The 55,915-nt window shown below is 65.6% G+C and carries 57 protein-coding genes (2 of these 57 running past the window's edge); 24 read left to right on the top strand and 33 right to left on the bottom strand.

Features of this window, described 5'->3' with window-relative positions; all coding sequences use genetic code 11:
* From JF52_RS0111900 to JF52_RS0111890, 3 genes are all read right to left on the bottom strand, one after another.
* A protein-coding gene (locus tag JF52_RS0111900; RefSeq protein ID WP_033106787.1) for a thioredoxin domain-containing protein crosses the window boundary here: on the bottom strand, positions 1–1,697 show its 5' portion. 100 nt of this gene lie to the left of the window's left edge; only the first 1,697 of its 1,797 coding nucleotides appear in the window; it begins with the start codon at positions 1,695–1,697; the stop codon falls past the left edge of the window.
* Between the two features lie 24 nt (positions 1,698–1,721).
* Positions 1,722–2,288, bottom strand: a complete 567-nt coding sequence (gene msuE, locus JF52_RS0111895) for an FMN reductase (protein WP_033106964.1) — start codon at positions 2,286–2,288, stop codon at positions 1,722–1,724.
* A 73-nt stretch (positions 2,289–2,361) separates the two neighbouring features.
* Positions 2,362–3,198, bottom strand: a complete 837-nt coding sequence (locus JF52_RS0111890; RefSeq protein ID WP_033106786.1) for an aldo/keto reductase — start codon at positions 3,196–3,198, stop codon at positions 2,362–2,364.
* A 67-nt stretch (positions 3,199–3,265) separates the two neighbouring features.
* Between JF52_RS0111890 and hrpA the strand changes: the two genes are divergently transcribed.
* The gene (gene hrpA / locus JF52_RS17000) at positions 3,266–7,423 is read left to right on the top strand and encodes an ATP-dependent RNA helicase HrpA (RefSeq protein WP_033106785.1); all 4,158 of its coding nucleotides are present in this window, start codon (positions 3,266–3,268) and stop codon (positions 7,421–7,423) included.
* A 36-nt stretch (positions 7,424–7,459) separates the two neighbouring features.
* The gene (locus tag JF52_RS0111880) at positions 7,460–8,404 is read left to right on the top strand and encodes a quinone oxidoreductase family protein (RefSeq protein ID WP_033106784.1); all 945 of its coding nucleotides are present in this window, start codon (positions 7,460–7,462) and stop codon (positions 8,402–8,404) included.
* Here JF52_RS0111880 and JF52_RS0111875 read toward each other — a convergent pair.
* Positions 8,388–8,744, bottom strand: coding sequence for a winged helix-turn-helix transcriptional regulator (locus JF52_RS0111875; protein WP_033106783.1), 357 nt, complete (start codon positions 8,742–8,744; stop codon positions 8,388–8,390). The two genes, JF52_RS0111880 and JF52_RS0111875, sit on opposite strands and share 17 nt — an antisense overlap.
* A 110-nt stretch (positions 8,745–8,854) precedes the next feature.
* Between JF52_RS0111875 and JF52_RS0111870 the strand changes: the two genes are divergently transcribed.
* Both JF52_RS0111870 and JF52_RS0111865 read left to right on the top strand, forming a co-directional pair.
* On the top strand, positions 8,855–9,496 hold the full coding sequence (locus JF52_RS0111870) for an NADPH-dependent F420 reductase (protein WP_033106782.1): 642 nt from the start codon (positions 8,855–8,857) through the stop codon (positions 9,494–9,496).
* Positions 9,497–9,527: 31 nt separating this feature from the next.
* Positions 9,528–10,565, top strand: a complete 1,038-nt coding sequence (locus JF52_RS0111865; protein WP_033106963.1) for an LLM class flavin-dependent oxidoreductase — start codon at positions 9,528–9,530, stop codon at positions 10,563–10,565.
* Positions 10,566–10,578: 13 nt separating this feature from the next.
* Here JF52_RS0111865 and JF52_RS0111860 read toward each other — a convergent pair whose 3' ends face one another.
* The 6 genes from JF52_RS0111860 to JF52_RS0111835 form a co-directional block, all read right to left on the bottom strand.
* Entirely contained in the window at positions 10,579–11,697 is a 1,119-nt protein-coding gene (locus tag JF52_RS0111860; RefSeq protein WP_033106781.1) for an LLM class flavin-dependent oxidoreductase, read from the bottom strand.
* A 17-nt stretch (positions 11,698–11,714) separates the two neighbouring features.
* Complete coding sequence (locus tag JF52_RS0111855) at positions 11,715–12,509, bottom strand: ABC transporter ATP-binding protein (protein WP_033106780.1); 795 nt, start codon at positions 12,507–12,509, stop codon at positions 11,715–11,717.
* A complete protein-coding gene (locus JF52_RS0111850) occupies positions 12,506–13,294 on the bottom strand; it encodes an ABC transporter ATP-binding protein (RefSeq protein WP_200881013.1) in 789 nt (262 codons plus the stop codon). Before JF52_RS0111850 ends, JF52_RS0111855 begins: the two co-directional genes overlap by 4 nt.
* A 178-nt stretch (positions 13,295–13,472) precedes the next feature.
* Positions 13,473–14,336, bottom strand: a complete 864-nt coding sequence (locus tag JF52_RS0111845) for an ABC transporter permease (RefSeq protein ID WP_052167007.1) — start codon at positions 14,334–14,336, stop codon at positions 13,473–13,475.
* Positions 14,333–15,277: an ABC transporter permease gene (locus JF52_RS0111840; RefSeq protein WP_033106779.1), complete on the bottom strand. Its 945-nt coding sequence runs from the start codon at positions 15,275–15,277 to the stop codon at positions 14,333–14,335. Before JF52_RS0111840 ends, JF52_RS0111845 begins: the two co-directional genes overlap by 4 nt.
* The gene (locus tag JF52_RS0111835; RefSeq protein WP_033106778.1) at positions 15,277–16,797 is read right to left on the bottom strand and encodes an ABC transporter substrate-binding protein; all 1,521 of its coding nucleotides are present in this window, start codon (positions 16,795–16,797) and stop codon (positions 15,277–15,279) included. Before JF52_RS0111835 ends, JF52_RS0111840 begins: the two co-directional genes overlap by 1 nt.
* 120 nt (positions 16,798–16,917) lie before the next feature.
* Between JF52_RS0111835 and JF52_RS17490 the strand changes: the two genes are divergently transcribed.
* From JF52_RS17490 to JF52_RS0111805, 6 genes are read left to right on the top strand one after another with little or no spacing between them, the layout of a single operon-like run.
* Complete coding sequence (locus tag JF52_RS17490) at positions 16,918–17,625, top strand: alpha/beta hydrolase (RefSeq protein WP_033106777.1); 708 nt, start codon at positions 16,918–16,920, stop codon at positions 17,623–17,625.
* Positions 17,622–18,914: an O-acetylhomoserine aminocarboxypropyltransferase/cysteine synthase family protein gene (locus tag JF52_RS0111825; protein ID WP_033106776.1), complete on the top strand. Its 1,293-nt coding sequence runs from the start codon at positions 17,622–17,624 to the stop codon at positions 18,912–18,914. Before JF52_RS17490 ends, JF52_RS0111825 begins: the two co-directional genes overlap by 4 nt.
* 50 nt (positions 18,915–18,964) lie before the next feature.
* Positions 18,965–20,023, top strand: a complete 1,059-nt coding sequence (locus tag JF52_RS0111820; protein ID WP_033106775.1) for an LLM class flavin-dependent oxidoreductase — start codon at positions 18,965–18,967, stop codon at positions 20,021–20,023.
* Between the two features lie 4 nt (positions 20,024–20,027).
* On the top strand, positions 20,028–21,029 hold the full coding sequence (locus JF52_RS0111815) for a Gfo/Idh/MocA family protein (RefSeq protein ID WP_033106774.1): 1,002 nt from the start codon (positions 20,028–20,030) through the stop codon (positions 21,027–21,029).
* The gene (locus JF52_RS0111810; protein ID WP_033106773.1) at positions 21,022–22,014 is read left to right on the top strand and encodes an NYN domain-containing protein; all 993 of its coding nucleotides are present in this window, start codon (positions 21,022–21,024) and stop codon (positions 22,012–22,014) included. Before JF52_RS0111815 ends, JF52_RS0111810 begins: the two co-directional genes overlap by 8 nt.
* Positions 22,015–22,028: 14 nt before the next feature.
* Positions 22,029–22,982 carry an epimerase gene (locus JF52_RS0111805; protein ID WP_033106772.1) on the top strand — a complete coding sequence of 318 codons (954 nt, stop codon included), beginning with the start codon at positions 22,029–22,031 and terminating at the stop codon, positions 22,980–22,982.
* Here the strand turns inward: JF52_RS0111805 and JF52_RS0111800 are convergent, their stop codons facing one another.
* Both JF52_RS0111800 and JF52_RS0111795 read right to left on the bottom strand, forming a co-directional pair.
* Positions 22,983–23,957, bottom strand: coding sequence for an epimerase (locus JF52_RS0111800; RefSeq protein ID WP_033106771.1), 975 nt, complete (start codon positions 23,955–23,957; stop codon positions 22,983–22,985).
* Positions 23,954–24,337: a PLD nuclease N-terminal domain-containing protein gene (locus JF52_RS0111795; RefSeq protein ID WP_033106770.1), complete on the bottom strand. Its 384-nt coding sequence runs from the start codon at positions 24,335–24,337 to the stop codon at positions 23,954–23,956. Before JF52_RS0111795 ends, JF52_RS0111800 begins: the two co-directional genes overlap by 4 nt.
* Before the next feature lie 35 nt (positions 24,338–24,372).
* On the opposite strand from JF52_RS0111795, the gene JF52_RS0111790 reads away from it, so the two are divergent.
* Positions 24,373–24,975 carry a GNAT family N-acetyltransferase gene (locus tag JF52_RS0111790; RefSeq protein WP_033106769.1) on the top strand — a complete coding sequence of 201 codons (603 nt, stop codon included), beginning with the start codon at positions 24,373–24,375 and terminating at the stop codon, positions 24,973–24,975.
* A gap of 6 nt (positions 24,976–24,981) precedes the next feature.
* Here the strand turns inward: JF52_RS0111790 and JF52_RS0111785 are convergent, their stop codons facing one another.
* The 4 genes from JF52_RS0111785 to JF52_RS0111770 form a co-directional block, all read right to left on the bottom strand.
* Complete coding sequence (locus JF52_RS0111785; protein ID WP_033106768.1) at positions 24,982–25,191, bottom strand: hypothetical protein; 210 nt, start codon at positions 25,189–25,191, stop codon at positions 24,982–24,984.
* 76 nt (positions 25,192–25,267) lie between these two features.
* The gene (locus JF52_RS0111780; RefSeq protein WP_033106960.1) at positions 25,268–26,197 is read right to left on the bottom strand and encodes an aldo/keto reductase; all 930 of its coding nucleotides are present in this window, start codon (positions 26,195–26,197) and stop codon (positions 25,268–25,270) included.
* A 31-nt stretch (positions 26,198–26,228) separates the two neighbouring features.
* On the bottom strand, positions 26,229–26,669 hold the full coding sequence (locus tag JF52_RS0111775) for a DoxX family protein (protein ID WP_052167005.1): 441 nt from the start codon (positions 26,667–26,669) through the stop codon (positions 26,229–26,231).
* 48 nt (positions 26,670–26,717) lie between these two features.
* Positions 26,718–27,794 (bottom strand): IS30 family transposase, encoded by a 1,077-nt coding sequence (locus JF52_RS0111770; protein WP_033106766.1) that lies wholly within the window; start codon positions 27,792–27,794, stop codon positions 26,718–26,720.
* Positions 27,795–27,884: 90 nt separating this feature from the next.
* Here JF52_RS0111770 and JF52_RS0111765 point away from each other — a divergent pair, with 90 nt between their 5' ends.
* Entirely contained in the window at positions 27,885–28,337 is a 453-nt protein-coding gene (locus JF52_RS0111765) for a GNAT family N-acetyltransferase (RefSeq protein WP_033106765.1), read from the top strand.
* A 188-nt stretch (positions 28,338–28,525) separates the two neighbouring features.
* Here the strand turns inward: JF52_RS0111765 and JF52_RS0111760 are convergent, their stop codons facing one another.
* The 4 genes from JF52_RS0111760 to JF52_RS16565 all read right to left on the bottom strand — a co-directional run bounded on the left by JF52_RS0111760 (position 28,526) and on the right by JF52_RS16565 (position 34,527).
* Positions 28,526–30,184 (bottom strand): zinc-ribbon domain-containing protein, encoded by a 1,659-nt coding sequence (locus tag JF52_RS0111760; RefSeq protein WP_160175061.1) that lies wholly within the window; start codon positions 30,182–30,184, stop codon positions 28,526–28,528.
* Positions 30,185–30,694: 510 nt separating this feature from the next.
* Positions 30,695–31,780, bottom strand: a complete 1,086-nt coding sequence (locus JF52_RS0111755; protein WP_033106763.1) for a TniB family NTP-binding protein — start codon at positions 31,778–31,780, stop codon at positions 30,695–30,697.
* Positions 31,777–33,636: a DDE-type integrase/transposase/recombinase gene (locus JF52_RS0111750; RefSeq protein ID WP_152594891.1), complete on the bottom strand. Its 1,860-nt coding sequence runs from the start codon at positions 33,634–33,636 to the stop codon at positions 31,777–31,779. The genes JF52_RS0111755 and JF52_RS0111750 overlap by 4 nt, the downstream gene beginning before the upstream one ends.
* Positions 33,637–33,765: 129 nt before the next feature.
* Positions 33,766–34,527: a TnsA-like heteromeric transposase endonuclease subunit gene (locus JF52_RS16565; protein WP_160175060.1), complete on the bottom strand. Its 762-nt coding sequence runs from the start codon at positions 34,525–34,527 to the stop codon at positions 33,766–33,768.
* 116 nt (positions 34,528–34,643) lie between these two features.
* Between JF52_RS16565 and JF52_RS0111740 the strand changes: the two genes are divergently transcribed.
* Positions 34,644–35,324 carry a hypothetical protein gene (locus JF52_RS0111740; RefSeq protein ID WP_152594889.1) on the top strand — a complete coding sequence of 227 codons (681 nt, stop codon included), beginning with the start codon at positions 34,644–34,646 and terminating at the stop codon, positions 35,322–35,324.
* A gap of 12 nt (positions 35,325–35,336) precedes the next feature.
* On the opposite strand, the gene JF52_RS0111735 is transcribed toward JF52_RS0111740, so the two are convergent.
* From JF52_RS0111735 to JF52_RS0111710, 6 genes are all read right to left on the bottom strand, one after another.
* Positions 35,337–36,794, bottom strand: a complete 1,458-nt coding sequence (locus JF52_RS0111735; RefSeq protein ID WP_033106760.1) for a ThiF family adenylyltransferase — start codon at positions 36,792–36,794, stop codon at positions 35,337–35,339.
* Positions 36,776–37,168: a hypothetical protein gene (locus JF52_RS0111730; protein ID WP_033106759.1), complete on the bottom strand. Its 393-nt coding sequence runs from the start codon at positions 37,166–37,168 to the stop codon at positions 36,776–36,778. Before JF52_RS0111730 ends, JF52_RS0111735 begins: the two co-directional genes overlap by 19 nt.
* Positions 37,165–37,800: a multiubiquitin domain-containing protein gene (locus JF52_RS16560; RefSeq protein WP_052167003.1), complete on the bottom strand. Its 636-nt coding sequence runs from the start codon at positions 37,798–37,800 to the stop codon at positions 37,165–37,167. Before JF52_RS16560 ends, JF52_RS0111730 begins: the two co-directional genes overlap by 4 nt.
* Before the next feature lie 87 nt (positions 37,801–37,887).
* Positions 37,888–38,922 (bottom strand): ImmA/IrrE family metallo-endopeptidase, encoded by a 1,035-nt coding sequence (locus tag JF52_RS0111720; RefSeq protein ID WP_033106758.1) that lies wholly within the window; start codon positions 38,920–38,922, stop codon positions 37,888–37,890.
* Entirely contained in the window at positions 38,922–39,791 is an 870-nt protein-coding gene (locus JF52_RS16990) for a hypothetical protein (RefSeq protein ID WP_084595821.1), read from the bottom strand. The genes JF52_RS0111720 and JF52_RS16990 overlap by 1 nt, the downstream gene beginning before the upstream one ends.
* Positions 39,781–40,746 carry a hypothetical protein gene (locus JF52_RS0111710; protein ID WP_033106756.1) on the bottom strand — a complete coding sequence of 322 codons (966 nt, stop codon included), beginning with the start codon at positions 40,744–40,746 and terminating at the stop codon, positions 39,781–39,783. Before JF52_RS0111710 ends, JF52_RS16990 begins: the two co-directional genes overlap by 11 nt.
* Positions 40,747–41,346: 600 nt before the next feature.
* Here JF52_RS0111710 and JF52_RS16555 point away from each other — a divergent pair.
* The 5 genes from JF52_RS16555 (at position 41,347) to JF52_RS0111680 (ending at position 45,545) form a co-directional block, all read left to right on the top strand.
* Complete coding sequence (locus JF52_RS16555; protein ID WP_052167002.1) at positions 41,347–42,261, top strand: hypothetical protein; 915 nt, start codon at positions 41,347–41,349, stop codon at positions 42,259–42,261.
* Between the two features lie 443 nt (positions 42,262–42,704).
* Complete coding sequence (locus JF52_RS0111695; protein WP_033106754.1) at positions 42,705–43,109, top strand: hypothetical protein; 405 nt, start codon at positions 42,705–42,707, stop codon at positions 43,107–43,109.
* A 317-nt stretch (positions 43,110–43,426) separates the two neighbouring features.
* On the top strand, positions 43,427–43,738 hold the full coding sequence (locus JF52_RS17640) for a hypothetical protein (RefSeq protein WP_033106753.1): 312 nt from the start codon (positions 43,427–43,429) through the stop codon (positions 43,736–43,738).
* 146 nt (positions 43,739–43,884) lie between these two features.
* Positions 43,885–44,325 (top strand): hypothetical protein, encoded by a 441-nt coding sequence (locus JF52_RS0111685; RefSeq protein ID WP_033106752.1) that lies wholly within the window; start codon positions 43,885–43,887, stop codon positions 44,323–44,325.
* 188 nt (positions 44,326–44,513) lie between these two features.
* Positions 44,514–45,545 carry a hypothetical protein gene (locus JF52_RS0111680; RefSeq protein ID WP_152594888.1) on the top strand — a complete coding sequence of 344 codons (1,032 nt, stop codon included), beginning with the start codon at positions 44,514–44,516 and terminating at the stop codon, positions 45,543–45,545.
* A gap of 247 nt (positions 45,546–45,792) precedes the next feature.
* Here the strand turns inward: JF52_RS0111680 and JF52_RS17485 are convergent, their stop codons facing one another.
* The 3 genes from JF52_RS17485 to JF52_RS0111670 form a co-directional block, all read right to left on the bottom strand.
* Complete coding sequence (locus JF52_RS17485) at positions 45,793–45,936, bottom strand: hypothetical protein (protein WP_160175059.1); 144 nt, start codon at positions 45,934–45,936, stop codon at positions 45,793–45,795.
* A gap of 219 nt (positions 45,937–46,155) precedes the next feature.
* Entirely contained in the window at positions 46,156–46,470 is a 315-nt protein-coding gene (locus JF52_RS0111675) for a hypothetical protein (protein ID WP_033106750.1), read from the bottom strand.
* 175 nt (positions 46,471–46,645) lie between these two features.
* Positions 46,646–46,837, bottom strand: coding sequence for a hypothetical protein (locus tag JF52_RS0111670; RefSeq protein WP_033106749.1), 192 nt, complete (start codon positions 46,835–46,837; stop codon positions 46,646–46,648).
* A gap of 224 nt (positions 46,838–47,061) precedes the next feature.
* Here JF52_RS0111670 and JF52_RS17310 point away from each other — a divergent pair, with 224 nt between their 5' ends.
* The 4 genes from JF52_RS17310 to JF52_RS0111650 all read left to right on the top strand — a co-directional run bounded on the left by JF52_RS17310 (position 47,062) and on the right by JF52_RS0111650 (position 50,076).
* Entirely contained in the window at positions 47,062–47,271 is a 210-nt protein-coding gene (locus JF52_RS17310; protein ID WP_033106748.1) for a heavy-metal-associated domain-containing protein, read from the top strand.
* A gap of 117 nt (positions 47,272–47,388) precedes the next feature.
* Complete coding sequence (locus JF52_RS0111660; protein WP_052167001.1) at positions 47,389–48,180, top strand: hypothetical protein; 792 nt, start codon at positions 47,389–47,391, stop codon at positions 48,178–48,180.
* A gap of 125 nt (positions 48,181–48,305) precedes the next feature.
* A complete protein-coding gene (locus tag JF52_RS0111655; protein WP_052167000.1) occupies positions 48,306–48,605 on the top strand; it encodes a metal-sensitive transcriptional regulator in 300 nt (99 codons plus the stop codon).
* 64 nt (positions 48,606–48,669) lie between these two features.
* Complete coding sequence (locus JF52_RS0111650) at positions 48,670–50,076, top strand: MFS transporter (protein WP_160175058.1); 1,407 nt, start codon at positions 48,670–48,672, stop codon at positions 50,074–50,076.
* A 56-nt stretch (positions 50,077–50,132) separates the two neighbouring features.
* On the opposite strand, the gene JF52_RS0111645 is transcribed toward JF52_RS0111650, so the two are convergent.
* Positions 50,133–50,906, bottom strand: a complete 774-nt coding sequence (locus tag JF52_RS0111645; RefSeq protein WP_033106747.1) for an MBL fold metallo-hydrolase — start codon at positions 50,904–50,906, stop codon at positions 50,133–50,135.
* An 18-nt stretch (positions 50,907–50,924) separates the two neighbouring features.
* On the bottom strand, positions 50,925–51,350 hold the full coding sequence (locus JF52_RS0111640; protein ID WP_033106746.1) for a PAS domain-containing protein: 426 nt from the start codon (positions 51,348–51,350) through the stop codon (positions 50,925–50,927).
* Positions 51,351–51,549: 199 nt separating this feature from the next.
* Between JF52_RS0111640 and JF52_RS0111635 the strand changes: the two genes are divergently transcribed.
* Both JF52_RS0111635 and ppsA read left to right on the top strand, forming a co-directional pair.
* Positions 51,550–52,368: a pyruvate, water dikinase regulatory protein gene (locus tag JF52_RS0111635; protein WP_033106745.1), complete on the top strand. Its 819-nt coding sequence runs from the start codon at positions 51,550–51,552 to the stop codon at positions 52,366–52,368.
* 22 nt (positions 52,369–52,390) lie between these two features.
* Positions 52,391–54,775: a phosphoenolpyruvate synthase gene (ppsA, locus tag JF52_RS0111630; RefSeq protein WP_033106744.1), complete on the top strand. Its 2,385-nt coding sequence runs from the start codon at positions 52,391–52,393 to the stop codon at positions 54,773–54,775.
* A 47-nt stretch (positions 54,776–54,822) separates the two neighbouring features.
* Here the strand turns inward: ppsA and JF52_RS0111625 are convergent, their stop codons facing one another.
* Positions 54,823–55,524 carry a winged helix-turn-helix transcriptional regulator gene (locus JF52_RS0111625; protein WP_084595818.1) on the bottom strand — a complete coding sequence of 234 codons (702 nt, stop codon included), beginning with the start codon at positions 55,522–55,524 and terminating at the stop codon, positions 54,823–54,825.
* Between the two features lie 21 nt (positions 55,525–55,545).
* Positions 55,546–55,915, bottom strand: the final stretch of a protein-coding gene (locus tag JF52_RS0111620) for an aminotransferase class III-fold pyridoxal phosphate-dependent enzyme (RefSeq protein WP_052166997.1). It continues 1,016 nt past the right edge of the window; the window shows 370 of its 1,386 coding nt (coding positions 1,017–1,386); its start codon lies off the right edge, out of view; the stop codon is at positions 55,546–55,548.

The following is a 55,915-nucleotide window of genomic DNA, read 5'->3' as shown; positions in this document are numbered from 1 at the left end:
AACAGCTCGAAACCGGCATCCGCGAACGCGCGCGCCTGCGCGGGCGTCACGACGGCGATCACGTCCGCATCCACCCCGCGCGAAGCGACGGCGAGGGGCCCTGAACGATCATCGGTGACGACGACCACCTGACGTGGCGGCTCGATGAGGCCCGCGGCCACCGCCAGCAGCGAGCCATGCCCGAACGGGTGCTGCAGAGCGGATGCCGCATGCGTCTGCACCTGCTCCTCAGCCGCCTCCCGGTACCGCGACCCTGCGCCCAGCCGCCAGGCCGCGAGCGCCGCCGCTGCGACTGCCGAGACGCCGGAAGGCAGGTCGCCATCGGTCTGGTCTGGAGCGGATGCCACTCCCTGAGCGGCCAGCACTGGGTCCGCCGCGGCGCCCTCGTCGAGAGCCTCATCGAGAAGATCACGACCTGCCACAGCCCACGACACGTCGCCCGTGGCCACTGCCAGGCTGAAGAGCCCTTCCGCGAGAAGCCCCAGATCCGCAAGCGTCGCGACCGCCGTCGACGCCCTCCCATCCAGGGACGCCCTGACGAGCCGCTCTTCCGGCGAGCGGTTGGTCGACAGTACGAAAGACGCCGCTGCGGCCGCAGCATCCATCAATTCCGGCTTTCCGAGCGCCGCACCCGTCCGCGCGAGAGCTCCGATCGCGAGACCGTTCCATCCCGTGATGACCTTGCCATCGACCGCCGGCGCTTCCATACTCGAGCGGTCCGGGGCGAGGTAGTAGCCACCTTCGCTGCGCTGCCCGTCGATCCACGATTCCGAGTCCTGAGCTGCGCCGAAGGCGCCGCCCTCACGCCGCAAGACCCCGAGCAGGAATGCGACGACGCCCTCGGCCGTCACGAAGTCGCCTTCAGCGACCGCCACATCGAGCAGCTGCGCGTTGTCCGTCAGCATCCGCTCGTAGTGGGGCACGGTCCAATCGCGCTGCGTCGCGTACCGGAAGAAGCCTCCGTCGGAATCGTGCAGAGCGGATGCCGTCATGGCGGCGAGCGCGCGCGTCGCGGCGGCCGCCGCATCTGCCGCCTCACGATGCACGAGCGGGCTCTGCAGGAACCGCAGCGTCGTCGCCACGGGGAACTTCGGCGCCCCACCGAATCCGCCGAACGTCCCGTCCTCGCGGGCGGCGATCGCGGCAGCAGCAGCAGCCACGCCCGCGGACGACGGCAGCGGAGACGGCGTGGTCTCCGCCGCGCTCGCCAGCGCATCGGCCACAGCATCCGCCGATTCGATCGCCTGCTCGCGGCGCAGCGTCCAGGCCTCTCTCACCGCGGCGAGCACATCTCTGAATCCAGGCATGCCGCCACTCGCGGAAGGCGGCCAATACGTGCCGGCGTAGAACGTGCGCCCCTGCGGCGTCGTGAACACGGTCAGCGGCCAGCCGAGATTCTGCGTGAACGCCGACGCCGCGGCCATGTACGCGCCGTCGACATCCGGATGCTCCTCCCGATCGACCTTGACCGCGACGAAGCCGTCGTTGATGAGCGCGGCAGTCTCAGGATTCGAGAAGGACTCGCGCGCCATGACATGACACCAATGGCACGTCGAGTAGCCGATCGAGATCAGCAGCGGTACATCCCGCCGTTGCGCTTCGGCGAACGCCTCCTCACCCCAGGGGAACCAGTCGACCGGGTTGTCGGCGTGCGATCGCAGATAGGGGCTGAGCGTTCCCGCGAGACGATTCGTCATGCGCCCCACGCTACGCCGAGCGGCTCAGACCAGCGCCTCCACCGACCGGGAGGCAGCGTATCCGACCAGCGGCAGCGCACGCTCCGCCGCGAGTGAGATGCGCGCCTGCAGGATCTCGGAGCCGACGACGTACCCGTCGAAGTCGGTGTCACTGGCGTAGACGCCGAGCGGCAGCGTGAGCGCCTGGAAGAACGCGAACAGTGGTCGCAGCTGATGCTCGATGATGAGCGCGTGGCGCTCTCCCCCGCCGGTCGCCGCGAGAAGCACCGGTTTGCCGACCAGCGCGTACTGGCCGACGAAGTCGAACAGATGCTTGAACAGTCCGGTGAACGAGGCACGGTAGACGGGGCTGCCGACGATAAGCAGGTCGGCCTGCTCGATCGCGACCAACTTCTCCTCGACGCTTGCGGGCAGGTGATCGCGCCGCAACGCCCCTGCGAGCGCCGGACCGATCGCGGTGAGCTCGATCAGCTGCACCTCGACCTCGGCGCGCTCGGCGACGGCTGCGGCGATGGCTCGCAGAAGCGCGGTCGTCTTGCTGGGCTCGTGGAGCGAGCCGGAGACGGCGACGATGCGATAAGGAGCGGTCATGCCATAGAACGTACCCATGACGACGCCCCGTGGCGCATGGAGCGACACGGGGCGTCATGTAAGCGTCAGTCGCTCAGTCGAATTCGTTCGGGTGCGTGCCCACGCGACCCGAGCCGTCGAGCGGGTCGAGACCGTCGATCGCAGCGATCTCGGCATCGGTCAGGGTGAAGTCGAACACGTCGAGGTTCTCGCGCAGGCGCTCGGTGCGCACCGACTTCGGGAACACGATGTTCCCCTTCTGCAGGTGCCAGCCCAGCACGACCTGCGCCGGCGTCTTGCCGTGCGCTGCCGCCGCGTCGGCGACCGCGGGTGTGCCGAAGAGGTCGTACTTTCCCTGTCCGAGCGGACCCCACGATTCGATGCGGATGCCGTGGTCGGCAGCCCACGCGACGGTCTCGCGCTGCTGGTACGCCGGGTGCAGCTCGATCTGGTCGACGGCTGGTGTGACGCCGGTCTCGTTCACGACGCGCTCGAGGTGCTCGGCGAGGAAGTTCGAGACGCCGATGCTACGGGTGAGTCCTGCATTGCGCAGCTCGATGAGCTTTGCGAATGCGTGGACGTAGTTATCCTTGCCTGGCGTCGGCCAGTGCACGAGGTACAGGTCGACCTGTTCGAGGCCCAGCTTCTCGAGGCTCTCTGCGATCGCGGCGTTCGGCTCGTCGCCGTCATGCCGGTCGTTCCAGAGCTTGGTCGTGATGAACAGCTCGTCGCGGGCGATGCCGCTCTTCGCGATCGCCGCGCCCACCCCTTCCTCGTTGCCGTAGATGGCCGCGGTGTCGATGTGGCGGTAGCCGATCTCGAGCGCCTCGCTGACCGTGCGCTCGGTGTCTGCCGGCGGCACCTTGAAGACGCCGTAGCCGAGCTGCGGGATGGAGTGTCCGTCGTTGAGAGTCACAGTGGGGATCGTCATGCAACCACCCTACGACCTGTGATGACAGGTCGCCTCGCGCCGCCTCGTCGTCATACGATGGAACGCTATGTCTTCAGCCGATCTCGTGATCACCTATCCCCCGGAACTGCCCGTCAGCGCCGCGAGGGATGAGATCGCCGATGCCATCCGCGACAATCAGGTCGTCGTCGTCGCCGGTGCGACCGGATCGGGCAAGACCACGCAGCTGCCGAAGATCTGTCTCGAACTCGGTCGCACGAACATCGCGCACACCCAGCCGCGCCGACTCGCCGCTCGCACGATCGCCGAGCGCATCGCCGAGGAGCTGCACGTCGAACTCGGCGGAGCCGTCGGATACAAGGTGCGCTTCACCGACAAAGTGTCGGATGCGACGAAGGTCGCGCTGATGACCGACGGCATCCTGCTCAACGAGATCCACCGCGACCGGCTCCTGCGCCGCTACGACACGATCATCATCGACGAGGCGCACGAGCGCTCGCTCAACGTCGACTTCCTGCTCGGGTATCTCACTCGCATCCTTCCCGAGCGCCCGGATCTCAAGGTCATCATCACCTCGGCGACGATCGATCCGGAGAGCTTCGCGAAGCACTTCGCCGCACCGGACGGCACACCGGCACCGGTCATCGAGGTCTCGGGCCGCACCTACCCCGTGGAGATCCGGTACCGCGCGCCGTCCGAGGACGAGACCGAGGACGAGGTCTCGGCGATCGTCACCGCGCTGCGCGAACTCGACCGCGAGGCACCAGGCGATGTGCTCGTGTTCCTCCCCGGCGAGGCCGAGATCAGGGATGCCGCGGATGCCGTGCGAGCGGCATATACGTCGAGCAAGGCTCCCGTCGAGGTGCTTCCGTTGTACGGAAGGCTGTCCGCCGCCGAGCAGCACCGCGTGTTCGAGCCGAGCCGCGTCGCCGGCGTCAGACGCCGCGTCGTCCTCGCCACGAACGTCGCGGAGACGAGCCTCACCGTCCCCGGCATCAAGTACGTCATCGACACCGGCACCGCGCGCGTCTCGCGGTACAGCAACCGCTCGAAGGTGCAGCGACTGCCGATCGAACCCATCTCGCAAGCGTCGGCCAACCAACGCGCGGGTCGAGCAGGCCGCACGAGCGACGGCATCGCCATCCGCCTCTACGGCGAAGACGACTTCGAGAAGCGTGCGGAGTTCACCGAACCCGAGGTGCTGCGCACGTCTCTCGCCTCTGTTGTGCTGCAGATGCTCTCACTCGGGTTCGGTGACATCGCCGCGTTCCCGTTCCTCACACCACCTGATTCGCGCGGCATCAAGGCGGCGTTCGATCTGCTCACCGAGTTGGGGGCGGTCGATCTGAGTCGCGACACCCCGCGCCTCACCCGCATCGGCCGCGACATCGCCCGGATGCCGATCGACCCGCGCTTCGCTCGCATGCTGCTCGAGGCGCAGAACCCTTCGACAGGCTCAGGGACCAGCGTCGTGGAAGACGTGCTCGCCATCGTCGCCGGTCTCACCATCCAGGATGTCCGCGAGCGCCCGTCACAGGAGGCTCCGCAGGCCGTCCGTGACGCCGCCGACCGGATGCACGCGCGTTTCACCGATCCGACGAGCGACTTCCTGGCGACGCTGAACCTGTGGAACCACCTGCGCGAGCAGCAGCGCGAGCTCGGCTCGAGCGCGTTCCGGCGTCTGTGCCGCTCCGAGCACCTGAACTACGTGCGCGTGCGGGAGTGGTTCGACGTGCACCGCCAGCTGCGCTCGCTCGTGAAGGCTCCCAAGGATGCTCGTGGGGATCGGCTTCGACTCCCTTCGGTCGCTCAACCCGTTTCGTCTTCGCGGCCTTCGGCTGCTTCGCTCAACGACCCGCACGTTCCTTCGCGGCCTTCGGCTGCTTCGCTCAACGACCCGCACGAGGTTTCTACGCGGGTCGTTGAGCGAGCCGAAGGCGAGACGAAACGGGTTGAGCGAGGAGCGCAGCGACGAGTCGAAGCGTCCCTTGCGCCACAGGACGGCCACGCCAACGGCGACGCCATCCACCGCGCCCTGCTCGCAGGGCTCCTATCCCAGATCGGCATCCTCGACGAGCGCAATACCAAGACGCCGCCCAAAGGCCAATCGAAGAGTCAGAAGGACCCGAAGCGCCGGATCGCCGAGTATCGGGGTGCGCGCGGCATCCGCTTCTCGATCTTCCCCGGGTCGGGCCTTCGCAAACAGAGCCCGCAGGCCGTCATCGCCGCCGAGATCGTCGAGACCTCTCGCACCTTCGCGCGCACCGTCGCCGCGATCGATCCCACGTGGGCCGAGTCGCTCGCCGGCGACCTCGCCAAGAGGCAGGTCTCCGAACCGCACTGGTCGAAGGATGCCGGTGCCGCCGTCGCCTTCGAGAAGGTCACTCTGTTCGGCGTCGAGATCATCCAGCGGCGGCGCATCCAGTTCGCCCGCATCGACCGCGCTGCCTCCCGCGAGCTGTTCGTGCGGCACGCGCTGGTCGAGGGCGAATGGGATCCTACACAGCTAGACAAGCGGGTCAGCGCGTTCTGGCGCAGCAACGGCGAACTGCGCAAGCGCCTGGAGAAGCTCGAGGAACGGGAGCGCAGACGCGACATCCTCGCCGGCGACGAAGAGGTGTTCCGCTTCTACGACGAGCGGATCCCCGCCGCGGTCTTCGACGTGCGCTCGTTCGAGAAGTGGTGGCGTGAGACGCTGCAGCAGACGCCGAAGCTGCTCGTCATGCGCGAGAGCGACATGCTTGACGACCGGTCCCTGAGCCTGTCGAAGGGCCGCGCAGAACAGAACGACTTCCCCACCCGGTGGACGCAGGGCGACCAGGTGCTCGGACTCGCCTACCGCTTCGAGCCGGGCGCTCCGGATGACGGCGTCAGCGTCGTCGTACCCCTCGCGCTGCTGGCACAGGTCGAGAATCGAGGCTTCGACTGGCAGGTGCCCGGGCTGCGCGCAGACCTCGTCACCGCCCTGCTGCGCGCGCTGCCGAAAGCGATCCGCAGGCACGTCGTGCCTGCCGCCGACTGGGCAGACAAGTTCGGGGCGACTCTCGCCGAAGAGGGGCCGGAGAACCATGGCGGACGACCACCGCGATCGCTGAAGGAGGCACTGGCGCGGATGATCCAGCCGCTGGCGAATCAGCCGGTGTCTGCCGCCGACTTCGACGACGAGCGCGTGCCAGGGCACCTGCGCATGAACTTCCGGGCGGTCGACGAGCGCGGCCGGGTCGCCGGATCTGCTCGCGATCTCGGCGAATTGCAGACTTCGCTCTCGGATCGCGCTCGCTCCAGCGTCGCGCGCTCGATCGCCAGGCCCGAGAGAAGCAGAGGGCGACCGGATGCTCAGGCCGTGGCGGCAGCATCCGCCCTTCGACAGGCTCAGGGATCAGGGTTCGCGGAACAGGACGGCCTGACGAGCTGGACGTTCGGCGAACTCGCCGAGGTGCTCGACACCAAGGTCGCGGGCGGCGTCGTGCGCGGTTACCCGGCGATCGTCGATCAGGGCAAGACGGTCTCGGTGCGCGTCGAGGCGACGGCGGATGCCGCAACCGCAGCCACGCGCAACGGCGTGCTGCGCCTGATGCTGCTGAATGTGCCCTCCCCTGCGTCGTACGTGCAGGAGCACCTCACCTCGCAGGAGAAGCTGGCACTCGCCGCGTCACCGTACTCATCAGCCGCCACCCTGATCGAAGATGCCAGGGCCGCCGTTGTGCGCGCCGCACTGCCCGCCGAGCCGATCCGCACCGAAGCGCAGTTCACCGCCGCGCGGGACGCCGTGAACGCGACGCTCGTGGACCAGTTGTTCGCCGCCGTCTCACTCGTCGCACGCATTCTCACGAAGTCCCGTGAAGTCGAGCGCGGCATCAAGTCGGAGAACTCGCTCGCCCTGCTCGGTCCGCTGAACGACATCCGGTCGCAGTTGAGCGCGCTGCTGCATCCCGGGTTCATCTCGGCGACCGGTGCCGAGCGCCTCACGCACATCCCCCGGTATCTCGATGGCATGCTCGATCGACTGAAGACGCTGTCGAACGAACCGGGCAAGGATCGCACCCGGATGACCGAGTACGAGCGGGTCGCGAAGGCATTCGAGGATGCCGGGGGCACGATCCCTCTCCAGGCAGATGCCGCTCCTTCCCTGGTGGAGGCGCGCTGGCTGCTGGAGGAATATCGGATCAGCGTGTTCGCACAGCGCCTCGGCACCGCGCAACCCGTCTCGCCGCAGCGCATCCAGAAGCTGCTGAGCGCGCGCTGAGCGCAGTCCCCGCCGATGGAGAGGTAGCCTGGCGGCATGGCTCGCGCGATCGTCTACACAGAACTCGGCTCCCCTGACGTCCTCCAGCTCGTGGATATCCCCGACCCCGTTGCCGGCCCCGGCCAGGTCGTCGTGCGGGTCGAGGCCGCCGGCGTCAATCCGCTCGATGCGAAACGGCGCAGCGGCAAGCGCCCCATGCCGCCGATCACCGAGCCTCGCCGGGTCGGCTTCGATGGCGCCGGCGTCATCGACTCCGTCGGCGATGATGTGACGGAGTTCGCGGTCGGGGACCGCGTCGCATTCGGTGGCGCCGACGGCAGCTACGCGACGCTTCTCGTCGTGCAGGTCGAGAATCTCCATACATTGCCGGATGCCGTCACCGCTGCCGAAGGCGCGGCCCTCAGCATTCCGGTCGGAACCGCGTACCAGTGCCTGCGCTCACTGCAGGTCGGCGACGGCGACACCCTGCTGATCCATGCCGGATCCGGAGCGGTCGGACAGGCCGCGATCCAGTTCGCCGTCGCGTGGGGTGCGAGCGTCATCGCCACCGGCAGTCCAGAGCGTCACGAGCAGTTGCGCGAGCTCGGCGCGATCCCCGTCGCCTACGGCGATGGCCTGGTCGATCGTGTCCGCACTGCGGCGCCGAACGGCGTGACCGTGGTGCTGGACTGCATCGGCACCGACGAGGCGATCGAGGTGTCGAAGGAGCTGGTCGCCGACCACGACCGCATCGCGACCATCGTGCGCGGACCGGATGCCGAGAGCCTCGGCATCCGCGCCTTCAGCGGCGGCTCACCCATTCCTCTCACGAAGCAGGAGCTCGCCTGGCGCGAAGAGGGTGTGCGTGTCGCGATCGACCTCATCGCGAGCGGCGACTTCCAGGTGGAGCTCGGCGCTGAGCTGCCCCTTAGCGAAGCGGCCGAAGCCCATCGACTCATCGAAGCTCATCAGGCACGCGGCAAGATCACACTGGTGCCGTGATCTGCCGTTCCGCCGGCTCCTGCTCCCAGCGCTGCGACCACTGCACCAAGGGGTGAAGTATCCCGATCAGTTCACTCCCTGCCGGCGTCAGCCGGTAGAGGATCTGCACGGGAACGCTGGGAACGACCTCACGGGCCACCAGCCCGTGCGACTCGAGCTCGCGCAGACGGGCGGCCAGAAGGCGATCCGAGAGCCCCTCGACCGAACCGAGGATGGCCGAGAACCGCTCCGCACCCCGGGCCAACGCCAGAAGGATCGCAGCGTTCCACTTCTTACCGGCGAGTTCCGCTGACCGGCGGAACAGCCGGCACAGCTCGTCATCGATGTGCTGCGGGTCCATGTGCGTCTCCTGACTTACTTATAGTAAGCAGCTTATCACCGACTCGGATGAGAGGCACCGATCCCCGAGACTGGAGTGACAGGTCTTGAGCAGACAGATGAGGAGCCACGGTGACGACGATTGCAATCCTGGGTGTCGGCAGAGTCGGATCGGCGGTCGCACGGACAGCCCTGCGAGCGGGCTTCGACGTGCACGTCGCCGGCTCCGGCGCCGCCGATGACATATCCCTGCTGACCGAGATCGTCATCCCGGGTGCAGTACCGATGACGACCTCCGATGCCGTCCACGACGCAGACATCGTCATCGTTGCAGTGCCGTTGCACAAACACCGCTCGATCGACCCTGCACCCTTGGCGGGGAAAGTGGTCGTCGACGCGATGAACTGGTGGGCACCCGTAGACGGCGAGAGCGACGAGTCCGATCACGACGCCGTGAAGACGAGCGAGGTGGTCGCGCGGCACTTCGCCGGCGCCCGGCTCGTGAAGTCACTCAATCACATCGGGTACCACGAGCTCGAAGAGCACGGGGCGGAAACCGGCGCGCCCGATCGCCGGGCTCTGGCCGTGGCCGGCGACGACGACGCCGCCGCGCGGGTGGTGATGGCCATGATCGATCGCCTCGGCTTCGACCCCGTCTACTCCGGTCCGCTGCACACCGGCCGCAACTTCGGTCCGGGCACCCGCATCTTCAACAGCATCCTGACTCGCGATGAGCTCGAGGCCGCTCTCACGTCCCGCGAACTCGCAGCCTGAACCCCCGACCATCATCACAGAGGAGATCACCATGCAACTCGGCGCCTACAGCTTCGGAGACACACAGCGCAACGTCGACGGCACGCTTCGCTCGACGTCCGAGGCGATCGCGAACCTCTTCGAGGCGATCGTCATCGCCGACCGAGCGGGACTCGACTACTTCGCGGTCGGCGAGCATCACACCGCCGAGATGCCGGCGTCTTCTCCGGGCGCGATGATCGCCGCCGCCGCGGGCGCGACGTCGCAGATTCGCCTCGGCTCCGGCGTCAGTGTGATCAGCACCGACGATCCAGTCAGGGTCTTCCAGCAGTTCGCCACCGCCGATGCGATCTCCGGCGGCCGGGTGGAGATCACCGCTGGCCGCGGCTCGTCCGTCGAATCGTTCCCACTGTTCGGCTACGACCTGCGCGACTACGACCGCCTGTACGAGGAGAAACTCGATCTGCTGATGCGGATCAACGCCTCTGATCGGGTCACGTGGCAGGGCACCGTGCGTCCCGATATCGAAGACCTTGTCGTCGTGCCGAGGCCGACACACGGGTCTCTGCCGATCTGGCTCGGCACCGGCGGCAGCGCGCCGTCCTCGGCGCGCGCGGGTCGTCTCGGCCTGCCGATCAGTTACGGGATCATCGGCGGCGCGCCGCACCGCTTCGCTCCCCTCGCCGAACTCTACCGTGCGAGCGCCGCCAAAGCAGGGCACACCGGCACCGATATCAAGGTGTCCGTCGCCGCCCTCGGCCTGATCGCGCCGACCAAGACCGAAGCGCTCGAGCGGTTCTACCCGGGCTGGCGGAAGCTGAATGAGTCGATGGCCGTGGCACGCGGCTGGGCGACGCCGAGCGACGACGACTATTACGCTCAGGCCCACGCGCCGGGCGCCTACTACGTCGGCGACCCTGACGACGTCGCCGAGCGCATCGTCCACCTGCACGGATTCATGGGGCACATGCGCCACTTCCTGCAGATGGACCTCGGTGGACTCCCCCAGGAGCATCTGCTCGAGTCGATCACGCTGCTGGCCACCGAGGTGAAGCCGCGCGTGGAGCGGCTCCTGGCCAGAGCCGCGTGAGTCGTCGAACGCGTCAGGCGACCTGCCGTGCACGGTCTTCGTCGCGCAGGCGTGCACCCTCGCGGAGCGCCGGCACCAGTTCCTTGCCCCAGTCGCGCACGTCGCCCAGAGGGTCGAAGCCGCGGATCAGGAATCGCGTGACACCCAGGTCGTAGTACTTCAGCAGCGCTTCGGCGACCTGCTCTGGCGTCCCGACGGGCGCTGTCGAGTTGCCGGACGGGCCGGTGAGCCTCGTGATGCCGGTCCACAGCCGCTCGTCGTGCACGTCGCCGCGTTGCGCGATCTGCTGCAGACGATCCGCCGACACGGCATTGCGCTCCTGCCCACGCGACCGGGCGAATGACAGCGTGTTCCCGTTGTTCTGCGACGCGATCAACTCTTCGGTCTCGGTGTAGATCCGCTCAGCCTTCGCCCATGCCTCGTCCTCGGTGTCCGCGATGATCGGGCGCGTCGACAAACTGAACTCGATCGTCCGACCCTCTTTCGCTGCGGCGGCGCGGATCGTGCGGATGTGCTCTGCCACCTCGGCGAGCGGCTCGCCGAACAGCATGTACACGTCGGCGTTCTTCGCGCCGACCTCGACCGCGCCGCCGGAGAGTCCTCCGAAGAAGATCGGTATCCCGGCATCCGTCGCCGGCTTCGCCGCCGAGTACGCGCCCTCGAAACGATAGAACTCGCCGTCGTGGTCGAAGGGCTCGTCTTCGGTCAGGGTCTTGCGCAGCACGTCGATGAACTCCCCGGTGCGGCGGTACCGGTCCTGTTTCTCGCTGTAGTCCCCATCGCGGCGCTGATCCGCTTCGCTGCCACCGGTGATGTGGTGGATCGCCACCCGCCCACCACCCGTGAGATGGTCGAGCGTCGCGAGCTTGCGGGCGACGACGGTCGGCGGCACGAAGCCGGGGCGGTGCGCGATCAGCACCTTCAACCGCTCTGTGGAATGCAGCGCCGCCGATGCCACGGCGAAGCCGTCTGGCGAGCTCGCACTGTATCCGATGAGCACACGATCGAACCCGGCCTCCTCGTGGGCCCGCGAGAATTCGCGCACATAGGCAGGATCGACGACGGGTCCCGAGAGCGCCTTGGACTCCGACCCTGCGGTCGTGGCGATCATTCCGAGAATTTCGATGGGCATGTCAGCAGCTCCAGTGTTCAGGGACGGTTGGCGGATGGCGTGTGGATGAGAGGGACGGATTCGATGAGGCGCTTGGTGTACGGATGCTCCGGATGGGCGACCACGCGTCTGGTCGGGCCATCCTCGACGATGCGACCGCGGTTAAGCACCACGAGCCGATCGCTCATCGCCGCGAGCGAGCCGATGTCATGCGAGATCACGAGCATCGCCAGTTCGCTCCCGCGCTGGTCGCGTAGCGCGATGAGCGCCTGCACGACGCGGTCGCGGCTTGCGGCGTCGAGCGCACTGACCGGTTCGTCGAGCACGAGCAGACGAGGCTCCACCACGAGAGCCCTGGCGATCGCGGCGCGCTGGCGCTGGCCACCGGAGAGACCGGAAGGCAGCCGGGATATGAGCTCCTCGTCGAGCCCGACGGCGTCGAGTGCCGCGGCGCGGCGGCGCGCGGCATCCGCTGCGGGCACCCTGGCGATCCGCAACCCCTCCACGATGGAATCGGCGACGGTGACGGCCGGATCCAACGAACGCAGTGGATCCTGGAAGACGTACTGCGCCTCGCCCAAGCGACGCCAGGCTCGCAGCGCCGCACCGCGCAGGCGTGTGACATCTCGCCCTGCCACACTCACGCGCCCTGCGGCAGGCGCCACAGCTCGAAGGATCGTGCGCGCGAGCGTCGTCTTGCCGGAGCCGGATTCACCGACGACGCCGACGACCTCACCTGGCCGGACCGTCAGCGACACGTCTTCGAGCACGCGCACCCGGCCGTAATCGACCGAGACGCCGTGCAGTTCGAGCACCGGTTCATCGCCGCTCATCCGAGATACCTCTCCAGTCCGTATGCGGCATGCGCCGACAGCAGCTCGCGCGTGTAAGGGTGCCCCGGCGCGCGCAGCACGCGCGACGTCGCTCCTGCTTCGACGACCCGGCCGTCACGGAACACCTGAACCCGTTCGCAGACCTGCGAGACGACGGCGAGGTCGTGCGAGACCAGGATGAGCGCGAGGTCGCGTTCGACCCGCAGCCGCTTCAGCAGTTCGAGCAGTTCGGCCTGCACGGTGACATCCAACGCGGTCGTCGCCTCATCGGCGATGAGCACAGCAGGGTCCGCCGCGAGCGCCATCGCGATGAGTACGCGCTGCAGCATCCCTCCGCTGAGCTCGGCGACGCGCTGGCGCAGCACGAGGTCGACGCGGCGGATGCCGAGATCGTCGAGCAGTTCACGAGCGCGTTCGCGCGTCTGCCTCCTCGGAACCCCTGCGGTGATGCGCAGCGTCTCCTCGAGCTGGGCGCCGACCGGGATCGCCGGATGGAGGAACGACGCAGGGTCCTGGAACACGGCGGCCACGTGTGTGCCGCGCAGCCGTCGCCACTGCTTCTCCGACGCATGCGTGAGATCCTGACCGTCGATCGCGACCGTACCTCCGGTCACGGCGAGACCCGCCGGAAGGATGCCGAGAAGAGCGCGGCAGGTGAGCGTCTTGCCGCTGCCGGACTCGCCGACGATGCCGACAGCCTCCCCCGGTCTCACCGAGACCGACACGCCGTGCACGAGCTCAGTGCCATCGGATGCCGAGATCACCAGGTTGTCGGCCGAAGCCACCGCACGTCTGACCAGAGAGCTCTCGTCGAAGGACGGCGGGAGCAGGCGGGAATCCGACCCATGCGTGTTACGCCCGGCGGAGGTTGTTGCATGTGACGGAGGTTCTGCCGGAAATGCTCCGTCAGATGCAACAACGTCCGTCAGACGCAACGGCGCGACGGCGGCCCGGCGTCGATCTTCAGACATGGGCGACCTCCTTGCGTGCGGGGCGTGCGGTCACGGCATCCGCTCCGAGCACATCGCGGGCCGCGTCCGCGAGCAGGTTCAGCGCGCCGACTGTGATGATGATGGCGAGCGCAGGCGCCACCGGACCGAACGGCCGCTGGCCGAGATAGCCGAGATCGCTCGAGAGCATCCCGCCCCAGGTCGGCGCCGGCGGCTGCACGCCGATGCCGAGAAAGGTGAGCGAGGCGACTGCGAGCAGCGCTCCGCCCAGCGCGGAGACCGAAGCGACAATGAGATTCGGTGCGACCTGACGCCACACGTGCCGACGCAGCACCCACCACGCCGATGCGCCGAGGAACATGGCCGCCTCGACGTACTGCGAGTCGCGTACCCGCAGCGTCGCCGCACGCGCGATGCGGAAGAAGCTCGGTGCGATCAGGATGCCGATCGCCAGCGTCGCCTGGACGAGGCCGTTGCCGAGCAGCGCTGCGAACACGATCGCGAACAGGATGAACGGCAGCGACAGCAGGGCGTCCACGACGCGCAGCGAGAGCCATTCGCCGGCCCTGGGTGCGAAGGCGCTGAGAGCGCCGGGCACTGCTCCGACCACGAGTCCGATGAGAGCCGCTCCGAGAGCGCTCAGCAGCGAGGCCGGCGCCGCTGCGAGGAGCCTCGAGAGCACGTCGCGGCCGAGATAGTCAGTACCGAGCACGTGCGCGAGCGACGAATCCTGCAGGGCGTTCGCGGTGTCCTGCCCGAGTGGATCGTACGGCGCCAGCGCGGGGCCGGCGACCGCGATCACGGACACGGCGATGATGACGAGGATCGCGATGCGCACGGTCCATCCGGCTGCCCACAGGCGTGCAAGGGCGTTCATGCAGCGCTCCGATCGGTGCCGCCGGCGCGGGCGATGACGAGGTTGATGATCACGCCGATGACGATGACCATCGCGATCGTGATGAGCAGCACGCCCTGCACGACGGGGACGTCGCCCTGCAGCGCTGCGCGGTTGGCAAGCTGCCCGAGTCCTGGCATTCCGAAGATCACCTCGGTGATCACTGCTCCCCCGACGAGCCGGGGAGCGTGCACGCCCAGCACCGACAACGCGGGGGTCGACGCGATGGGCAGCGCGTGCCTGAGCACGATCCGGCCCGGGCCGAGACCGTGCACGCGGGCGCCGATGATGAAGTTCTCCTGCAGCGTGCCGACCAGCGATGTGCGCAGCTGCCTGGCGATGTCGGCGCCGGCATCCAGGCTCAATGCGAGAGCCGGCAGCACGAGGCACAGCAGCCAGCCGCCCAGATCCCGCTCCGGCGGCACGTATCCCGCGACGGGGAAGATCGGGATCGCGTAGGCGAACAGCAGGATGAGCGCGATCGCCGCGACGAATGCGGGGACGGTCGCCGACACGGTGGTCAGCAGGGTCACGGCGCGGTCGACGATACCGCCGCGGTTCGTGGCGGCGAGGAGGCCTCCCGCGAATCCGAACACCAGCGCGAGCAGGATCGCTCCACTGGCGATCGACAGGCTCACCGGGAACGCCTGCGCGATGCTGTCCGCCACGGGGATGGTCGTGAACCAGCTCGCCCCCAGGTCGCCGGTCACCGCGCCGGAGATCCAGTCGAGGTAGCGCACCAGGAACGGACGGTCGAGCCCGAAGACGTGATTGAGTCGATCGATGTCCTCCTGAGTGGCGACCTCACCCAGCGCGACCGCTGCCGGGTTGGATCCGCTCGCAGCCCCCAGCGCGAAGGTGGCGAAGGTTGCGAGCACGAAGACCGTGACCGCCGTCCCGAGCGTGGTGAGCACGGAGCCCATCAGCCCTCGACCTTCACGTCTTCCCAGCGCTGCACATCGAGCCAGTGCCGGATGCCGGTGATGTTGTCGGGATGGATGAGGATGCGCGGCCAGCTGAACAGGAAAGTGTTCGGCTGCAGCTTCACCCCGACCTCGACGGCGTCCTGGATGGTCTCGGCATACGCGGGGTCGTCAGTCGGTGTGGCGCGCGCCTTGTCGATCGCCGCCGTGAGCTCCGCCGGCGTCTGGCGACCGAGGTTCATCAGTCCTTCCGGCCCGTAGAGCACTTCGAGCGCCTGCAGCGGCGACTGGCGACCCGAATAGCTGTCGAGCACGAACGGGAAAGTGCGCTGCACGTAATTCTGCGAGATCGCGGCGCCGGCCTGCATGTTCAGCGTGACGCGGATGCCCGCTTCGGCCCACTGCGCCTGCAGCAGTTCGGCGAGCGCCGTGTCGTCCTCGCCGAGTGTGAGCGTGATGTCGATGCCGTCCGGGTAGCCTGCCTCGGCGAGCAGTTCCTGCGCGGTTTCGACATCGTAAGGATAAAGATCGTCCAGCTCCTCACTGTGCGCCACGTAGCCGTCCGGGAACGGCTGCCAGTTCGCGGTGCCGCTCCCGAAGTACGTCGAATCGATCAGCGCCTGACGATCGGTGGCATGGCTGATCGCCTGCAGCACCCTCTGATCGTCGAACGGTGCCACCGTGCCGTTGACATCCAGGGCCCTGACCGTGAGCGCCTTGATCTCCTCGATGTCGAGACCGGCGGATGCCGCGGCCTCCGCCTGTGAAGCCGGGATGATCGCGACATCCCACTGCCCGGTCTTCACGCCGGCGACCGCGGTCGCGTCGTCTGCGACCGGGACGACGGACAGATCGTCGATGAAGATGTGATCGGCGTTCCAGTACTCGTCATTCTTCTCGAGCGTCGCGCGCGCATTCGGCACGTACTCGGTCAACGCGAAGGGGCCGGCCCCCTCTGGCTGCGTCGCGAGAGTGGTGACGTCGTCGAAAGCCGCCGGGTTCACGATGAATCCGGTCTTGCCGGCGAACAGGTACGGCACCTGATAGTCGGCCTGGTCGAGATACACAGTCACGGTGCGTTCGTCGACGGCGTCGACTGCTGTGATGATCCGCAGCTGTCCGGCCAGGGTGGAGTTCTCCTGGTCTCGCCCGCGCTCGAGGTTGAGCTTCACGGCCTCTGCCGTGACCGCGGTGCCGTCGCTGAACGCGGCGTCCTCGCGCAGGTAGAACGTGATCGCTGTGCCATCGGCGTTGTACTCCCACGACTCGGCCAATCCCGGCACAGGCTCGCCTTCGGTGTCGAGCTGCGTGAGCCCGTCGTACACGAGCGCCAGTGCGTGCGTATCCCAGCCGGCGGTGGAGGTCACCGGGTCCCAGCTGGTGGGCAGGTTCCAGCCCCAGGTGAGCGAGGTGGTACCGCTGCCGTCGTCGGCGGGGGCCTGAGACGCGGCGCATCCGGTGAACGCGAGGGCTGCGACGCTGAGAGCGGCAAGTGACGCGAAGGGGTGTCGTGAAGTCATGGATGTGAAAGTAGAAGGCTGCGAAGCCGCGAACCAGCAGCACCGATGCGGGACGACACAGACTGCAACAGTTCGACACATGCATGTCGCCAGCACCCTTTCAACGCTCACTATGGACGCATGACCACGAGTTCCCCCGCTGCCCTGTGGACGCCCCCAGCCCGTGTGAGAGGCGTTCTCGCCGTCGTCACCGGTCGCGGCGAACGCGCGCCCGTGTACGAGCGTTTCGGCAGGCGCCTCAGCGCCGACGGCTACACGGTGGCGGTTTTCGAAGCGGATGCCGACGCGGCGGCGACCTGGCTCGCCGGAATCGACGACCTGCCGACGGTACTGGTCGGCTCCGACACCGGCGCGGCGGCCGTTCTGCGCGTGCTCTCCCAGGGAGAGACGCCCGACGGTGCGATCGTCGCCGGCACACCGGTCGAGGTCGACGGCGCCGATGAGCCGACCGACGAGCAGCGCACCGCGTGCCCCGTCCATCTCGGCGTGCTCGGCACGGCCGAATCGCGCACTGCCAGCGCGAGCGTCGAACGGGCGCCGGCCGCACCCGACCTCGCGGCGATCGCCGTGCCCATCCTCGCGTTCCACGGATCCGCGGACGCGGTCTCCCCCATCGCCGAGGCCGGCGCGCTGCTGAGCGCGGTGCCCGACCTCGAACTGATCGAGACCGTCGACGGCCTGCACGACGCACTGAACGACCAGTCGCATCGCAGCGTCGCGGCGTCCATCGTGCTGTGGCTCGAGCGGCTGCGCGGCGGCGACGTGCACGCCCCTGTCGTGCGGCCCCTTCGGCAGGCTCAGGGAGCGGTGGGGGCGTCCGCCGCATGACCGCCTTCGCGACGCAGCAGGTGCAGGGCGGTTACACGACCGGCGTCCCGCAGAACAGCGCGGTTCCGCCGATCTATCAGACCGCCGCCTACGAGTTCGCCTCGCTCGCCGACGCCGCCGACCTGTTCGCGCTGCGACGGGCAGGGAACCTGTACAGCCGCAACGCCAGCCCCACCCAGCAGGTGCTCGAAGAGCGCGTCGCCGCACTGGAGGGCGGCTCATCCGCGGTCGCGGTCGCGTCGGGCCAGGCGGCCGTCGCTGTCACCTTGATGGCGCTGGTCGGCCCTGGCGGTCACATCGTGTCGGCGAACCAGCTGTACGGCGGCACCGTCGACCTGTTCCAGGACACTTTCGACGACTTCGGCATCGCGGTGACGTTCGTCGACCAGGACGACGCGGAAGCGTGGCGCGCCGCGATCCGCCCGAGCACGCGCGCGCTGTTCGCGGAATCGGTCGCCAATCCGATCGCCCAGGTGCTCGACTTCCGTCTCGTCGCCGATATCGCCCATGCCGCCGGTGTTCCGCTGGTGATCGACAACACGGTCGGCACGCCGTACCTGATCCGCCCCGGCGAGTACGGCGCCGACTTCGTCGTGCACTCCGCGACCAAGTTCCTCTCCGGCCACGGCACATCGCTCGGCGGCGTCGTGGTCGATCAGGGGTCATTCGACTTCGGCGCGCAGCCCGAGCGGTGGCCGCAGTTCACGGCACCGTACCCGCGGTTCGGCGAACTCGTGCTGTGGGAGCGCTTCGGGATCGGACAGGCGTTCGCGGCTCTGGTGAAGTCCAAGTACGTGCACGATCTCGGGCCGTCCCTCTCGCCGTTCAACGCGTGGCAGATCCTCCAGGGCATCGAGACGCTCGACCTGAGGGTTTCGCGTCAGAGCGCGACAGCGCTGACGATCGCCGAGCACCTGGCGCAGCATCCGAAGGTGGCCGCCGTCCACCACCCCGGACTCGCCGGCAACCGCTGGCACGCGCTCGCCGAACGCTACCTGCCGCGGGGTGCGCCGTCTGTGCTCTCGTTCGATCTCGCGGGTGTCGAGGATGCCGGGGCTCAGGCCCGCGTCGCTCAGGTGGTCGATTCCCTCGAGGTCTTCCGCCTGGTCGCGAACATCGGCGATGCCCGCAGCCTCGTCTCGCATCCGGCGTCGATGACGCATTCGCACCTGAACGCCGCCCAGCGCGCCGCCGCGGGCATCTCACTGAACACCATCCGCCTGAGCGCCGGTCTGGAAGATCCCGCCGACCTCATCGCCGACCTCGACCGCGCGCTCGCGCACATCTGAGCATCGCCCTCACCCGCAGCGCCACGCGGCGCACCCGACCAGGAGACATCATGAGCATCAATCTCGGATACTGGACACCCGTATACGGCGGATTCCTGCGCAACGTCACTGACGAGGGGCGGATGGCCGCGACGTGGGAGCACATCCGCGAGGTCTCGGTGAAGGCCGACCTGCTCGGCTTCCACACCACGCTCGTGCCGGAGTTGTATCTCAACGACCGCAAGGGCGTCGAGGCGCCGAGCCTGGAGGCGTGGTCGCTGTCGGCCGCGATCCTCGCCGTCACGGATCGCCTTCGCGTGATGACAGCCGTACGCCCCGGCTTCCACCTGCCCGCGGTGCTCGCCAAAACGGTCAGCACGCTCGACAGCATCGCGCCGGGACGGGTGTCGTTGAACGTCGTGGCCGCGTGGTGGGCAGAGGAGGCCCGGCAGTTCGGCGGCAACTTCCCCGCGCACGACGAGCGGTACACGCAGGCGAAGGAGTTCGTCGAGGTTCTGAACGGGCTGTGGGAGCAGACGCCGTTCTCGTACGCGGGCGATCACTACGAGTTCGACGGCACGATCGTCGAGCCTAAGCCTCAGGCGCATCCCGTGGTCTTCGCCGGTGGTGAGAGCGACGCAGGGCGCGAAGCCATCGCCGACTTCGCGGACGCCTACGTCATGCATGGCGGCACGCTCGACGAGGTGCGCAGCAACGTCGCCGACATGAACGCCCGCTCAGAGCGGATCCACGGCCGTCCGATCGCCGAGTTCGGGATGCCTGCCTACGTGATCGTCCGCGACACCGAAGCAGAGGCGCAGCGCGAGCTCGACCGGATCACGACGGTGGACCCTGATTCCCCTGGCTATGCCTCGTTCGAGGAGTTCGTCACGAACTCGAAGCTGTCGCTCGATGTCAGCCGCCGCGAGTATTCCGTCGGCACGCGGGGGCTGCGCCCGAACCTCGTCGGCACCGCCGAGCAGGTCGCCGAGCGCATCAACGACTACGCCGAGGCCGGCATCACGCTGCTGCTGATCCAGGCATCGCCGCTGGACGAGGAGCTCGAGCGCATCGCCGAGCAGGTCTTCCCGCTCGTGCCGCAGGAGGCGCTCGCGACTGCTCTACGCTGAGAACATGACTGGTCTTCGCTGGGGAATCCTCGCAACCGGCGGCATCGCGTCCGCCTTCGCTTCTGATCTGCGCACCTCAGGGCGTGATCTCGTCGCCGTCGGCTCGCGCTCGCAATCCTCCGCCGACGAGTTCGCCGCGAAGTTCGACATCCCGCACGCCCACCCGTCGTACAAGGCGCTGGTCGCGGATCCCGACGTCGACATCATCTACGTCGCCACGCCGCATCCGATGCACCACGCCCACGCGAAGCTCGCTCTCGAGAACGGCAAGCACGTGCTCGTCGAGAAGGCGTTCACCGTCAACCGCACCGAGGCGGAGGATCTGCAGCGCATCGCCGCCGAACGCGGCCTGTTGGCGATGGAGGCGATGTGGACGCGCTATCTGCCGCACATGGTCCGTATCCGTGAACTGCTCGCGGAAGGCGCCCTCGGCGAGATCCGCGCCGTCACGGCCGATCACACGCAGCTCATCAGCTCCGACCCCGCGCATCGCCTCAACGATCTGAAGCTCGGCGGTGGTGCCCTGCTCGATCTCGGCATATATCCGATTTCGTTCATCTGGGACGTGCTCGGCGCACCGACCAGCATCCAGGCCACCGCGCGGCTGGTCGAGACCGGCGCCGACTCCGAGGTCGCGACGATCATGACGCACGAGGGGGGCGCGGTCTCCACGAGCCTGTCATCGTCCAGGGCGGCCGGGCCGAATGCCGCATCCATCATCGGCACCGAGGCGCGGATCGACATCGATCGGGTCTGGTACATGCCGACGACGTTCCGCGTGGTCGCGCCGGACGGCACGGTGCGCGAGACCTACACCTCCGAGGTCGAGGGGCGCGGCATGCAGTTCCAGGCACTCGCCGCCGAAGGTGCGGTGGCCGCCGGTGACGTCGCGGGCGGTCTGCTGCCCCTTCCCGTCGCGGAGAGCGTCGCCATCATGGGAACGCTGGACCAGATCCGCGCACAGATCGGCGTGAGCTACCCCGGTGAGGAGCGCAACCATGGCTGACACCCAGGATCCCCGCGTCGCCGTCTATCTGGACTTCGACAACATCGTCATCTCCTGGTACGACCGCGTCCACGGCCGCAACGCCTACGGCAAGGATCGCCAGCGCATCGCCGAGAACCCGCACGACCCGGAGGTCGTCGAGCGGCTCAAAGCGGCGATGATCGAGGTCGGCGCGATCATCGACTACGCGGCGTCGTTCGGCACGCTGGTGCTCACCCGCGCCTACGCCGACTGGTCTTCTCCCGTCAACGCGGAGTACCGCTCGCAGCTCGTCGCACGCGCCGTGGACCTCGTGCAGCTGTTCCCTGCAGCGGCGTACGCCAAGAACGGCGCAGACATCCGCCTCGCCGTGGATGCCGTGGAAGACATGTTCCGACTCTCCGACCTGACCCACGTGGTGCTCGTCGCCGGCGACAGCGACTACGTGCCGCTCGCCCAGCGCTGCAAGCGCCTCGGTCGCTACGTGATCGGCGTCGGCGTGGCCGGTTCCACCGCGAAGTCGCTGGCCGCGGCATGCGACGAGTTCGAGTCGTACGACTCGCTGCCCGGCGTCGTGCGTCCGGCGGTCAAGAAGGTCGCGGCCAAGCCGGAACCGGTCGCCGCGGCTCCGAAGACGGAAACCGAAGCGGATGCCGATGCAGAAGCACCGGCGAAGGCCAAGGCCCCGCGGACGCGTGCCAAGAAGGCGACCAAACCCACCGAGGCGGAGACCGCGCCGCCTGAGATCGAGACCACGGCACTCACCGAGCAGGACGAGGCGACGCTGCTGCTCGAGCGCGCACTGCGCCTCGGCCACGACAAGGCGGACGCCGACGAGTGGCTGCACAGCTCGGCGGTGAAGACACACATGCGCCGCATGGATCCGTCGTTCAGCGAGAAGGCCCTCGGCTACCGCTCGTTCTCCGACTTCCTCAAGTCCCGCGACGAGATCACGGAACTCGAGGAGACAGGGCACGAGCGGCTGGTGCGTCTGCGCGAGCGCTGAGCGGGCGGCGTCGCGTGAGTTCCGGGCGGGTGGTGATCGGCGGGTCGTCCGGCTTCATGGGACAGCACCTGCAGCAGAAGTATCGCGCTGAGGGGCGAGAACTCGTCACGGTCTCGCGCTCCGGCGCCGACCTGCGCTGGGACGATCGGGCCGGAATCGAGCAGGCCGTCGACGGTGCAGCCCTCGTGATCGGGCTCGCCGGCAAGAGCGTGAACTGCCGCTACACCCCGGAGAACCGGGCGGAGATCTTCCGTTCGCGTCTCGACACCACGGCAACGCTCAGCTCTGCGATCAGAGCTGCCGCCGACCCGCCACCCGTATGGGCGAACTCCTCGACCGCGACGATCTACCGTCACGCTGAGGACCGACCCATGACAGAGGACGGCGGAGAGACGGGCACCGGGTTCTCAGTGGAGGTCGCAAAGGCGTGGGAGGACGCACTCTTCGCCGAGGAGCTTCGTGGCACTCGACGAGTGGCACTGCGCAGCACCATCGTGCTCGGCGACGGCGGCGTGCTCGGGCCACTGAGGAATCTCGCCAGAATCGGTCTGGGCGGCGCCCAGCACGACGGGTGGTGGCCGGCGTCGAAAGCTCGACGAGCCGCCGGGACCGCGCATCTGCCCGGTGCGAAGCACGGTCGACAGAGGTTCAGTTGGGTGCATCTCGACGACATCGGCCGGATCATCGACTTCATCGAGGATCATCCCGAGTTGGAAGGGCCGGTCAATGCGGCGGCCCCGCATCCAGTGGACAACACCACATTCATGGCGACGGTTCGACGGGTTCTCGGCGTGCGGATCGGCCCGCCGATGCCCCGGTGGATGCTGGAGCTGGGCGCCATCGGCATCCGAACCGAGACCGAGCTGATCCTGAAGAGCCGGTGGGTGCTTCCCGAGAAGCTCACGGACGCCGGGTTCGAGTTCACCTATCCGACGCTCGAACCAGCAGTGCGGGCGTCCTTCGGCTGATCAGCTCCCGCGGATGTCGCGGAGCGCTTCCCCGAGTTCTGGATGAGCGAACTCGTATCCAGCGTCTGAGAGCACACCCGGCTCGACCCAGCGACTCTTCAGGATGAGCTCGGGCTCTGTACGCAGCACCCACATCGCCGGCTCGAGCATGAATCGCCACGCCGGCAGACCGAACGGCATGCCGACGGTGCGCCGCAGCGCGGCCATGAGTTCGCGGTTCTCGACCGCACCGGGCGCCGCCATGTTGACCGGCCCGTCGATCTCAGGATGGTCGAGGAGGAACCGGATCGCGCCGACGAAGTCGTCGATGTGGATCCAACTGAACCGCTGACGTCCATGAGAGCGGATGCCGGACTGCCGATGCTCGGTCGGATGCGGGCCGATTCCGCGGTATCGGCGATGCGGGAACCACCATCCGTCGTGCTGCGGGCCGCCGATCCCGAACCGTGCGAGATGGAAGAGCACGTCGCCGACAGGGCCTTCGCCGAGCACGATCGTGGTGCGCAGCGCGATGCGGCGTGTCCCTGGCAGATCACCGCGGAAGAGCTCGGCCTCCCAGTTGCGTCCGACATCGGGCGAGAATCCGGTGTCGAAGTCGGTGTCCTTCTCGGTCTGCGGACGATCGAGGGCGTAGCGGTACAGGGTCGCCGTGCTCGCGTTCATCCACACGAGCGGCGGATGCTCGGCACGGGCGATCGCCTCGTTCAGCGCGCGGGTGGTGTCCACCCGGGAGCGTAGGATCTCGTCACGGTTCGCGTCGGTGTAACGGGTGTTCACCGACTTTCCGGCGAGCCCGATCACGAGCTCCGCGCCATCGACGAGACGCACGATGCCATCGGGGTCATCCCACCGCGCATCGGGGCCGTTGCGACCGATCACCCGCACGTCGTATCCGTCGTCGGTGAGAGCGCGAGCGAGTGCGCTGCCGAGCGCACCGCTTCCCCCGCCGAGGACGGCGCGCCGTGCGCCGGTCACGCCGTGTCCGGTTCGCCGTGCTCGCGCTTGCGCGCCTCGATCTGCTGACGCAGTTCCCACTCCGCGATCTCTCGGTCGAGGTCGGCGATCTGCTGTTCCGTCGTGCGGGCCTCTGTCGGCGGCGTCCAGGTCTGCGTTGCAGGTGGCGTCTGCGTCATCGGTGCGGCAGTGCGTCGCGGCATCCGCGGCATCGATATGCCGCCGCCGGCATATTCGCGGCCGAGACCGAACCAGAGTGCGCTGCCGATCAGCGGCAGCAGGATGACGATGATGACCCAGACCATCTTCGGCAGGTGCTTCACCTGCGAATCGTCGCGCGTGATGACGTCGATCAGCGCGAAGATCATCAGTGCGATGACGAGGATCGAGATGAACGGCATGCTTTCACCCTAGCCGCCGCTCGTAGAATGGCGCCATGGATTTTCGCACCACGCCCGGCCCCGTGACCCTGACCGGACGACTGGTCGAACTGCAGCCGTTGGACCGCTCGCACCGCGACGGTCTCATCGAAGCCGTGCAGGAGAACGACCTGTGGCAGACGGCGTGGTACACGTCCGTCCCCGCCCCTGACGGCGTCGCCGCCGAGATCGATCGCAGGCTCGCACTCGCCGAGAAGGGCGAGATGGTGCCGTTCACCGCCTTCGACGCATCCGGTCGTGTGATCGGGATGACGACGTACTACGACCTGGTCGCGGACGTGCCGCGACTGCACATCGGGTACACCTGGAACCGCCCGACCGCGCACGGCACCGGCACGAACGCTGAGTCGAAGCTGCTGCTGCTCACGCACGCGTTCGAGACGCTGGGCGTGTTCCGCGTGGGGTTGACCACCCAGTGGGTGAACTTCCAGTCACGTGCGGCGATCGAACGCCTCGGCGCCAAGCAGGATGGCGTGATGCGGGCGATCTCGCGCTACCGCAACGGTGCGTTGCGCGACTCCGTCGAGTTCTCCATCATCGAGCCGGAGTGGCCGGCGGTGAAGGCGAACCTCGAGGCGCGGCTGGCGAAACACGCCTGAGCGAGCTCAGCTCGTCGAAGGGCCGTCATCCCAGTTGCCCGAGCGGCGGGTGGCTCCGCTGCGGCCCGCGCGCATGATCCACGCCATCGACAGGCAGAATGCTGCGAGGCCGGCACAGAAGACGAGTGCCTGGAAATCAGGAAGGCCGTGCGAGATGCCCATCAGCACGATGCCGCCGATGAAGAGCACCAAGTAGACGATGAAGCTGATGATCACGGTTGCCTCCTGTTGTGAATGCCGTGTCCAGCCTACCGCGCCGGGGCGACGGCGCCGGATGCTGTCGCGATGAGCCCTACGGAACGAGATGCCCCGCGGCCCGGAACAGCTCGTACCACTCGGGACGGGTGAGAGCGACGTCGGATCCCTCCGCCGCAGCCTTCAGGCGCTCCGGCGTGGTGGTGCCCATCACGACCTGCATGTTCGCGGGATGCCTCGTGATCCAGGCGACCGCGATTCCGGTGGGCGTGACGCCGTGCAGATCGGCGAGCCGATCGAGAACGTCGTTCAGCTCGGCGTAGTCCGGATTGCCGACGAACGTGCCGGCACCCGCCGCGGCCTGCATCGGCGACCATGCCTGGATGGTGATCGCGTTGATGCGGCAGTACTCCAGCACTCCTCCGCCGTCACGGGTGAGGGCCTGGTCGGCCCCGCTCATGTTCGCCGCGATGCCCTGCGCGATGATCGGCGCCTGGGTCAGCGAGAGCTGGAGCTGATTGGCGACCAGCGGCTGCGTCACAGCAGTGCGCAGCAGGTCGATCTGGCGGGGCGTGTGGTTGGAGACGCCGAAGGCGCGCACTTTTCCCGACGCCTCGAGTTCGTCGAATGCGCGAGCCACTTCCTCCGGTTCGACGAGAGCATCGGGGCGATGCAGCAGGAGCACGTCGATCCGGTCGGTGTCCAGCGCACGCAGCGATCCGTCGACCTGGCGCAGGATGTGCTCGTAGGAGAAGTCGAACGTGCCGTCCTGCGGGACGATCCCGCACTTCGTCTGGATGGTGATCTCATCGCGTTCTGCCGGCGACAGCGTCAGCGCTTGGGCGAAGCGCTCCTCGCACGCGTGCATTCGACCGCCGTAGATGTCGGCATGGTCGAAGAAGTCGATCCCTGCTTCTCGGGCGGAGGCGTAGAGCTCGCGGATCTGCGCATCCTCCTTGTCCTTGATGCGCATCATTCCGGCGACGACGGCTGGGGCGGACGAGGTTCCGAACGGCACGGTCTTCATGAGCACACCGTATCGCGCCGGTCTTCGGATGTCAGCGGCGCCCGGACGGCCCGCTGGTGCTCCACAGCGCCCAGAGCACGAGGAGCGGCTGGAGGAACAGTCGGAAGAGACGCCGGCCATCGGTGTCGAGCATCGGCGCCGACCGTCCGGTGCGCCACTGATGCACGTTGCCCGGGAACACGGCGACGAAGAACGCCGCCACCGCCCAGCCGACGCGCGTGCGCTCCTTGGGAAGCGCGACAAGTGCTCCCGCAAGTGCGAGTTCCACGACTCCTGACGCGACCACGATCGCGTCTTTGTCGAGGCGCAGCAGTCGGGTCGCCCAATCGGGCACGGTGATGCGGAAGCCGCGCCTGCCCCAGGTGAGGTGCCCGACGCCGGTCGTCGTGAGGACTGCGGCGAGGATCCAACGTGCGACGCTGCGCGCGTTGATCAGTCGATTGCTGCTCACGCGGAGTCCTCGTCTGCCCATTTCAAGGAGCCTACGCGCTGCGCGCCCGTGCCGGCGCGATCCCGGGTTCTAGTTCGAGGTGCAACGTGGTGTGGCTTGGCTTGAGCATAGTTCGTTGAAGATCTCGGCGGGGGTTGCCCAGCCGAGGACTCGGCGGGGTCGGTTGTTGATCTCGGTGACGATCTCGTCGAGGTCTGTTTGGGTGAGGTCTTCGAAGCTGGTGCCTTTCGGGAGGTATTTGCGGATGCGGCCGTTGAAGTGCTCGTTCGTGCCCCGCTGCCATGCCGAGTACGGGTCGGCGAAGTAGGTCGGGATGGCGAGGGCGTCGGGGAGTTGGTAGTGGAACGCGAACTCGGACCCATTGTCCGCCGTCACGGAGCGGACGGCGTGGGCGGGTAGCGGCGAGTACACGCTCAGCTGCGCGTCGATGGTGGGCGCGGCGGCGATGGCGGGGATCTTCACGGCCTGCAGGTACCGGGCGCGGCGTTCCACGGTGGTGTGCAGCCCACCGGTGCCGCGCAGACCGAGGACGCTGTCGGATTCCCAGTGCCCGAACTCGATACGGTCCTCGACCAGGGCGGGGCGCTCGTGGATCGAGGTGCGCCACTTGATCCGCTCGGAATGCACCCGCCGGCCCTGTCGGCGGCGGCGCTTGCGCTGCCCGCGAGGCAGGTACTGCCAGAGCTGTCGGTGCTTCTGCTCGGGGGCGTAGATCCATGCGTAGAGCGTCTCGACTCCGACGCGCATCCGTGCATCGTCGGGGAACTCGAGCGGCAGCCGCCCGGAGATCTCCGCCGGGGTCCACCCGCGCCGAAGTGCGGAGATCACCCAATCCACGAGCTGGTCGTGGAGCATCCGGTACGGCTGGTGCGAACGCGCCGTGCGGGTATCGGCGTGCAGCTGCGCCTGCCCGCCCAGATATAGCCGCTCGTGCGGGCCGCGGGTATCGAGTCGGTTGCGCAGGTACGGGCGCAGGTTCGCGTGATCATGTTCGGGCTGCCACGATCCGCGGCGGCGTTCCCGGCTGATGGTGGAGCGGTGCACGCCGATCTGGCGGGCGATCTCCGCCAGGCTGGTGCCCTTCTCGAGCAGCCGCTCGATCTCGATCCGGTCTTCAAGAGTCAGATGACGGTAATGTGCGGTCAAGGAAGCGCAACCCTTCAGGCCGTGAGTGTGAATAACCACAACCTACGAGGTGTTGCGCTTCCGTTCAGAACTCGGGGATACGGTCGGCAGGTGCCTGAATTCCGCCGCGCCGCCGTGTCCGAGATCGATCCCGTCACCTTGTATCGCATCCTCTGGCTGCGCGTGAGCGTCTTCGTCGTCGAACAGAAAGCCGCCTATCCCGAAGTGGACGGGCGCGACATCGAGACCGGCGCTGAGCTTCTCTGGTGCGAGGAAGGCGGCGCGATCGTGGCGACCCTGCGGATCCTTCGGGATGACACGGCAATCCGGATCGGGCGCGTGGCCACCGCTGAATCGGCCCGCGGACGCGGATACGCCGCCGAACTCATGCGTGCAGCGATCGAGCGATGCCGAGACCTGGAGCCCGGCCTTCATATCCATCTCGACGCGCAGACACACCTCGAGCACTGGTACGAGCGGTTCGGGTTCGTCCGCTCCGGCAGCCCGTACGAAGAGGACGACATCCCGCACATCCCGATGACGCTCGCAGTTCGACCTCAGTGATGCCACGAAAGAGGCCCGAACCCGCGAGATTTCGCGGATCCGGGCCTCTGACCAGCTGTTTCGCCGGGGTCTCGGCTGAGTCAGCGATGTAGTTTCGTCCGCGTTCGTTCAACTCCCGCCCTTTCTTGCAGCGATGTTTCCGCGGCGCCCCACCCGCTCATCGCTGCGACCTAACTTGCAATTCGATCTCACGCCGCTCGGTCATTCTCGTCGCGCATCTCGACATCCTGGCCTGTGGATAACTGATCCAGGCCGACGCCCTGCTCTTTCGCCCACCTGCGAAGCTCGTCAGTGCACCTCCGGCAGTAGCGATCCACTCTCATGTACCGAACCTCCGACTTGTACGGTTTGTCGCAGAGACAAGTCCAGTACACAAGCCGGGGTGAGCCTGGGTGCACGTCGAAGGGCGTGAGCGATCCGTTCGCGATTGCGTGCCAGCGAGCGGCGACGTTGGGTCGGATAGTTCCGAAATCTGTTTCGCCGCGAGTGATCTGTCTTCCGGTGCACTGAGTACATCCGATACCGAGGACCGTGCGCTCGCGTGGCGAGCACGGATAGACGTGGCCCTTTTTCTTGCACACCCACAGGTAAGACGTCGGCGTCGCCGGCCAGACTTGGTCGGGCGTTATCCCCCCGTTCAACGCTAACGAGAACTCCTCTGCCACGTCCGGATTTAGGGTCTGCAGGTCGTTCACGCCGGGGACGAGCTGGCGGTGTGTACACACCGGACAGCGCCCACCCCGCCGTTGTAGGTCTTGGAGCGTGTACTTGAACGGATGGTTGTCTTTCGGACATCGCCAGGCTACGACGTCCCAGTACATCGCGAAGTGTTCGAGGTCATGGTCGGCGTTCCGCTCGTGATCCCACCATGGGAGGAACTCCGTGAACTCCAACCTCAAATTGACCCGTCGCTGGTTCGGAACCTCACAGCGTGTGCAGTGCGAATCCGCCAGGAATTTGTTAATGGGTCGCTCGAACGTGTGCCCCTCGTTGCACCGCCAAGCCGCCACCCGATCCCGGCCAGCCGTTTGCTCCCAGTATCTGAGGCCGCGCACAAGGTTGGCACCGTGGTCCCAAGACTCGAAGGCATCGGGGTGTGTGGTTGCGATGTCAGTCACTCCCGGAACTGCTTCGCGTCCAACACAAAGTCCGCACCCCATTCTTCCCGACCGATTTCGAGTGCCCAGCAGAGCACGGGATAGGTGGCCCGCTCTGCAGATCCACGTCGACAGCTCACTCTGACCTCGTTTCAGTTCCTCGAAACGTCGTCCCCGCACTTCGTACCAGAACTCGTACCGAAACCTCGAGCCGTCTTCCGGGACGATGTACAGCGGCGACTTCGCACAGTCGAAGCCGGGGAAACCCGGCGCGATGCCCGCTCGTTCCGTCGGCCATCGACGAAAGTCGATGGTTGAGAGGTCACGGTCGTGCGGAGCGACGCGAGGAGGCGGATAGTTCGTGCACGGCCCGTCGTGCCAGCCGGGCGTGGTGGCGAGCGCAACGCGGTAGAAGTCCGATCTCAAGCTGTACCGGATCCTGCGCACCAGCTCCGGCTCCCAACGCCCGCGCACAGCATCTTCGACGAGCATGGCCAGCTTCGACTCGACGGCGTCAAGATCGTTCCTCGGGTCCAAGACGTCGCCGAGCACCCTGGGGTCTTCGAGGAGTTCATACAGAACAAGGGCGGACGGATACACGATGGCGCCCCCATGATGGTCGGCGCTGAAACGCCAGTCCGACTCGAGAGCAACCTCCGGCGGCCTCAGTGTGCCATCCGCGTAGGCTTCAGTGAGGATTGCCCAAAGCGTTCGGAAGCGGAGAGCGTCGAAACGGTCGGCACGTAGCATTCTGCGGTGATGAAGCGCAGCGCGGGTAAACGAAGGCAAATCCCTGACGGATAGTTGCCTGGTCACTCCGGCATCTGGGCCTGTCCACCGCTGATGTCGCGTGCAGACGAAAGGCTCGAGGTTGTCGGCGAGACCGACTCGTTCACCTTTCGCGCACTGGATACAGAGGGATCTCTTCTCTGCGATTGGCCGCGCGCACTCGCATCCGACTCCATCGCAGAAGGCCGGACGCTCGGTGCGCTGATTGCCAAACGTGCCCTCTGCCAAGCCACCAAGGAGCTCGACGGCCCGTTCATATGAGCGCTGAGAGCAGTCGGAAAACGCCGACGCTGCGAGCGACGCGCGGTGCTTGAGTGCGACGAACTCGCAGTAGTTGGCGCGCCTCAGGCGGTCGAAGAAGCTGCCGAAGGTCTCCCCCGCGTGATACCGCGCTTTGAACGGGAGTCGCCATCTGGACGGGTCGCGCAGCAACATGAGCGTGAGCGGCGTAACCGGGGACATCGTTGTCCGTCACTCACTTGGCCATAGTGGCCAGTCCAGTTCGTCTTCCTCGTCGATGAAATCTTTTCTCGCCTGCGCAGCGGCGCCCAGCGGGATCTGCTCGAAGAGCTCTTCTGTGAACTGTTCGCCGCCGAAGCGGACAACGTCCCCTCTGTTGATGAGCATCACAGCCGCGGTCCTCAAGGTATTCGAGAGCTCGCCCATGATCCCTCCCGAGCGGTTGTACAGGTAGGGAGCGAGGCTGCGGAGCGTTCCGGGTTCATTCCCCGATAGCGGGATCCCGCCCTCGAAAAGATCCAGAGTACTCAGGAACAGGTTCCGGTCGTTCTCCGTCGCAGCAGAGAACGGAACAAGGTTGAGCATCTGTGTACGAGTGCTGAGTTGGCTACCCGAGATCCCAGTGAACAGCCCGTTCTGCTGCAGTTGAATACCCGCGAACAGAGGTGTCGCGATGACGTCCTGAACGACCTTTCTCACCATGTTCTTCGTCGACTCACGCTGCGTGGGTCCGCCTCGCGCCATGTTGTGCGCTTCGTCGAACGCGACGATCCTCGTTCCGTGCTCGTTCATCGCGGGTATGAGAACAGAGCGCAACTTGCTTTCGGTGTACCCCTGATTGAAGTCGAAGCCGAAGAAGTTCATCATTTCCTGCAGGACCCCTTTTGAGGTGGTCGGTGATGGCACCGTGATAATGACGCACGGGACCATTTCTAACTCGATAAAATCCGGCACATCTCTATAGAGACGGTTCGCTGTATAGCGGGCGAGCTCGAAGAGAATGTGGGTCTTTCCGAGGTAAGGGGATCCGCTGAGCCCAAGGCCGAGCTTGTCCAGGAGTGTTTCGCGGTTGTGAACGTTCAGCGCGCTCAGACGCTTTGCGGCTTCGGTGACGACCGGGGTCCCTACAGTCAGACCGTGATGGATGAAACGGATGCGACGCTCGTTCTCTTCAGCTCGGTGCTTCGTGCTCATCCTCTTGAACTGGGTCGGTGATAGTGGTTCCGGCTGGCGAAGCTCGAATTGCTCTCGATAGAAGTGCTCGAGTCCCTCGCGGCTCGTGAGCGGAGCCGCGACCCGGTTCTTGAACACGCTCACAGGTCGATCTCTTCATCGTGTCGCATCAGCCGAATACCTTCAGGTCCGGCGCTCATCCGCGGTGTCGGTTGCCGTGCTGGGGCGCGCTTCGAAGACGCGGCCGCCTTCCGTTTCTTCGGCTTCGGTGAAGCCGGAGTTCGATACCGGTCGAAGCGCGCGACGATCTCTTTGGTCGCAAGCACGTCGTCGCTGACGACGTCCTCGTTCTTCGCCCCGGCCCCACGGAGCAGCTCTCGTGCAAACGGTCGCTGATAGTCACCGATCCGCTTCCACGGCACCAATATCCAGTTCTTGGATCGCGGATTCATGACCCACAGGGCTGTGGGGTAATCGGGGTCCCACTTCACGAGATACTTCTGTCCGTGCTTCGCGTCGCCTGACGGCTGCCCATGGAACATCAGGAGGTCATCGGAGTCAAACACCATCTTCGCGTGGTCGATGCCGTAGTGCTGAACGATCCGAAAGTCCGACCTCAGCAGCCGAATGTAGTTCTCCGCGATGTCCGGGACTGGGAGCGATGGAGCGATAGCGGTCGCGGTCAGAAGCACCTGATTCGGCGTCAAGATCTCGTCGCGTGCCAACGAATCCCAGAGCCCGCGGCTCTGTGTGTTCGCCCAGACCGCGTCAAAGAAGTCCTGAAGGAGTTGCACCATGACGACGTGGGGAAGCAGATCAGAGTCCGGTATCGTGCCGCGGTGCTCGACGCTTCCCCCGGTGAACCCGGGCATGATCTGCAGCAGCCGCTGTTCGATGTCCTTGAGTGCCTTCTCGACCGTGGCTTTGTCCTCGGGCGAGTACGCTCGCGAGTATCGCATGCCGCACCCGAGCGCCTCGGCGACGTCGTGGGTCAGGTGAGCGATGTAAGGCAGTCCGTTGTCGACAACGAGCGTCTCGATTGCTACGAAAGGCGCCGGGTCGGTGTCGGGGTCCCATGCGGTCACAAGCGCGGCGAGACCCTCATGCTCGGAGGCGGTGGACTCCATCAACTCGGCTATGGCGCGCCCGTACGGCCTCACAGACGCGGGAAACGATGCTCGGGCGAGCATTCGAACAATCGTCTTCGCCGTTGTCGTGCGGGCGAGCGCGAATGAAAGAACTGCTGTGCTGTAGACATCGAGCAGGATCGAAAGCTCATACCGGACCCGCTGATTATCCTCGTCAAGCATGTAACAGGCGAGCTTCGTCGTGTCGGCGTGAACGAACTCTCCAGGTCTGCTCGCCCGGATGACGCCGAAACTCTCACCTCTCCTTCTGGACGCGGTCTGCCGCCCTCGCGCAGAGCTCCGCCAGTGCATTTGCTCTTTGACGATGTTCAGGTAGGCCATCTGTGTGGAGTAATGCTTGAGCTCGAAGTCTGGGTCCTCGCCCTTCACAAGCTCGCGGGCTTCGTGGAGCAGATGCTTGTCGCTGATGTCCGGTGTCTCCCAGTGTGCCTTGAGCACGACCTCCAACTTCTCGCGGAACATGGCCGGCATTCGTTCCCCTGCTTTGGGATGCCCGAGCTTTCGTCCGTCGACGAGGCTTATCAGCGACCGATCTGCACGCCATTTCGCTTCCTTGTTGTAGACGGTGCGGTCCGCGTCCACCACGATGCCTCGCCGAAGCAGGTACTCCCTGCCGTTCGCAACCCGGATCGCTTTCGGCAGTTCAGGATCGAACTCCGGATTGATCGGGTCATCTGGAAGCGCACGCGAGTCTCGTCCGGTTTCCAAAAGACACATCAGGTCGTGCCAAACGTGCGCCTTCCGCGCGTCTTCTCCGGTGATGCCGGCGTCACGCAGGGTCATCTCCGGCCTCGCGACGTACGGCACGCGCCCGACCAATTCGATGTCGTCTATGAGCTCCGAGACGAGCACGCTTCGACGACCAAAATGATTGTGCCCGCGGAGCGTCACACGTGAACCGTTCACCTCGACGACCTCGAACTCGAGCCCCTCGTAGACGACGACGTCGCCCAGTCGGATGAAGCGATACACAGGCATGCGCTATGCCTCCTGCCACTCGAGCACGCGGGCGTCCGAGAGCGGCCGGTCATGGTCGAAGGACAGCGTTCGCATCCAGAGCATGTGGTACACCCACATGCGCACCTCACGCGGCGACGCGTCAAGCATGCTGATGGCGAGGCGGAGCGTCGAGCCGCCCTCGAATACGTCGCGGAGGCTCTCAGCAGCAGCGGGATCTGGCGCGTACCGCCTGGCGTCCGAGTAAGCGTGCAGAAACTCCAGGCTCCCCCTCGTGATCTTGGAGATGCCATCGAACACCCGGTAGGTGAATCCGGCGTCACGACAGAACTCGCGAGTGAGCGCCGCCTTACGCGTGAGGCTTCCGTCGATGCGGTCATAGGGCCGCACGTCCCACACGCACTGCTCGCCGTCGTGATGGACGGATAGATCGTCAGGTACGTGGTTCAATCGCTCGCCATTTCGGATGAAGAACAGCTTGAACGGCTGAGCAAGGATTGCAGCGACCGTCTGGGAGTGGTCGAGTATGAGAAGAAGCGAGTGCTCCTCAAGCGACTCGTAGGACACATGGCGACGGGTGCTCGCGAAGAAGTACATCCCTGGACGATTCCTCTGCCAGTGATCTCGTCTCGGCTTGCTCCACTGCGCGCCGCGCACCAAGTCAACTGTTGTCAGGGCGTCGCGCGCAGTGAATCTCCGTACACCGTCAATGGGTTCGCGCACGACTAGCGAGTCCGCTCGCACATTTGCTGGCCGCAGGAGGCCATCAGTCGTCTTGGTCGTCATCATCGCCGTCCAAATTGAAGAGTGTTCCCGTCTAGGCATACTCCCACTGGTTGCCACAGACAAGACCCTGTTGAGGACAAAAAAGCCCGGCTATTATATTAGCCATTGTGCGTAAGATGATAGCCGGATCGACGATTAAGATAGACACGGCGGTGGTGGTGTTCAATGCGGCTGGCGGTCTTCCGGATACGGCGGAGCTGATTGCATGCGCTACGCGGGCTCGGGCCGACCTCATCGTGCTCTTGCGCTTCTCCACCGACGATCTGCGACCCGAGACGGTGAAGCGCTGGGTGCAGGCGTCGTCCGACCAGTTGCGCGACTCTGGCGTTCACCTCGCCAGCTTCAATTCGGATCTCGGACTCGCGCTAGGGCACCCGCTGGTCCTGACAATTGGGCTGCATCCCGTCGCGCCCCATGTATGGCTCATCGTTCGCTTGTGGACTCCACCCCATTCAACCTCGCGAGCGGTGGTGACCTTCGTGGGTCCGTCTGCGATCCAGCAAGACGGTCTTCATGGATCGCTCTGGGCGGACGAACTACTCAAACCAGAAGACGTTGCGGCGGTCCCGCCTTCTGACGTCATCGTGGCAGACCTCGAAGGCGATCTCACGAGTCCGGCGCGGAGGACACCCGGGGCGCGCTACCCGTCGACGCTTCATCCATTCCTCGGCCGCGCCGTCGTCCAGCGCGCGTTCCCTCGAGTCGTGTGGGCCGCAGCCCCGGAGGGGGCTCCGCGCTCGCCCGGCCGCGTGCGGCCGGGCGAGCGCGTGGTCGTGAGTCTTGGCGAACTTAGTTGACCCACCCCACACCTACCCGCCGTTGCCGGAAGGCGGTACGACCGGTAGCTCCTTGCCATCGCCGAGCGCGAAGCGGTTCGGTCCACACTGGAAGCAGTCCTCCTCCTTGCCAGGTTCGATCTCGACGACCTCGCCGGTGAGCGGGTGGTAGCTGACCCAGTGGTCTGCTGGGGCGCCCAGCTCGACGACACCCCCAACGGACATCAACCAGTCGTCAACGGCGCGGGACGCGGCGACCGCGTTCAGCGTGATGACGCTCGGTGCGTGTACGGCATCGTCGTCGATGTACTGCTGGCGCTTGCGCTGTTCAGGGCTGGTGGCCTCGGCGGTGAGCTTCCACGCGGGGATCAGTCCATTGCACTGCAGACAACCGCTTCCGGGGCTGCTCGCCCGCGACACCGAGAAGATGTCCGTGATCATTCCGTCCTTCGCGCTGACCTTCGAGCCGATCTGCGTGCTCGGGATCAGGTACTGGTGCGTGACGGAGTTTACGAGCCGTCGCGCGAGAGCAGAGTCGGCCGCGAGGAAGATGTGGTCGCAGTCGGTGAGCAGCGCCGCGACCTCCGGTTCCATCACCGAACTCGGAACAGCGGTTACGCGGATCGCTGACGAAGCTTCCTTCGCCACACGGGCGGCGATACTGACCTTGTGCGCTGCGAATCTGTCGCCCAGCCGACGAAGAAACCAGGGTCGGGCCGGGTGCCGAAGCCAGGCCAGTGCGTCTCGGCGACGAGCGCCCACGACACGAGGCAGGTTCGTCGGGTCGATCTTGTCTGGGTCGATCAGGATGAGCTCTCCCACGCCGAGGCGCGCGAGATACTCGGAGACCAGGGAGCCTGCCCCGCCAAGCCCGACGACGGCGACCTTGGAGCCTCCGAGAATGGCCTGCCCGCGGTCGCCGAAGATGCGCGTCTGGCGGTCGAAGTTCGGATCTGCGAGGGCCGCTACGACCGGCGCCGGGGTGAGCGTGATCTGAGGGCGACCCACCACCCGCAGGTGCGTGATGGACTCGCGCTGCCCGTCACCGAGCCAGATGTCGCCGGCGACGGCGTCAGAAGCGAACACGAGCGCCCCGACAGGTGCTCCCCCGTTAATGTCGAGCAGCGCCGGATAACCCCGCTCGTGGGATGCCATGTCGGTGTCAGAGAACGCCACCTTCTGTCGTCCGCCGTGGTTATGGACGGCCAGGTAGGCGAGGCCTTCATCAGCACATACGTCGATGTTGTCGGCGACGAACTCGGCCGTCAGCTTGCGGTAGCCGCGGTCGCCAGCAACGTAGTCGGTGCCGTCGATGGCCGGGATGATGTCTCGCACGAGCAGACGGTTGCCGCGGTCGCTCCGGGCTATGCCGCACCGGAGGACGGCGCCGTGCTCATCCCCGTCACCGGGGAACAGGTGGGAATGAAGAGCATCCCACTGTTCCCCGGTGATGGTCACTGACCATCGGCCATTCATCGCTGCTCCAGCCATCGCAGTACCTTGAGTGCCTTCGTCGCCGCGGTGTCCACCGCCGGGTTGAGGCGGTTGCTGCGGCGGGACAGCTGCATCGCCGCGATGTTGTCGGGGCCGAACGACGCGAGCGCGAAGCCTTCCCCATGAGCAGCGCCATCCGCACGGACGATGTCCGGGCGCACGAAATGCGGGTACACGTCAGCCTCCGGGTACGGGTGCGTGATCTGGAAGGCCATCCAGGAGTTGGACGGGGTGAACGCCGAGCCGAGGCCAACCTCCTCGATGGTCACCCACGCACCGCCCTGGTCGTCGCTTACATAGGTCACCGTGGTGTCGGAGAACGTGTGGCGAAGCTCATCGATGGCGTTCAGCACTTCATCGGTGACGCTCACGAGTTGTCATCCCCGTCGAGGGCACGGAACTCATCGCCGCGCTTGACGCGGATCTGCTCGTCGTCACCGACTGGCTTGAACTTCTGGCCGTTCTTGCGGGAGAGCAGGAAGTCAGCGCCGATGGTGACGCCCTGAGCAATGGCGGCATCCTTGATGGACTGGCCGGTGTGCTGGCGGCCTTCGAGCGTGACCGGCTGGCGGTTGATGGTGATGCGGATCTTGATGACGCGTGTAACGAAGCGGTCGCCCTCGGCGATGGGGACGATCTCACCGTCGCCGATGGGGTCGTCGACCTCGTCGGGAATGTCCTTCCAGACGCCGTACGTTTCCGGAATCGGAGGGATCGTCACCGCACGAAGCTGGTCCTCGGTGAGTGTGGCGGACCGGACCTGGTATGGGATCTTGTCAATGAAGATCGTGCGCGCCTGGTCGGTGAAGAACCGCATCCCGGGCGTCAGCGCAACGGTTTCCTGGTCGGCAATAGGATGGTCCTGCGCGTCAGGAAGGTCGAGCCAGATGTTGTCGGCGGGCGGGTCGGTCAGCATGCGAAGCTGAGCACCGGTGAGGCGACGCTTGGGTGTGTCGAAGGGCTTGCTGTCGATGAAGATGCGGACGGAGTCGGTCGGGGCCATGATGGCCTCCAATCTCTTGCTGTGGTGGGGACGATCCCCACGCAAGAGACATAGACGGGACAACTCGCGATCTGTCCCACGTCCTGACTACGAGCACTCCACGCACGTTGTGGAGTCGCCGAAGAACTGACTGACGTGCTTGACGAGATAGCAGGTGTCGCACGTCATCTCGGCAGGTTTCGTACACGCGCAGTGACTAGCGGGACACTTCGGTCGGCTGCAGGTGAAGCAGTAGATCCGCACTTCGAAGTTCGTTCCGCAGGTGTCGCAGTCCGCGCATTTACTCCTCGTCCGCGTTGCGGTGAAGTCTCGGGGCGGTGAGAAGCTCCTCCACGGTGCCGACTCCTCGACCATGACCACGAACAGGCGGTCTCCCGCCCAGGCTGCTTGACCGTAGAGCTGGTTCGATGAGTGACCAGTGAGGTACCAAATGCGCGCATCGTCCCGCGACCAGACGCGCGTCGAATCGGTGTCGTCGAGAGCGGCACGGATGAGAGGGTTCTCGCTCTGATTGCTGCCCCGCGCCGGTGGATACATGGATCCCCGCGCCGCGGCGAACGTGACAACCCCGGCCTCGCTCACCACCGTGACGACTCCGGAGCCTTTCAGTCGTTCCGTGAGACGCACGCTGATGGCTGCGCGCGAGGCGTTGGAGAGTTCGAACAGCTCGACGGCTGTCTGCGCCGTCGGGCCGCCGAAAGGGCGACTCGCGTCGTCGACCATGTCGTCCGGAAGCAGGATGCTCGCAGCGAACGCGTCGCAGCAGGCGTCCTCGAACCCCGTGGGGTCCGTATGTCCCACGACGCGGCGCCCCAGCTCAAGGTTCGTCTGTTGAACGTGGTGCCCGAGTTCGTGCAGCAGGGTGAACTGCTGGCGTCGTCTGGACATGGACTCGGTCACGACGAGAGTTGGCGGCGTGTCGCGGTACCCGCCCGCAACCGAGCAGTCGAGTTGCGAGTCCTTGGGCACGAACTCGGCGACGCGTTGGATTGTCAGGTCGGGGTGGTTGTCGAGAGCTTCGAACGCGTCCAGCGTGAGTTTCTCGAGGGATCCGCCGTCAGCTTCCCAGGAGGCGCGCATGGCTTCGACCTGCGCGCGTGTTCCGTCGAGGTAGCGAGGCATCAACGCTCCTCTGTCGCGACGTGGGCTTCGAGTCGTTGCCGCCAGAGCTCTCGCCCATTGCCTCGCTCGCGTGCCGCGAGTTGATAGATCGTGTAGCCGAGTCGAGTCCGTCCAAGCTCTTCATCTCCGCCAAGAGCGCACCGCCGGACGCTGTCGCGCCATCGCGGTTCCTGGAGCTCGCGGACGAGATCCTCCGGCAGAGGATCGAGCGCGGCGAGGATGACATCACGGGATGTATCAGCAGCTGAGCTAAGGGACTGGGCTTCATCGTCGGTCAGCGGTTCACGCCCCTTCAAGATGTTCATGGCGCGCGATTGCGTCACCCCCAATGCCTCGATGACAAGCCCCAGGTCGATGTCGAGCTTGCGTCCGGCAGCGACGGCCTTCGGCGCTTCCAATCGAGGAGCCCGCTCCAATGTGGCAACCGCATCGAAAAGTTCATCGACGGCTAGTGCGGCTCCAGAACCCGGAGCAGGGTCCTCAATCCTGGAGTACTGCGCGCGCCAGGAAGTGACGGCATTCAATACCGCGGGGATCAATGTTTCCAGTAAGGCATCAAGTGCAGCGTATGAGATCCATTTGCCAGCTGTCGGCCATACGCTCAGCGGGGTATGGAGGTCGTTTTGGTCGGCTTCCACTACGACGGTCGTCGAATCCGCGACTCCCGCTTCGACGCTGACCGGTAGAACGTGTGCGAGGGCACCGTCATCGTCAATTTCGTCTACAAGCACGATGGCTGCGGCGCCGGCCCAACTCGCTTGCCACAGCTGCCCCCGTGCGACCTCGCTGATCGGCGAGACGACAGGAAGCTGCGGAATCGCGAATTGAGCGGCGAGTTCGAACCAGCGCTCGGATGCGTCAGATGGCACGCGTGTCCTCCCTTTCGTCCTGGGTAGACGGGACAGAAGCCGATCTGTCCAGAATCGGCCTCATCAACGCCAACATAATCTGTCGCCCTTCGTGACCGCCGCCTGCGAGTTCTACCAGACGCCGGCGAGCATTATCCATGGCCTTGTAGACGCTGGACCGGGAACGGTTGAGCTCCTCAACCAGGCGCGGCACGTCGCCCCAGAATCGGAATATCGTCACCTCTTCATCTGTCAGCTGAGGGAAGATCGCGGAGGCGAGGCGGTCGACGTGCATCATTTCGGCGGTGACGAAAACGGAGTCCGAGTCGGGAGCGCTATTCTCCAGCATCCCGGAGTTCGATTCCACCGTCGACTCCGACGCGTCCCCCAGCTGCAGTATGAGGGGGAATCGGTTCCCACAGATGACGGTGATCTCGGCGACGTGGAGACGACCAGCGCACTCGAGCAAGCTCTGTATCAGATGCTCGAGTTCGCCGGTCTTGCCGATCCGGAGATTACCCTCTCCCCACGGATGCATCTCGATGTCCGCTGCGGCTGCGATGGCTTCCAGCTGTGAGGTGGTGAACGGGTAGCTCTCGTCGTCGCCGTCGGCGAGAAACCAGTGGTGCGCCACTCGAGACGGGTCGAACAGATCGCATCGTTCGAGCCGTTTTTCCAGGCGATTCCGCAAGGCACCGAACGGTAGCTTGCGGGACTCATCGACTAGCCACCGCGTGCCCCAGGCATAGGTGATCCGGGCAGCAGCGTCGTCGTCCTCAGCAGCCCTGATGGCGAGAACGTATCCGGTCCCCTTCTCGAGGAAGAAGCCATTCCGGAGATCCTCAACCGTCTCCCGCTCGCGAAGCGCGGAGAACTTCATCACCAGCGACTTGAACACAGCGGTCATCATCTCGAATGCAGCCTGCCCGAGTTGGCCGCTCGCGAGCAGTTCTTCTTTGATGCGTGTGGTCGCCACAGATATCCCCTCCGCGCGTCACCCAGTCGCGCACGGCCTCGCCGCAGTCTCAACCTAGACGGTGACTCACCGAAACCGCGGCACGTGGCTGGGCGATTCCCGCTGCGTTCGCGATCTCGACCGCGTAGCCGGCCGCACTGGTAAGCCTGCTCCTGCGTCTCGCATGTCTCCCGCATTGAATGATCTCGGACAGCACACCCTCAACGCGAACCGCCTCGGACGCGAGACGCACCCAGGTCAACACCTCAGCGTTACGCAGATAGATCGATTGGGGTGCCTGTCGAGAGCGCTCGCGTGCCGTCGGTGACCACTGCAGTCTTGACCACGCGGCCTTCTGGGAACGCTCGGTGCCGCGACGTATCGGTCTGGGAGCGAGAACGCTTTCTGATGCAGAGAATGTCCGGTCGGAAGAGCGGTCGAGCCACGATTCCCCTGGCTAGGCGATGACCTCCTTCCGAAAAGGCGTTCCGGATGTCAGAGCGCGGAGGTATCGTTCCGGATGCCGGAGACCGACCTTCGCGCACCAAGGCGCCAACCAGAGAGCGACGAGAGCGCCATTCGGCGTAGAGGAACTCGAGTAGACCGTGAGGAGGTGCCGTGATGACCGATCAGCACCTCTCGCCAGTGGTCGCGGTCGATGTCGATGGTGTGCTGCGTGTGCCGAATGCGAAGCCCGGCAGGGAGTTTCGTGATGGCATCATCCCGGCGGAGATCACTATGAGTAGAGCGGCGTATCCCACGAAATACCACACCATGCTGCGCCCGGACGATCCTGATGAGTGGACGGAGACTCATAGTTTCTCGGGGATCGGGGCGGGCTGGATACGCAGCTTGATTGATCGCGGGGTCGAGGTGGTGTGGGCGACGACGTGGTTGGCGCACGCGAATACGTACTTCGCGCCGGTGCTGGGCCTGCCGCCGCTGCCGGTGGGTGTTGTGGACGATGGCTGGTGGGATCGGACCTCAGCTGCGTGGAAGTCGCGCCAGCTCGGCAGCAACTGGGCTGGAAGGCCGTTGTTGTGGGTGGACGACGTGCCCGTGCGGTATCCCGAGTTGCCGTTTGAACAGCGCCGCCGTCCCGTGGACCGCGCGCTGACGAGGGCGTATATCGTGCCTGACCGCACCCTTGGAATCAGTGCGGCTGACGTCAAGACTCTCAACGAGTGGCTCACTCTCGCGTCGACGGAGGCCGGTCAGCGGGAGCTTCGCCGGCATCGCCAGCTGCAGTTCCGGCGCCGCCGCGACCGGTTCAGGCGTGAGCGGTGGGGAACCGAAGCTAACTACCGGCGGTGGCGGAAGTACAGGCGTGCGCTCAACGAGGTGTTGGCTCCGGACAGCGTTCTAGGGAGCATCCTCACTAGTGAAGTCGCTCAGCACGAGGGCAACCTCGGCCTTGCTGAGATCGCCTTTCTGCGCAAAGAATGGGGCGACCGCGCGGACCCACCGGCCGAGGAGCTGCTCCGGGTCATTGAGACCGTGCGCCGCCTAGAAGGCGACGCGTCCACGAAGCCGTAGACGCCCTCCCCCGCGCATGAGAACGAGCTATTGCCCCGGACGAGCTGCGCGTCGAGTAGGCGTGGCGCCCGTCTGCCTGCCGAGATGCTGCAATCGTCCAACGACCTGTTGGACAATTTGCGTCGAGACGGCGTCGGCCGGATCTGCATGTCGGGCCCCGCGAGAAGATGGGCCATGTACATCCACGCGACCGCGGCGATTCGAGGGTGGGGGTGATGGTCTTCGAAGCCTGGCAGAGGCAGCGCGAGGTGCCGCGGGCTCTCCTGGACGACGCACGCCCGGGGGCGCACCTGTGGTGTGAATGTGATTGTGCAACGACTCGTTGCACAATCCGTTCGTTTCAGCGCAACGTCGGCGCGGTCGCCGCGGTGCCCGCGATCATCATCAGCTTCCACCACAGCTGACCCTCGGACTCAAGGGCAGGGTGTGAAGTAAGGACCGAAATGACTGCATCTCACTTCCCTACGGCTCCGAAGACTGCCGCCGCGGTTGCGACCGCATTACGCGAGAACAACATCACGGTCGCGGACCGGCTCGTCACCGAGATTCTTGGCCGCGTCATCAACGCGCCTGGAGCTATCCCCGCTGGCGTCCTCGATGTCCCCGGCACCACGGGCGACGAACGATATGACACGCTTCTCGCGGTCGGACTCGCCTACGCGCTCCACACGCGCGGGCTTCCACCTGTCCCGTGGATGGAGGCGATCCCGCCGCTGGAACGGGAATGGCTCTGGGACGGCGACGGAGTGGCAACGCCGGAGTACCGCGAATACATTCGCCGCCAGACACCGCCGATGTTTCTTGAGAAGGGACTCCTTCTCCGTGACAGAGACGTCAGAATTCTGTAAGCGGGCCGCACCTGCGCGGACGGAGACTTCAAAGGCCGCGCCTCAGGTCGCTCCGACTCCAGCGCGTGATTCGATAAGCGGCGTTGCACGTCACACAGACATACCCACGCGCCACGTCCCGGAGCACCGTGCCGCATTCAGGACACTTCGGTTGGATCTCAAATCCATCGACGGTGTCCACCGGCTCAGGATAGCCGCGGGCGGTGCTCTCCGCGGTCGGCGACAGCTTCGCGCGGTAACGTGAGGCCACGGTGAGTGCCCCGAGATCGCGAGGGGACGCACCGCCCTGGTCGAGATGGCGGTTGACGGAGAATCAAATGCCAGGTGAGCATGTGATTGATGCGAGGCGTTTCGCAGATGCCTTGCTGGAGCAACGGGAGATGGGCCTCAAGGGTGGGATCTACCACCTGACGCAGATCCAGCTGGCGTATCACTCGAACCGCATCGAAGGCGGCCGCCTGACCGAGGAGCAGACCCGGTACATCTACGAGGCGAGCCTACGCGGGCTTCCTCGAGACGTTCATCACGCGCCCTGTGCCCACCCAATTCTCCAACGGCTCGTTGGAGAAGTTCGGCAGCAGCGCATCGACGGGAGAACCGCCGACCTGTCCCCCTCTGGCTTCGGCTGAGCCGCACTCGCCGATGCGTCGGGGCGATTGTTCAGCACGCTGCGGCACTCGCTTCGTTCGCGGTGAGCCATAGCTTCCGAGCGCCGAGCCGGGTATAGATGGTCTAGCTGAGGCCGTGCGCCTCCCTTGGCAGACAGGAGCCAACGATGAGCGATAGCCCTCTCCCGCCGAACCCCGACGAGCCCCGACCGGACGGCGACGAACCGAACCCGTGGGCGGACATCATCGGCCCGTGCTACACGGCACAGTCGATTGCCCGCGCCCTCGGCTGGACGGAGCCGCATGTGGTTGAGGCTGCCGCATCGCTTCACCTGCTGGAACTGCGCACCGAGGACGGCGTGCTGCTCTACCCGCAGTTCCAGCTCTGGAACGGAACCGTGGTGGATGGGCTCCCTGAGGTCCTCCGTGCTCTTCGTACGGGGACCGAATCGCGATGGACCTGGGCGCAGTGGTTGAACACCCGGCTCCCCGGCAGCGACGGCATTGACGGCATTGACGAGCCGAGCTGTATCGAACGGTTGCGGGAGGGGCAACTTGACTACGTGCTCCTGGAAGCCAAACACGACGCGTGGTCGTGGAGCTCCTAGCGGTTCGCTGTGGACGGGTCGACGATGTCCCCTGGCCGGACATGGATGCTCGGTTCTACATGCATGGGTATGACGAGCTGCACCTGGCGGTGGAGCTGCTGCTCGGAGTACTCGAACGGGAGGGTCGATCCGATGCGTAGTGGTCGTCGCACCGTCCGGGTCGCGTCTGACGGGCTGGAGCGGTGGTGATGGCGCTGTACGGGATTCGTACCGTGGGCGGCTTGTTCGTCGTGGATGTCGCAGCCGGTCTGGTGATCCAAGCGCCTTTCACCATCACTCCGGTGGGGCAGCCGGGGTGGCAACCGGCGATGCTCTCACTCGACACGTTGCAGGGGGACCCGGTTCGACCTATTGACAACGAAGAAGTGCTTGATGAGATCGCGTTCTGGGGCGGCATTCTCAGGTCGGAGAATACCGCTGACGGTGAGCGGATCTTGTGGTGTGTTCGACTGCGGGTGCACGAGTACGACCCGCTCCACGCGGGTTTGGTCGTGGCAGGCGGGTTCGTCTTCGCCCGCGAGGAGATGACCTCGTTCAACCGGTTGCAACCGGGCGGCGCGAGCGCCCGCATGCCGGACATACGGGCCGTGCTCGGTCGATACGCCGATGATGAGTCTGTACTCGCGTTCGAGGTCCCACGCGGGTTCGTACTCACCCCGGGTCGGCGCGGCCGCGCCGACGCCCCCGGACAGATCCCGGCCGAGCTGGAGGCTGTCACGCTGTTCGTTACCGCGTCCGGGTCCATGCACGCCATCTCCGCAGCTGGATATTGGTCAAAGATCACCTCACGCTCGCATGCGGTCCCGGCCGAGTCGGGGAGCTGGCACAGTGCACTCGTCGCCGCCGTGCCCACCAGCGTGGTCATCACGGCCGACAGCGTCGGAGAAGCGATACAGCACCCAGACTCCCGACGGGGCGTCGAGCAGGTAACGCTCGGCGACCACCTCTACGTCCACACGCGGGCCAGCTGGACGCTGACCACGCCTATCGTTCGCATCCTCGCCGGCATCCTCGTCGACCGCGTCGACGATAGGGGCACGTACGTTGTTGCGGGGCCGGACGCGGCATGGATTGTCGAGGACAGCATGCTCCTACCTGTCCACGACGGTGACATCCTGCCCGCTCCCGTTTTCCTGGCCGTCGGCGACCGTGTCGGGAACTCGGTGATCACGTGCGTCGTGCGGCTGGATGAAAGCACAGTACCGACGACTGCGGCTTGACCGCTTGACGGTGTCGACAAACCGAGCAACATCGAACGGCTGCGGGAGGGGCAGCTCAGCGACGTGCTCCTAGAAGCCAAACACGACGCGTGGTCGTGGAGCTCCTAGCGGTTCACTGTGGAGTTGTCATCTGTTGAGCACAGGCCCCGGCGCGGAGGACTCGCCCTCCCTGCTTCAGCCGCAGCACGCTCGGCAGTCCGTGGACTACTCAACCGGGGATGTGCTCTCTGCGGCCTTTTCTCACTCATCACCCTGCGGCGGAATCGGCGTGTTCCCCGCAGATCGCATGAAATTCTTTGCCGCCAAGACCTGCCAAGGTGGTTGCCAAGGTCAAAATCTGGAAAAACCCCAGTTCAAGTGAATAAAAAGAGACACCTGCCAAGGTTGCCAAGTGCGGGGTGTCCTATATAGGGGGTTTCGGGAGAGAAGTTCCCCTATTTGCTACTTACTTACTTTTTTCTCTCATGAACACTATCTACTACTTGGCAACCTTGGCAGAGGCCTCCGATCCCAGTCGAGAGTATGGGAAGCTCCAGCCAAGGTGACCTTGGCTGGAGCTTGGTTTCCTTGGCAGATTCAGCCCATTCACCCTGAGGTGCGGCGTGAGGGGCTATTGGTCGCGCGCCTGCACGGCACTGCCCCACACCCAGCATCGGAACATCTGGTCGCCGGCACGGAACTCGATCCCTGCAGCCAGCGGTGTCGACCTGGCGAGCTTGGCATCGACACGCACAGCTTCGGGGCCGAACCTCACCCAGGCGATGACCGGCTTCAGCGGCTGCGGGTAGATCGTGAGCGGGTGCTCACGCAGGGCAAGCTCGAGGTCAGTCAGCGACTGCGGCGGGCCTGCTTTTGCCGCTGCGAGTATCGCCCGGTGTTGTGCCTGCATGTCGTAGTAGGGAGCGAGTCGCTTGCTTGTACCCATGCCGGCGCTCCTCTCTCCGACCGACCTCCCACTCTACCAATACTCGAATCTATGTTCTATAACCGACGTCATGCTCAACACCGTCGAACACCCTGTGACTCTATAGCTCAGCAAAGACGTCCCCGTCTCAGGGTCCACGAAAGCCACCGGGCGTCAAGAGGCTCGCCCGGAGCCATTACGCCCAGCTTTGCTTGAACGTCTCGACATGCGCTCGGACGTTATTCACCATCGAGATGCGGTCAGGCTCAAGCATCCACTGCTGCTGCATGCCGTCGAGGAGCGCTGCCGCCGATTCGACGAGCAGACGGGTGGGCGCCGCGCTTGGGATGCTGCCGTCAGCTTCACCACGTTCGATGGCGTCCGCCACCCAACCGCATGCTGCCGCAGTGGCGACGGATCCATGCGCACCCCGGATGCGTCGGCGCTGTCGCTTCAGCGCGATCCAGGCAGTCCTCGGAATGGCGGCTGCAGCCTAACGGCGCACTGAACTCCGGCCTCCTAAATGCCTTGGAATCGTCGATGCGGAATACCCCCTAGGGGTACCATGTTAGGCTTCTTTTGGATACCCACCCGGGGTATAGAGGAGAGAGCATGACAACCACCGAGTTTCACGTCACTGGAATGAGCTGCGGACGCTGCGAGATGTCCGTCCGCGAAGAAGTCAGTAAGGTCGTCGGCGTCTCAGATCTGGCCGTGAGCGCCCAGACCGGCCAGCTGCTCGTTACCTCCGGTGCCGAGCTTTCCGACGCCGGCGTCGTCGCTGCGGTCAGCGAGGCAGGCTACTCCGCCGTTCGCGTCTGATGACGACCACAGTCCGGCTGGGCTCGGCCTCGCCGCTCGGCATTCGTCGGTGCGTACGCCCTGTCGGCTGCGGTCGCCCCGGACGCGCTGACCGAATCCTGGAATGAAGGGGAAACGATGAACCACGACTCCGACACCTCGTCCCACGATATAGGCCTCCCCGGGCTGTCCGTCTCCGGGGGCGGGTTCGTCCTCGCGCCGATCACGGCACCATCGGTGGTCGGCGAGCAGGGGACGCTGAGTTTCCAGATCCTCGACGCGGACAGCGCCCCGCTAACGGAGTTCAGCGAGTCCCACGACAAGGATCTGCACCTGATCGTCGTCCGCAGCGACGGCGACCAGTTCCATCACGTGCACCCGAGCTTGAACGAGACGACCGGGATCTGGTCGCTGCCGTGGACCTGGAAGAAGGCGGGAAGCTACCGCGTCTACGCCGATTTCGCTCCCGGTCGCGAGGAGTCCGTGGGCATGACCCTCACTCGCACCGTCGACGTTGCCGGGGAGTACTCGCCGGCAAGCCGGCCACCCACCCGTGTGGACAGCACCGGCGACTACTCCGCCTCCATTGCCGGCGATCTCGTCGCAGGGCAGATGACAGAACTCACCGTCTCGGTTTCCCGGGGAGCGGACCCGGTCACCGAGTTGGAGCTCTACCTGGGTGCGTTCGGGCACCTCGTCGCGTTGCGCGGCGGCGACCTGGCCTACCTGCACGTGCACCCTCATGCCGGGGATCCGAGGCCCGGCGAGCGCTCAGGCCCGGAGATCACCTTCATGGCGCAGGCGCCGACGGCTGGGCGCTACCTGTTGTACCTCGACTTCCAGATCGACGGACAGGTGCACACGGTCGAGTTCGTCCTCGACGCCCAGACACCCACCGGGGAGACGGCGACAGACTCCCCCGACCACTGACCCGCAGACAGGAACAGGCAGATGACTGGACACCCCCGCTGCCCCCGCAGTGACGGCGTCGAGATCGGCGGGATGAAGTGCGCGTCCGCGCAATAGCAACGCCACCTCCGATAAGGACAACCACCATGACCGACGAACATTCGACCCACGGGTACATCTCGGACAAGATGCGATACCTCAACCGGCTCAAGCGCATAGAAGGGCAAGCCCGCGGCATCTCCCGGATGGTGGACGAGGAGGAATACTGCATCGACATCCTCACGCAGATCAGCGCGCTCACGAAGGCGCTCCAGTCCGTGGCAGTCGGCCTCCTCGACGACCACCTCAAGCACTGCGTCGTCGATGCCGCACGCGCAGGCGGACCGGAAGCTGACATCAAGCTCAAGGAAGCATCCGACGCCATCGCCCGCCTCGTCCGCTCCTAAATACCTTCACCGCTCACCCACCGCACGCCACGCGACTCCCTCACTCGACCCCTCTGGCGCTGAAATGACACACGCCCCTACATCCCGCCCACACCCCGCTGCCCTACCGGTCATAGCGACCGCCCAGCTGATGCTCGTCCTCGACGACACCATCGCGAACATAGCCCTTCCCGCCATCGCGGATGAATTCGCCCTCGCACCGGCCGCCCTCCCATGGGTCATCAACGCATACGTCCTCCTTTTCGGCGGGCTGCTGCTACTCGGAGGGAAACTCGGTGACGTTCTCGGTCGCCGTCGGGTCCTCGTCATCGGTCTGGCCGTCTTCACCGCCGCATCCGCGGTCGCCGGGCTCAGCTGGAGCGGGGAAGCACTCATCGCCGCCCGCGCAGTCCAAGGTCTGGGCGCGGCATTGGCCGCCCCGAACCTGCTCGCCCTCATCGCCACTACATTCGAGGAAGGCCCCGCGCGCAACAAAGCACTCGCCGTGTACGGCGCGATGTCGGGCCTGGGGATCATCGGCGGTGTTCTCCTCGGCGGGCTCCTCGCATCCACGCTCGGATGGAGGTCAGTATTCCTCATCAACATTCCAGTGGGGGTCGCGCTCCTACTCGGGACCCGGATGCTTGGCACCACTCAGCCCCACCGTCAAAGGCTCGATCTTCCCAGCGCCATCGTCGGAACCGTTGGCCTGATCGCGCTGGTCTTCGCGATCACTCAGGCGAGCGAACTGGGCTGGGCTGCGCCGCTCGTGCTCATCTCCGGGACCGTCGGCATCGTCCTCCTCCTCGTGTTCGTCATCATGCAGCGCACGCGTACGGAGCCGATGCTGCCGCTCACCGTCTTCCACGACCTCAGTCGAAGCGCCTCCTACCTTGTCGTGCTGTTCATCGGCGCGGGCCTCATGGGAACCTTCTACCTACTGACCCTGTACTTCCAGAACGTCGCTGGGATGGACCAGATGATGACTGGGCTGGCGTTCTTGCCGTTCAGCTTCGGTGTCATCATCGCCAGCGTGATCGGTGGAAAGCTCGTCGTCGAGCGGCTTCCCGCCCGCCTTATCGCGGCCACCGGGCTCGTCATCGCTGCGGGCGGTCTGTTCTGGTTGGCCACGATTACCCCGGAGACGACCTACTTCCCCCACATCGCCATCGCGCTCTTCCTCGCCGCTCTCGGTCTCGGTGGCGCGTTCGTGGTTCTCACACTCACCGCCGTTCGTGACCTCCCTGTCCGCACCGCCGGCATCGGGTCATCTCTTGTAAATAGTGCACAGCAGATCGGAGCGGCGCTCGGACTCGCGATCTTCACCGCAGTATCCGCGGCAGCAAGCGCTATGGACACGCACGGCGACACGCGCACGGCGATAGCCGCCGGCTATGGAACAGCGTTCGGCATCGCCGCAGCGCTCATGCTCGTCGGGGCCATCATCGTTGCCGTCGGTGTGCGCACTCCACGCCCGCAGGCGCACCAGTAACGAAGAAGAGGTGCCCGGCCGAGTGAGGAAACCGCCGGGCACCACAAGGGGTCGAACTAGACGAGTTCCGCGGTGTCGCCGGGATTCAGAGCCACGATCACGTCACCCAATCCGGCATGCTCGAACAGCTCACGGATCTCCGCCGCACTCTGGCTGAAGTGAGCCCAGGAATCCTCGTGGATGGCCACTACCTTCTTCGCCTGAAGCCGCTGAGCCGCCTCCAACGCCAGCTCGTTGCTGAGTGTGATGTAGCTCCCGTCGGCGATGACGTCGAACTTTGCTCCGCCAACGAACAGCACAGCGATGTCCACGGGCCCGTACTGGTCGACGATGTCGCTCACGACATCCATCTGCGAGTTGTCACCGCTGACGTACACGGACGGAAGTCCAGGGCCGGCAAGATGGAAACCGATGACCGGGCCGAGCGCCTCCCACACTCCCTCCGGGCCGTGCTTGGCCGGCAGGGCGGTAATGGTCAGCTCCCCACCGTCCGGGAGCGGCACGGTGCGCGCCTCATGCTCCGCCAAGCCGACAACGTTCGGCCCGAAGTTCGACGCAACCTCCTCCGTCGTGTACGCGAGCGGCACCATCGTGAGAAATCCGCGGCCGCTGACATCGAGGTTGTCGATGTGCTCGTGAGATGCCAGCGCGATGTCGATCTGGCCGAGCTCCTCTGGCGTGAAGGCGGGAGCGGCGTTCTTGACAACCGGTCCGGCGATGGGGTGGTGATACGTCTGCGGTGCATCGAACGTCGGGTCGGTGATGATTCGAACTCCACCGATGCTGAGAACGGCGGTAGGCCCGCCGACAAGAGTGACTGAAGTGGACATGTGATGCTCCTCGAAGGGTCAGCTGTTGCGTGCGGACAAGGTCTGGGCGGTGACATCCTCCGCACCGTGGAGGACGTAGATGACGTTTCCTTCTTCATCAAGTACCGGCTCGTTGTGGGGCTGCCAGTACCGCTCCTCATAGGAGCCGTCCGAGCGCTTCATGTCGTACCTTTGCGGTTCGAGCACCAGCGACTGACCGGTGTGCAGAACCTCCTCGAGAGAGCCACGGAGCACCTCCGTACCGTTCGCGGTCGGGTCGTCCGGGTTGTCGGGGAAGACATCGAGAATGTGCTTCCCGATGGAGCTCGCGCGCTCCTTCAACGTCGCGGCGAGGAATGAGTCGGTCGCCGCGACCACCCGTAAGTCGGGGTCGACGGCGATGTACTGGGCGTTGATGGCGTTGAACAGACGCTCGAAGTCAGGCGGCTGGACGGACGTTGTCATTCTGTGCCTTTCTGTCATGGCATGGGCCACATCGGTGTGGCGGTGTCGAAAAGTCAATACGGAACGCGTCACCGCCTCCAGTGCAGATTTCGTACCACGCGACGTAGATGGCCGCGATGCACAAGGCGGATCACGAACGCGTGCCCGGCGCACATACCCGCGGATTGCCGTTCAGCGACGGTGGTGGCGAGGTGATCCCATGCTCGAGTCCCCCGCTCCCAGAGCGGTGTTCTTCGTGTCCGACAGCACCGGGATCACCGCGGAGACACTGGGAAACGCCCTGTTGTCGAACTTCCCAGGCTTCGCCTTCACCCGAAGGACGGTGTCGTTCGTGGAGACCCTGCGGGAAGCCGCAGCCGTTGTTGAACTCGTAGAAGCCGCCGCCGCGTCGGGCCCGCCGCCCATCGTCTTCGTGACCGCGAAGAATCCTGAGATCGGTCTGGCCCTCGCGAACGTTCCCGCAGTTCTCATTGATCTGCTCCGCGGGCATCTGACCAGCATCGAAGCAACGCTCGGGGCGTCGGCATCTCCGGAATCAGGACGGTATCACTCCCTTGCCGACACCGACCGGTACTTCACTCGGATCAAAGCCATCGAATACACCATCGAGCACGATGACGGTCAGAGCTTCCGACGGCTGGACCGGGCGGACGTCATCATCATCGCGCCGAGCCGGTGCGGGAAAACCCCCACCTCCATATACCTAGCACTGCAGCACGGGGTGCACGTCGCCAACTATCCGCTGACCGACGACGACCTGCCCGGTGACGAGTTGCCGCCCCAGATCCGCCCATACGCATCGAAGTGCTTCGGCCTCACCACCACACCTCAACGGTTGAGTCAGGTCCGGCATGAGCGTCGACCGGAGTCTCACTACGCCAGCCTCACCCAGTGCACCACAGAGCTCCGCAGAGCGGAGCACCTCTACCGCAGCGCGGGCATCCCTTTTCTCAACTCGTCGACGAAGAGCGTCGAGGAGATGTCCGCCGTTGTGATCCAAACCCTCAACCTGCGATAGCAGCCCGTCAAAGGAGACAAGCATGACCAATGTTCTGTGGTTCCATCAGGTCGGGATGTCCGACCTGGGCCGAGTGGGAGGGAAGAACGCCTCACTAGGCGAGATGGTGTCGCACCTCACCGATCTGGGAGTTCGGGTGCCCCGCGGTTTCGCCACAACCGCTGACGCCTACCGGGAGTTCATCGCTCACGGATCGCTCGGGGCCACCATCGCGGATGTCATCGCACGAACCGACGTCGACGACGTCACGGAGCTCGCGCGAACCGGGGCGGACATCCGCCGTCTCGTCCTTGCCCACCCGCTCCCCCAGAAGCTCGAGAGCGACATCCGTGGAGCGTACGAAGAACTCGTCGCCTCCGACCCCGAACCGAGATCGGTGACCTGGGCTGTCCGGTCCAGCGCGACCGCGGAGGACCTCCCCGACGCGTCATTCGCTGGACAACAGGAGACGTACCTGAATGTCGGCGGAATCGACAACATCCTCGATGCGATCCGGGCAGTGTTCGCTTCCCTGTACAACGACCGGGCCATTGCCTACCGGGCGCACCACGGATTCGACAGCGCGGACGTGGCCATCTCTGCAGGCGTGCAACGTATGGTCCGCTCTGACCTCGGGGCATCCGGGGTGATGTTCACTGTCGATACCGAGTCGGGTTTCGACGAGGCCGTTTTCATCACCAGCTCCTACGGCCTGGGTGAGGCAGTCGTCCAAGGGGCCGTGAACCCGGACGAGTTCTTCGTGTCGAAACCGGTGCTGCGTGAAGGACGCCCAGCGATCCTGCGACGCTCCGTCGGCGAGAAGGCTACGGCGATGCGTTACACCGACCGGGTCGATGCCGGTAAGAGCACGGCGTTCGTCCCGGTTCCGGAGTGGGCGCGACGTGAGTTCTCGATCACTGACGCCGAGGTCGAAGAGCTCGCGCGTCTCGCCCTGACCATCGAGGAGCACTACGGGCGCCCGATGGACATCGAATGGGCGAAAGACGGCATCGACGCTCGCCTTTACATCCTGCAAGCACGACCGGAGACTGTGGTGTCGCGTGCCACAGCTAACGTCCTCACCCGCTTCACGCTCCAGGGATCTGGTGACGTTCTCACCGAGGGTCGCGCCATCGGCCAGAGGATTGGTGCTGGAACGACGCGTGTGCTCGACAGCGTGGACGACATGCAGGGCTTCCAGGCCGGAGATGTCCTCGTCGCGGACATGACCGATCCTGACTGGGAGCCCATTATGAAGCGAGCTGCGGCCATCGTGACAAATCGTGGTGGCCGCACATGCCACGCCGCCATCATCGCGCGCGAGCTCGGAATCCCCGCCGTTGTCGGGACAGGAGACGCCACAGCCGTGCTCAGTGACGGCACGGATGTGACGGTCAGCTGCGCGGAAGGCGACACCGGTTTCGTATACGCCGGCATCCTCGACTTCGGCGAGGAGGTGACAGAACTCGATCACATGCCGCCGCCCCCGACTCGCATCATGATGAACGTCGGCACCCCTGACCAGGCCTTCACGTTCTCGCGCCTGCCGCACCATGGTGTGGGACTTGCCCGGTTGGAGTTCATCATCAACCGTCAAATCGGCATTCATCCGAAGGCGTTGTTGGATCACCAGAACCTCCCTTCTGCTCTCCGGCAGGAGATCGACGAACGCATTGCGGCCTACCCCTCCACGAGGGAGTTCTTCATCCGGCGGGTCGCTGAGGGTGTTGCTACCATCGCCGCGGCCTTCGCCCCGGAACCCGTGATCGTGCGACTGTCGGACTTCAAGTCCAACGAATACGCCAACCTCCTTGGCGGTGAACTCTACGAACCGAAGGAGGAGAACCCCATGCTGGGGTACCGCGGGGCGTCCCGGTACATCTCCGACGACTTCCGCGACTGCTTCGCAATGGAATGCGAAGCGCTGCGGTTCGTTCGTGACGAGATGGGTCTGCGAAACGTGCAGGTGATGGTGCCGTTCGTGCGGACACTCGATGAAGCGGCCGCTGTCACCGACCTACTCGCAAGCAATGGTCTCCGTCGGGGCGAGAACGACCTGAAGGTCATGATGATGTGCGAGCTGCCTTCGAACGCTGTACTCGCCGACGACTTCCTCGAGTTCTTCGACGGCTTCTCCATCGGATCCAACGACATGACACAGCTGACGTTGGGGCTGGACCGAGACAGCGGCATTGTCGCTGCATCCTTCGATGAGCGCGACCCCGCCGTGCTGAAGATGCTCTCGCTCGCGATCACGGCATGCAAGGCTCGCGGCAAGTACGTCGGAGTGTGCGGGCAGGGCCCCAGCGATCACCCCGAGCTCGCCCAGTGGCTGGTGGAGCAGGGGGTCGACTCAATGTCCCTCAACCCGGACACGGTGGTGCAAACCTGGTTGAAAATGTCCGACTCGCAGCGGATCCCCGCCTGAATCTGATGTCGTGGTGGACGCCGGCACAGCTGGCGTCCACCACGAGGTCACGCCGTGAGGCTCTGCGGCCGGAACCACGTGGGGTACGCGCGGGCCAGCGTCTCCGCACCACGAAACCCGACGTCGCCTTCAGCGATAGCCACCGCGCACTGTCGTTTGCCCCACCAGAGCTCATTGAGCACGCGCAGGTGGACGATGACCGTCAGGTCGGGCTCCCTCTCGGGCGTTCCGATGCAGGCACCGGATCCTTGATCGTCGGCGTACATCCACGCCTCGCCCGGATTCTGGTCGGGGAACCGGAAGGCGAGGACGATACCTCCGCTGGGAAGAAGGTCTCGCTGCAGTCCGAGGTGCATCTGCCACAGAATTGCGCCGACGTTGAGGTCAGCGTTCGTCGACGGCGAGACCCTCCAGTCGAGGGTCCACGCACCCAACGCTTCGAGAACCGGGCGGAGGGCAAGGCCAGCCGCCGTGAGACGGTATTCGCCGGTGTCCGATGAGTGCTCCGCGACACCGATTCGTACGAGGTAGCGCAGTCGCGTCGCGAACAAAGTGCGGGACATCGTGGGCAGTTCCCGGTGGATGGCATTGAATCGCGTCGCCCCTACAAGCATCTCGCGGACGATGAGGAGCGTCCAACGGTCAGCGATCAGGCGGGCACCGATGGAGACGGGGCAGTAGTCCGTCGGAGGCACCCAGCCATCGCGAGCCCCGGTCAATCGCGGCAGCGCACTATTGGTTTCAGGCATGATCCTCCTTCGGGTACACCCCTACATCGTGGTGGAGACCGCTTGGTCGCGCCGTTCCTGGGCTTGCGCGCTTACGGCGCGGAGAACAGAACGCAAGGCATCGACGATGATGTCGAATTCAGTCTGCTCCGCCACGAGCGGCGGGGCAACGTTGATGATGGCGATGTCGTCGTCGAAAGCTACCCGAGTAAGCACGCCCAACTGATGCAGCCTCTTCTCCAGGTCGAGCGGACCCCAGATGTGCCTTCCGTGCGGAGCGTCCGATGACGCCGAAACAAGTTCGATGGCCCACAAGTACCCGGCGCCTCTCACATCGTGAACCACGTCGAGACTCAACAACGAACGCAGTCCCTTCTCCAGAGCGGTCTGCCGTGCCTTGACCTGGCCTGGG

Source organism: Microbacterium profundi (genome assembly GCF_000763375.1).
Classification (GTDB): Bacteria; Actinomycetota; Actinomycetes; order Actinomycetales; family Microbacteriaceae; genus Microbacterium; species Microbacterium profundi.
This window is presented reverse-complemented; position numbering and strand designations above follow the sequence as displayed.

Coding starts and splice junctions, on each gene's coding strand:
- JF52_RS0111735 (WP_033106760.1), bottom strand. CDS start 36,794: ATGGCTGGAGCAGCGATGAATGGCCGATGGTCAGTGACCATCACCGGG.
- JF52_RS0111790 (WP_033106769.1), top strand. CDS start 24,373: ATGGATTTTCGCACCACGCCCGGCCCCGTGACCCTGACCGGACGACTG.
- JF52_RS0111875 (WP_033106783.1), bottom strand. CDS start 8,744: ATGGACCCGCAGCACATCGATGACGAGCTGTGCCGGCTGTTCCGCCGG.
- JF52_RS0111655 (WP_052167000.1), top strand. CDS start 48,306: ATGACCGACGAACATTCGACCCACGGGTACATCTCGGACAAGATGCGA.
- JF52_RS0111890 (WP_033106786.1), bottom strand. CDS start 3,198: ATGACGATCCCCACTGTGACTCTCAACGACGGACACTCCATCCCGCAG.
- JF52_RS0111840 (WP_033106779.1), bottom strand. CDS start 15,277: ATGGGCTCCGTGCTCACCACGCTCGGGACGGCGGTCACGGTCTTCGTG.
- JF52_RS0111660 (WP_052167001.1), top strand. CDS start 47,389: ATGAACCACGACTCCGACACCTCGTCCCACGATATAGGCCTCCCCGGG.
- JF52_RS0111815 (WP_033106774.1), top strand. CDS start 20,028: ATGACTGGTCTTCGCTGGGGAATCCTCGCAACCGGCGGCATCGCGTCC.
- JF52_RS16560 (WP_052167003.1), bottom strand. CDS start 37,800: ATGGCCCCGACCGACTCCGTCCGCATCTTCATCGACAGCAAGCCCTTC.
- JF52_RS0111645 (WP_033106747.1), bottom strand. CDS start 50,906: ATGTCCACTTCAGTCACTCTTGTCGGCGGGCCTACCGCCGTTCTCAGC.
- JF52_RS17310 (WP_033106748.1), top strand. CDS start 47,062: ATGACAACCACCGAGTTTCACGTCACTGGAATGAGCTGCGGACGCTGC.
- JF52_RS0111775 (WP_052167005.1), bottom strand. CDS start 26,669: ATGGGCAGACGAGGACTCCGCGTGAGCAGCAATCGACTGATCAACGCG.
- JF52_RS17640 (WP_033106753.1), top strand. CDS start 43,427: ATGCCAGGTGAGCATGTGATTGATGCGAGGCGTTTCGCAGATGCCTTG.
- JF52_RS0111635 (WP_033106745.1), top strand. CDS start 51,550: ATGCTCGAGTCCCCCGCTCCCAGAGCGGTGTTCTTCGTGTCCGACAGC.
- JF52_RS0111810 (WP_033106773.1), top strand. CDS start 21,022: ATGGCTGACACCCAGGATCCCCGCGTCGCCGTCTATCTGGACTTCGAC.
- JF52_RS0111720 (WP_033106758.1), bottom strand. CDS start 38,922: ATGCCTCGCTACCTCGACGGAACACGCGCGCAGGTCGAAGCCATGCGC.
- JF52_RS0111835 (WP_033106778.1), bottom strand. CDS start 16,797: ATGACTTCACGACACCCCTTCGCGTCACTTGCCGCTCTCAGCGTCGCA.
- JF52_RS0111695 (WP_033106754.1), top strand. CDS start 42,705: ATGACTGCATCTCACTTCCCTACGGCTCCGAAGACTGCCGCCGCGGTT.
- hrpA (WP_033106785.1), top strand. CDS start 3,266: ATGTCTTCAGCCGATCTCGTGATCACCTATCCCCCGGAACTGCCCGTC.
- JF52_RS0111860 (WP_033106781.1), bottom strand. CDS start 11,697: ATGCCCATCGAAATTCTCGGAATGATCGCCACGACCGCAGGGTCGGAG.
- JF52_RS0111625 (WP_084595818.1), bottom strand. CDS start 55,524: ATGCCTGAAACCAATAGTGCGCTGCCGCGATTGACCGGGGCTCGCGAT.
- JF52_RS0111820 (WP_033106775.1), top strand. CDS start 18,965: ATGAGCATCAATCTCGGATACTGGACACCCGTATACGGCGGATTCCTG.
- JF52_RS0111880 (WP_033106784.1), top strand. CDS start 7,460: ATGGCTCGCGCGATCGTCTACACAGAACTCGGCTCCCCTGACGTCCTC.
- JF52_RS0111680 (WP_152594888.1), top strand. CDS start 44,514: ATGGCGCTGTACGGGATTCGTACCGTGGGCGGCTTGTTCGTCGTGGAT.
- JF52_RS0111845 (WP_052167007.1), bottom strand. CDS start 14,336: ATGAACGCCCTTGCACGCCTGTGGGCAGCCGGATGGACCGTGCGCATC.
- JF52_RS16555 (WP_052167002.1), top strand. CDS start 41,347: ATGACCGATCAGCACCTCTCGCCAGTGGTCGCGGTCGATGTCGATGGT.
- JF52_RS16565 (WP_160175060.1), bottom strand. CDS start 34,527: ATGACGACCAAGACGACTGATGGCCTCCTGCGGCCAGCAAATGTGCGA.
- JF52_RS0111855 (WP_033106780.1), bottom strand. CDS start 12,509: ATGAGCGGCGATGAACCGGTGCTCGAACTGCACGGCGTCTCGGTCGAT.
- JF52_RS0111760 (WP_160175061.1), bottom strand. CDS start 30,184: ATGCTACGTGCCGACCGTTTCGACGCTCTCCGCTTCCGAACGCTTTGG.
- JF52_RS0111780 (WP_033106960.1), bottom strand. CDS start 26,197: ATGAAGACCGTGCCGTTCGGAACCTCGTCCGCCCCAGCCGTCGTCGCC.
- msuE (WP_033106964.1), bottom strand. CDS start 2,288: ATGACCGCTCCTTATCGCATCGTCGCCGTCTCCGGCTCGCTCCACGAG.
- JF52_RS0111795 (WP_033106770.1), bottom strand. CDS start 24,337: ATGCCGTTCATCTCGATCCTCGTCATCGCACTGATGATCTTCGCGCTG.
- JF52_RS0111650 (WP_160175058.1), top strand. CDS start 48,670: ATGACACACGCCCCTACATCCCGCCCACACCCCGCTGCCCTACCGGTC.
- JF52_RS0111740 (WP_152594889.1), top strand. CDS start 34,644: ATGATAGCCGGATCGACGATTAAGATAGACACGGCGGTGGTGGTGTTC.
- JF52_RS0111825 (WP_033106776.1), top strand. CDS start 17,622: ATGACCGCCTTCGCGACGCAGCAGGTGCAGGGCGGTTACACGACCGGC.
- JF52_RS0111865 (WP_033106963.1), top strand. CDS start 9,528: ATGCAACTCGGCGCCTACAGCTTCGGAGACACACAGCGCAACGTCGAC.
- JF52_RS0111640 (WP_033106746.1), bottom strand. CDS start 51,350: ATGACAACGTCCGTCCAGCCGCCTGACTTCGAGCGTCTGTTCAACGCC.
- ppsA (WP_033106744.1), top strand. CDS start 52,391: ATGACCAATGTTCTGTGGTTCCATCAGGTCGGGATGTCCGACCTGGGC.
- JF52_RS0111685 (WP_033106752.1), top strand. CDS start 43,885: ATGAGCGATAGCCCTCTCCCGCCGAACCCCGACGAGCCCCGACCGGAC.
- JF52_RS0111675 (WP_033106750.1), bottom strand. CDS start 46,470: ATGGGTACAAGCAAGCGACTCGCTCCCTACTACGACATGCAGGCACAA.
- JF52_RS17490 (WP_033106777.1), top strand. CDS start 16,918: ATGACCACGAGTTCCCCCGCTGCCCTGTGGACGCCCCCAGCCCGTGTG.